The 57,026-nt window shown below is 52.5% G+C and carries 50 protein-coding genes, 19 tRNA genes and 3 pseudogenes (2 of these 72 running past the window's edge); 52 read left to right on the top strand and 20 right to left on the bottom strand.

Going from position 1 to position 57,026, the window contains the following annotated elements; genetic code table 11:
* Positions 1-1,255: the 5' portion of a Na+/H+ antiporter NhaC family protein gene (locus P4S53_RS13100; RefSeq protein WP_337112992.1), read on the bottom strand. Its footprint begins 110 nt before the window's first position; 1,255 of the gene's 1,365 nt are visible here — the first part of the coding sequence; the start codon lies at positions 1,253-1,255; its stop codon lies beyond the left edge, outside the window.
* A 364-nt stretch (positions 1,256-1,619) separates the two neighbouring features.
* Here P4S53_RS13100 and P4S53_RS13095 point away from each other — a divergent pair, with 364 nt between their 5' ends.
* Positions 1,620-3,503: a methyl-accepting chemotaxis protein gene (locus P4S53_RS13095; protein ID WP_337112991.1), complete on the top strand. Its 1,884-nt coding sequence runs from the start codon at positions 1,620-1,622 to the stop codon at positions 3,501-3,503.
* A gap of 112 nt (positions 3,504-3,615) precedes the next feature.
* On the opposite strand, the gene kdsA is transcribed toward P4S53_RS13095, so the two are convergent.
* From kdsA to hemA, 6 genes are all read right to left on the bottom strand, one after another.
* Positions 3,616-4,467, bottom strand: coding sequence for a 3-deoxy-8-phosphooctulonate synthase (kdsA, locus tag P4S53_RS13090; protein ID WP_337114482.1), 852 nt, complete (start codon positions 4,465-4,467; stop codon positions 3,616-3,618).
* A 44-nt stretch (positions 4,468-4,511) separates the two neighbouring features.
* Positions 4,512-5,324 (bottom strand): SirB1 family protein, encoded by an 813-nt coding sequence (locus P4S53_RS13085; protein ID WP_337112990.1) that lies wholly within the window; start codon positions 5,322-5,324, stop codon positions 4,512-4,514.
* A gap of 4 nt (positions 5,325-5,328) precedes the next feature.
* The gene (locus tag P4S53_RS13080; protein ID WP_046221537.1) at positions 5,329-5,709 is read right to left on the bottom strand and encodes a SirB2 family protein; all 381 of its coding nucleotides are present in this window, start codon (positions 5,707-5,709) and stop codon (positions 5,329-5,331) included.
* A 50-nt stretch (positions 5,710-5,759) separates the two neighbouring features.
* A complete protein-coding gene (gene prmC / locus P4S53_RS13075) occupies positions 5,760-6,605 on the bottom strand; it encodes a peptide chain release factor N(5)-glutamine methyltransferase (RefSeq protein WP_337112989.1) in 846 nt (281 codons plus the stop codon).
* Complete coding sequence (gene prfA / locus P4S53_RS13070) at positions 6,605-7,693, bottom strand: peptide chain release factor 1 (RefSeq protein WP_337114481.1); 1,089 nt, start codon at positions 7,691-7,693, stop codon at positions 6,605-6,607. Before prfA ends, prmC begins: the two co-directional genes overlap by 1 nt.
* A 93-nt stretch (positions 7,694-7,786) precedes the next feature.
* Positions 7,787-9,061, bottom strand: coding sequence for a glutamyl-tRNA reductase (gene hemA / locus P4S53_RS13065; protein ID WP_337112988.1), 1,275 nt, complete (start codon positions 9,059-9,061; stop codon positions 7,787-7,789).
* Positions 9,062-9,351: 290 nt separating this feature from the next.
* On the opposite strand from hemA, the gene lolB reads away from it, so the two are divergent.
* From lolB to P4S53_RS12945, 24 genes are all read left to right on the top strand, one after another.
* On the top strand, positions 9,352-10,017 hold the full coding sequence (lolB, locus tag P4S53_RS13060) for a lipoprotein insertase outer membrane protein LolB (protein WP_337112987.1): 666 nt from the start codon (positions 9,352-9,354) through the stop codon (positions 10,015-10,017).
* Positions 10,018-10,035: 18 nt separating this feature from the next.
* Positions 10,036-10,899 (top strand): 4-(cytidine 5'-diphospho)-2-C-methyl-D-erythritol kinase, encoded by an 864-nt coding sequence (gene ispE, locus P4S53_RS13055; RefSeq protein ID WP_337112986.1) that lies wholly within the window; start codon positions 10,036-10,038, stop codon positions 10,897-10,899.
* Between the two features lie 31 nt (positions 10,900-10,930).
* Positions 10,931-11,878 (top strand): ribose-phosphate pyrophosphokinase, encoded by a 948-nt coding sequence (locus tag P4S53_RS13050; RefSeq protein WP_337112985.1) that lies wholly within the window; start codon positions 10,931-10,933, stop codon positions 11,876-11,878.
* 125 nt (positions 11,879-12,003) lie between these two features.
* Positions 12,004-12,594, top strand: coding sequence for an aminoacyl-tRNA hydrolase (gene pth, locus P4S53_RS13045; RefSeq protein WP_337112984.1), 591 nt, complete (start codon positions 12,004-12,006; stop codon positions 12,592-12,594).
* Between the two features lie 70 nt (positions 12,595-12,664).
* The gene (ychF, locus tag P4S53_RS13040) at positions 12,665-13,756 is read left to right on the top strand and encodes a redox-regulated ATPase YchF (RefSeq protein ID WP_337112983.1); all 1,092 of its coding nucleotides are present in this window, start codon (positions 12,665-12,667) and stop codon (positions 13,754-13,756) included.
* Positions 13,757-14,020: 264 nt separating this feature from the next.
* Positions 14,021-14,097 (top strand) — tRNA-Met (locus tag P4S53_RS13035).
* Between the two features lie 37 nt (positions 14,098-14,134).
* Positions 14,135-14,219, top strand: a tRNA-Leu gene (locus P4S53_RS13030).
* A 4-nt stretch (positions 14,220-14,223) separates the two neighbouring features.
* A tRNA-Gln gene (locus tag P4S53_RS13025) sits at positions 14,224-14,298 on the top strand.
* 45 nt (positions 14,299-14,343) lie between these two features.
* Positions 14,344-14,420: transfer RNA gene (locus P4S53_RS13020), tRNA-Met, on the top strand.
* A 41-nt stretch (positions 14,421-14,461) separates the two neighbouring features.
* Positions 14,462-14,548: transfer RNA gene (locus P4S53_RS13015), tRNA-Leu, on the top strand.
* A 78-nt stretch (positions 14,549-14,626) separates the two neighbouring features.
* Positions 14,627-14,701 (top strand) — tRNA-Gln (locus P4S53_RS13010).
* Between the two features lie 40 nt (positions 14,702-14,741).
* Positions 14,742-14,818: transfer RNA gene (locus P4S53_RS13005), tRNA-Met, on the top strand.
* 35 nt (positions 14,819-14,853) lie between these two features.
* Positions 14,854-14,940 (top strand) — tRNA-Leu (locus P4S53_RS13000).
* Positions 14,941-14,972: 32 nt separating this feature from the next.
* A tRNA-Leu gene (locus P4S53_RS12995) sits at positions 14,973-15,057 on the top strand.
* Between the two features lie 3 nt (positions 15,058-15,060).
* Positions 15,061-15,135 (top strand) — tRNA-Gln (locus P4S53_RS12990).
* Positions 15,136-15,220: 85 nt separating this feature from the next.
* Positions 15,221-15,307, top strand: a tRNA-Leu gene (locus P4S53_RS12985).
* Between the two features lie 34 nt (positions 15,308-15,341).
* A tRNA-Leu gene (locus tag P4S53_RS12980) sits at positions 15,342-15,426 on the top strand.
* A 4-nt stretch (positions 15,427-15,430) separates the two neighbouring features.
* A tRNA-Gln gene (locus tag P4S53_RS12975) sits at positions 15,431-15,505 on the top strand.
* 58 nt (positions 15,506-15,563) lie between these two features.
* Positions 15,564-15,650: transfer RNA gene (locus P4S53_RS12970), tRNA-Leu, on the top strand.
* Positions 15,651-15,705: 55 nt separating this feature from the next.
* A tRNA-Gln gene (locus tag P4S53_RS12965) sits at positions 15,706-15,780 on the top strand.
* Between the two features lie 35 nt (positions 15,781-15,815).
* Positions 15,816-15,892 (top strand) — tRNA-Met (locus P4S53_RS12960).
* 45 nt (positions 15,893-15,937) lie between these two features.
* Positions 15,938-16,024 (top strand) — tRNA-Leu (locus P4S53_RS12955).
* A 29-nt stretch (positions 16,025-16,053) separates the two neighbouring features.
* Positions 16,054-16,128: transfer RNA gene (locus P4S53_RS12950), tRNA-Gln, on the top strand.
* A gap of 58 nt (positions 16,129-16,186) precedes the next feature.
* Positions 16,187-16,273, top strand: a tRNA-Leu gene (locus tag P4S53_RS12945).
* 201 nt (positions 16,274-16,474) lie between these two features.
* Here P4S53_RS12945 and P4S53_RS12940 read toward each other — a convergent pair.
* On the bottom strand, positions 16,475-17,635 hold the full coding sequence (locus tag P4S53_RS12940; RefSeq protein ID WP_337112982.1) for a 2-octaprenyl-3-methyl-6-methoxy-1,4-benzoquinol hydroxylase: 1,161 nt from the start codon (positions 17,633-17,635) through the stop codon (positions 16,475-16,477).
* Positions 17,636-17,925: 290 nt separating this feature from the next.
* Here P4S53_RS12940 and miaB point away from each other — a divergent pair, with 290 nt between their 5' ends.
* From miaB to lnt, 5 genes and pseudogenes are all read left to right on the top strand, one after another.
* Entirely contained in the window at positions 17,926-19,350 is a 1,425-nt protein-coding gene (gene miaB, locus P4S53_RS12935; protein WP_337112981.1) for a tRNA (N6-isopentenyl adenosine(37)-C2)-methylthiotransferase MiaB, read from the top strand.
* Positions 19,351-19,425: 75 nt separating this feature from the next.
* Positions 19,426-20,489 (top strand): annotated as a pseudogene (locus P4S53_RS12930) (PhoH family protein).
* Between the two features lie 8 nt (positions 20,490-20,497).
* Positions 20,498-20,962, top strand: coding sequence for an rRNA maturation RNase YbeY (gene ybeY / locus P4S53_RS12925; protein WP_337112980.1), 465 nt, complete (start codon positions 20,498-20,500; stop codon positions 20,960-20,962).
* A 97-nt stretch (positions 20,963-21,059) separates the two neighbouring features.
* Positions 21,060-21,932, top strand: coding sequence for a CNNM family magnesium/cobalt transport protein CorC (corC, locus tag P4S53_RS12920; protein ID WP_027253808.1), 873 nt, complete (start codon positions 21,060-21,062; stop codon positions 21,930-21,932).
* On the top strand, positions 21,932-23,491 hold the full coding sequence (gene lnt / locus P4S53_RS12915; protein WP_337112979.1) for an apolipoprotein N-acyltransferase: 1,560 nt from the start codon (positions 21,932-21,934) through the stop codon (positions 23,489-23,491). Before corC ends, lnt begins: the two co-directional genes overlap by 1 nt.
* Before the next feature lie 65 nt (positions 23,492-23,556).
* Here the strand turns inward: lnt and P4S53_RS12910 are convergent, their stop codons facing one another.
* The gene (locus P4S53_RS12910; RefSeq protein ID WP_027253806.1) at positions 23,557-24,039 is read right to left on the bottom strand and encodes a zinc ribbon-containing protein; all 483 of its coding nucleotides are present in this window, start codon (positions 24,037-24,039) and stop codon (positions 23,557-23,559) included.
* A gap of 214 nt (positions 24,040-24,253) precedes the next feature.
* Between P4S53_RS12910 and leuS the strand changes: the two are divergent.
* From leuS to lipA, 12 genes and pseudogenes are all read left to right on the top strand, one after another.
* Positions 24,254-26,829 (top strand): annotated as a pseudogene (gene leuS / locus P4S53_RS12905) (leucine--tRNA ligase).
* Positions 26,830-26,908: 79 nt separating this feature from the next.
* Positions 26,909-27,556, top strand: a complete 648-nt coding sequence (locus tag P4S53_RS12900) for an LPS-assembly lipoprotein LptE (RefSeq protein WP_337112978.1) — start codon at positions 26,909-26,911, stop codon at positions 27,554-27,556.
* On the top strand, positions 27,553-28,584 hold the full coding sequence (gene holA / locus P4S53_RS12895; protein WP_337112977.1) for a DNA polymerase III subunit delta: 1,032 nt from the start codon (positions 27,553-27,555) through the stop codon (positions 28,582-28,584). The genes P4S53_RS12900 and holA overlap by 4 nt, the downstream gene beginning before the upstream one ends.
* 172 nt (positions 28,585-28,756) lie before the next feature.
* Positions 28,757-29,074 (top strand): ribosome silencing factor, encoded by a 318-nt coding sequence (gene rsfS, locus P4S53_RS12890; protein WP_337112976.1) that lies wholly within the window; start codon positions 28,757-28,759, stop codon positions 29,072-29,074.
* Between the two features lie 7 nt (positions 29,075-29,081).
* Positions 29,082-29,552 (top strand): 23S rRNA (pseudouridine(1915)-N(3))-methyltransferase RlmH, encoded by a 471-nt coding sequence (rlmH, locus tag P4S53_RS12885; protein WP_192014590.1) that lies wholly within the window; start codon positions 29,082-29,084, stop codon positions 29,550-29,552.
* A gap of 5 nt (positions 29,553-29,557) precedes the next feature.
* Positions 29,558-31,495: a penicillin-binding protein 2 gene (mrdA, locus tag P4S53_RS12880; RefSeq protein WP_337112975.1), complete on the top strand. Its 1,938-nt coding sequence runs from the start codon at positions 29,558-29,560 to the stop codon at positions 31,493-31,495.
* Positions 31,492-32,613, top strand: coding sequence for a peptidoglycan glycosyltransferase MrdB (gene mrdB / locus P4S53_RS12875; RefSeq protein ID WP_337112974.1), 1,122 nt, complete (start codon positions 31,492-31,494; stop codon positions 32,611-32,613). Before mrdA ends, mrdB begins: the two co-directional genes overlap by 4 nt.
* Positions 32,613-33,425 carry a septal ring lytic transglycosylase RlpA family protein gene (locus P4S53_RS12870; RefSeq protein WP_337112973.1) on the top strand — a complete coding sequence of 271 codons (813 nt, stop codon included), beginning with the start codon at positions 32,613-32,615 and terminating at the stop codon, positions 33,423-33,425. The genes mrdB and P4S53_RS12870 overlap by 1 nt, the downstream gene beginning before the upstream one ends.
* A 151-nt stretch (positions 33,426-33,576) precedes the next feature.
* Positions 33,577-34,752: a serine hydrolase gene (locus P4S53_RS12865; protein ID WP_337112972.1), complete on the top strand. Its 1,176-nt coding sequence runs from the start codon at positions 33,577-33,579 to the stop codon at positions 34,750-34,752.
* Positions 34,753-34,909: 157 nt separating this feature from the next.
* Entirely contained in the window at positions 34,910-35,185 is a 276-nt protein-coding gene (ybeD, locus tag P4S53_RS12860; protein WP_027253797.1) for a DUF493 family protein YbeD, read from the top strand.
* 115 nt (positions 35,186-35,300) lie between these two features.
* Entirely contained in the window at positions 35,301-35,945 is a 645-nt protein-coding gene (gene lipB, locus P4S53_RS12855) for a lipoyl(octanoyl) transferase LipB (protein WP_192014584.1), read from the top strand.
* Between the two features lie 2 nt (positions 35,946-35,947).
* Entirely contained in the window at positions 35,948-36,919 is a 972-nt protein-coding gene (gene lipA, locus P4S53_RS12850) for a lipoyl synthase (RefSeq protein ID WP_337112971.1), read from the top strand.
* A gap of 142 nt (positions 36,920-37,061) precedes the next feature.
* Here lipA and bamC read toward each other — a convergent pair whose 3' ends face one another.
* Positions 37,062-38,093, bottom strand: a complete 1,032-nt coding sequence (bamC, locus tag P4S53_RS12845) for an outer membrane protein assembly factor BamC (protein WP_337112970.1) — start codon at positions 38,091-38,093, stop codon at positions 37,062-37,064.
* A 17-nt stretch (positions 38,094-38,110) separates the two neighbouring features.
* The gene (gene dapA / locus P4S53_RS12840) at positions 38,111-39,007 is read right to left on the bottom strand and encodes a 4-hydroxy-tetrahydrodipicolinate synthase (protein ID WP_337112969.1); all 897 of its coding nucleotides are present in this window, start codon (positions 39,005-39,007) and stop codon (positions 38,111-38,113) included.
* 288 nt (positions 39,008-39,295) lie between these two features.
* On the opposite strand from dapA, the gene P4S53_RS12835 reads away from it, so the two are divergent.
* Positions 39,296-39,838 (top strand): glycine cleavage system protein R, encoded by a 543-nt coding sequence (locus P4S53_RS12835; RefSeq protein ID WP_337112968.1) that lies wholly within the window; start codon positions 39,296-39,298, stop codon positions 39,836-39,838.
* A gap of 23 nt (positions 39,839-39,861) precedes the next feature.
* Positions 39,862-40,332: a thioredoxin-dependent thiol peroxidase gene (gene bcp, locus P4S53_RS12830; protein WP_027253791.1), complete on the top strand. Its 471-nt coding sequence runs from the start codon at positions 39,862-39,864 to the stop codon at positions 40,330-40,332.
* A 25-nt stretch (positions 40,333-40,357) separates the two neighbouring features.
* Here bcp and P4S53_RS12825 read toward each other — a convergent pair whose 3' ends face one another.
* Genes P4S53_RS12825 through P4S53_RS12815 form a run of 3 tightly spaced genes read right to left on the bottom strand, consistent with a single transcriptional unit; the run spans position 40,358 to position 42,601 of the window.
* Positions 40,358-41,248, bottom strand: coding sequence for a DMT family transporter (locus P4S53_RS12825; RefSeq protein WP_337112967.1), 891 nt, complete (start codon positions 41,246-41,248; stop codon positions 40,358-40,360).
* Between the two features lie 35 nt (positions 41,249-41,283).
* Positions 41,284-42,366, bottom strand: a complete 1,083-nt coding sequence (locus tag P4S53_RS12820) for an AI-2E family transporter (RefSeq protein ID WP_337112966.1) — start codon at positions 42,364-42,366, stop codon at positions 41,284-41,286.
* 7 nt (positions 42,367-42,373) lie between these two features.
* Positions 42,374-42,601, bottom strand: a complete 228-nt coding sequence (locus P4S53_RS12815) for a sulfurtransferase TusA family protein (protein WP_337112965.1) — start codon at positions 42,599-42,601, stop codon at positions 42,374-42,376.
* A 151-nt stretch (positions 42,602-42,752) separates the two neighbouring features.
* On the opposite strand from P4S53_RS12815, the gene P4S53_RS12810 reads away from it, so the two are divergent.
* From P4S53_RS12810 to P4S53_RS12795, 4 genes are all read left to right on the top strand, one after another.
* A complete protein-coding gene (locus P4S53_RS12810; RefSeq protein ID WP_337112964.1) occupies positions 42,753-44,231 on the top strand; it encodes a beta-barrel assembly-enhancing protease in 1,479 nt (492 codons plus the stop codon).
* Positions 44,232-44,325: 94 nt separating this feature from the next.
* Positions 44,326-44,676, top strand: a complete 351-nt coding sequence (gene arsC / locus P4S53_RS12805) for an arsenate reductase (glutaredoxin) (RefSeq protein WP_337112963.1) — start codon at positions 44,326-44,328, stop codon at positions 44,674-44,676.
* Entirely contained in the window at positions 44,676-45,260 is a 585-nt protein-coding gene (wrbA, locus tag P4S53_RS12800; RefSeq protein WP_337112962.1) for an NAD(P)H:quinone oxidoreductase, read from the top strand. Before arsC ends, wrbA begins: the two co-directional genes overlap by 1 nt.
* A 40-nt stretch (positions 45,261-45,300) precedes the next feature.
* Positions 45,301-45,726: a DUF2069 domain-containing protein gene (locus P4S53_RS12795; RefSeq protein ID WP_337112961.1), complete on the top strand. Its 426-nt coding sequence runs from the start codon at positions 45,301-45,303 to the stop codon at positions 45,724-45,726.
* A gap of 72 nt (positions 45,727-45,798) precedes the next feature.
* Here the strand turns inward: P4S53_RS12795 and P4S53_RS12790 are convergent, their stop codons facing one another.
* Positions 45,799-46,935 carry a DUF2066 domain-containing protein gene (locus P4S53_RS12790; protein WP_337112960.1) on the bottom strand — a complete coding sequence of 379 codons (1,137 nt, stop codon included), beginning with the start codon at positions 46,933-46,935 and terminating at the stop codon, positions 45,799-45,801.
* 454 nt (positions 46,936-47,389) lie between these two features.
* Here P4S53_RS12790 and P4S53_RS12785 point away from each other — a divergent pair, with 454 nt between their 5' ends.
* Positions 47,390-48,640, top strand: coding sequence for a uracil-xanthine permease family protein (locus P4S53_RS12785; protein ID WP_337112959.1), 1,251 nt, complete (start codon positions 47,390-47,392; stop codon positions 48,638-48,640).
* A 76-nt stretch (positions 48,641-48,716) separates the two neighbouring features.
* Here the strand turns inward: P4S53_RS12785 and upp are convergent, their stop codons facing one another.
* Positions 48,717-49,343, bottom strand: coding sequence for a uracil phosphoribosyltransferase (gene upp / locus P4S53_RS12780; RefSeq protein ID WP_027253783.1), 627 nt, complete (start codon positions 49,341-49,343; stop codon positions 48,717-48,719).
* A gap of 194 nt (positions 49,344-49,537) precedes the next feature.
* Between upp and purM the strand changes: the two genes are divergently transcribed.
* Positions 49,538-50,578 carry a phosphoribosylformylglycinamidine cyclo-ligase gene (gene purM, locus P4S53_RS12775; RefSeq protein WP_337112958.1) on the top strand — a complete coding sequence of 347 codons (1,041 nt, stop codon included), beginning with the start codon at positions 49,538-49,540 and terminating at the stop codon, positions 50,576-50,578.
* Between the two features lie 3 nt (positions 50,579-50,581).
* Positions 50,582-51,226 carry a phosphoribosylglycinamide formyltransferase gene (purN, locus tag P4S53_RS12770; RefSeq protein ID WP_337112957.1) on the top strand — a complete coding sequence of 215 codons (645 nt, stop codon included), beginning with the start codon at positions 50,582-50,584 and terminating at the stop codon, positions 51,224-51,226.
* A gap of 65 nt (positions 51,227-51,291) precedes the next feature.
* Here the strand turns inward: purN and P4S53_RS12765 are convergent, their stop codons facing one another.
* Both P4S53_RS12765 and lpcA read right to left on the bottom strand, forming a co-directional pair.
* Entirely contained in the window at positions 51,292-52,104 is an 813-nt protein-coding gene (locus tag P4S53_RS12765; RefSeq protein WP_337112956.1) for a class II glutamine amidotransferase, read from the bottom strand.
* Positions 52,105-52,134: 30 nt separating this feature from the next.
* Positions 52,135-52,719 carry a D-sedoheptulose 7-phosphate isomerase gene (gene lpcA / locus P4S53_RS12760; protein ID WP_120510134.1) on the bottom strand — a complete coding sequence of 195 codons (585 nt, stop codon included), beginning with the start codon at positions 52,717-52,719 and terminating at the stop codon, positions 52,135-52,137.
* 357 nt (positions 52,720-53,076) lie between these two features.
* Here lpcA and fadE point away from each other — a divergent pair.
* Positions 53,077-55,529 (top strand): annotated as a pseudogene (fadE, locus tag P4S53_RS12755) (acyl-CoA dehydrogenase FadE).
* Between the two features lie 147 nt (positions 55,530-55,676).
* Here the strand turns inward: fadE and P4S53_RS12750 are convergent.
* Together P4S53_RS12750 and dnaQ are read right to left on the bottom strand one after the other, a co-directional pair.
* The gene (locus P4S53_RS12750; protein ID WP_337112955.1) at positions 55,677-56,933 is read right to left on the bottom strand and encodes a TIGR03503 family protein; all 1,257 of its coding nucleotides are present in this window, start codon (positions 56,931-56,933) and stop codon (positions 55,677-55,679) included.
* 7 nt (positions 56,934-56,940) lie between these two features.
* Positions 56,941-57,026, bottom strand: partial view of a DNA polymerase III subunit epsilon gene (gene dnaQ, locus P4S53_RS12745; protein WP_337112954.1) — the 3' portion only. 646 nt of this gene lie beyond the right edge of the window; 86 of the gene's 732 nt are visible here — the last part of the coding sequence; its start codon lies beyond the right edge, outside the window; it ends in the stop codon at positions 56,941-56,943.

The raw sequence follows: 57,026 nt of genomic DNA, 5'->3' as shown, positions 1-57,026 counted from the left end.
GACCGAATACCGAGCCCAGCAACAGCGCCTGCGCACCATAAGGCAGTACACCCTGAATAACGCATGAGAATATATCCAGCAAGCTGGCCGAGCGCCGTGGCGTCACTGCATTTTGCTCTGCCAGTTCACGGGCCACGCCCCCTGCGACAATAATCGCCACAGTATTATTGGCGGTGCAGACATTGGTCAGGCTGACCAGCCCTGCAATGCCCATTTCACTCGCTTTTTGCGATTGCTCACCGCCTGATTTTTTACTGAAAACGCCGATCAGTTTGCTGACTAACAGCGTCAGAAATGCCAGACCGCCCTGACGGCGCATCAGCTCACTCATACCGCCAATCAGCAGCGACAACAGGAAGATTTCCTGCATGTTACCAAACCCGGCATAAATATCTTTGCTCCAGCTCGCCAGACTGTAATCAGACACTGACAATAAACCCACACCGCCCGCCAGAATAATCCCCAGGCTCAGCACCACAAAAACATTCACACCGGATACAGCAAGGACCAGAATCGTGATATAGGGCAACACCTTGAGCCATTCGATGCTGGTAACCGTCGGTGCTTCAGACGGTGAGGAGTGGAAAAGAAACAGCAAGATGGCCGCCAGCGCCGCTGGCAGCGCAATGGCAATGTTCTCGCGGAATTTATCGCGCATCGCACAGCCCTGAGAGCGGGTGGCGGCAATCGTGGTATCAGAGATAATCGACAAATTATCGCCGAACATGGCACCACTGAGCACCACACCGGCAGTCAGAGCGATATCCAGATCGGCGGTCTCAGCAATGCCCAGCGCCACAGGTGCCACCGCTGCAATTGTGCCCATTGAGGTTCCCATAGCCGTGGCAATAAAGGCCGCGATGACAAAAATACCCGGTAAAATCAGGCTGGGTGGCAATAAAGACAGACCGAGATTGACGGTGGCATCCACCCCACCCGTTGCTTTCGCGACTGCCGCAAACGCACCCGCCAGCAGATAAATCATGCACATGGCGATGATATCGCTGTGTCCGACCCCACGCATAAAATCTTCGATGGTTTTATTGAGCGCCTCTTTGCTCAACACAATAGCAACCAATATGGCAGGCAAAGCCGCAACAGGGGCCGGTAATTGATAGAAGGCAAAATCGACACCCTGCCAGGTCAGATAACTCCCGACACCGATAAACAAAGCCAGAAAAACGGCCAGTGGCAATAACGCCAGCGCAGACGGTTGAATGGGGTCAGAAGATGATTGTGTGTGGTCGTACGACATAATGACTACAGGGTATACTGATAAATGGGTCGCCTAGACTAATTGCTGCATTCACACGTGTCAACATCTAGACGTCTAAACATCCATATGCATGGTATTGAAATTCACTCAACCAAATTAATATGGATGCATATCCCGCCGCATATATACAATGCGCTGAATATCTGGCCAATTGGCAGGAATGACAAATTTTTATCCTATCACCGTCAATTATCAGTCGGTTCAAATCCTTAAATTTCCATATACAACCGTCGTATAGCTATATAGAATTCGCAGGATTCTTTTTCTCCATTTGTCACATTTTTTGTGCAACAAATGAGAAAATATCAATTTTCAGCTTCTGTTCCATCCATCGAGACTCATCATGAAACTGACCCTAAAGCAAAAACTCATAGGAGCCAGCTTATCTGCCGTCGTGGTTATGGCAACCGCGCTGACATGGCTGGCCGCAAACCAACTTTATCAACAGACACAAAACAGCATTTTTAGCCGTGCCGACAGCTTAAGCAAAACCGCGACCAAAGGGATCAGTGACTGGATTGAGATCCGTCGCAGTATCACCAGTGCCATCAAGCCGTACCTGGACACCTCAGATCCTGTGCCATACCTGCAGCAAGCACGTATTGCCGGTGGTTTTGATGAAATGTATTTTGGCACGTCCGCCGGTGAGATGTTCCGCTCCTACCCCGAGCGCAACCGGGCCGGTTACGATCCCCGCCAGCGTCCCTGGTATATCGATGCCAAGTCAGCGAACAAACCAATTATTACAACCGCCTATCGGGATGCCATTACTAACGCGTTACTGGTCACGCTGGCTGAGCCTGTTAAAAAGAATGGTCAGCTTGCGGCGGTTATTGGTTCTGATGTACTGATAGATCAGCTGATTTCCGATGTGATCAGCCTGGATGCCGGTAAGAATGCCTACGCCATGCTCATCAACTCGCAGGATAATACCTTCCTGGCGCACCCGAATCAGTCTTTACTGCTGAAACCTATCAATGGTTACAGTGAAGATCTGAGCATCAGCCAGATTCAGCGTTCGGTCAGCAACAGAACAGTGTTGAACCAGACCATTCAGGGTGTGGATAAACTGCTGTATTTTGCACAAGTTCCCGGCACACCCTGGATTCTTGGCCTGGAAATGGACAAGGACACGGAAGAAGCCAGTCAGAGCCAGCTGCTGAGCCGCCTGATTATCACTTCCATCATCATTACGCTGATTGTGCTGGCCGCTGTCGCCTGGCTGGTCGGATTCCTGTTCCGTGATCTGAGCCGTGTGTCAGACGCACTGGCCGAGATTGCCACGGGTGAAGGCGATCTAACCCAGCGCCTTGAACCACGCAGCGATGACGAAGTCGGCCAGCTGGCGCATAACTTCAACCGCTTTGTCGGGAATATGCATGGCATGGTCACGCGTTTGCGTGATGTCTCTCACTCGCTGACACTGCAGGCGCACCAGACCGCCTCGCAAGCAGAAGAGCGCAGCACACGTATCCGCCACCAGCAGGATGAGATCAACATGGTGGCCACCGCCATCAATGAAATGGCGGCTGCCACACAAGAAATTGCCGGCAATGCCGATAACACGGCACGTACCTCAACCGAAACGGTTCAGGCGGCAGAACATGGTGCCGAGCAGGTTGACCAGAGCCAGAACTCGATTACCAATCTGGCCGGTGAAGTGGAAACCGCGACAGACGTCATTGGTGAGCTCAATACCCATGCGCAGAGCATTACCACCATTCTGTCGACCATTCAGAATATTGCTGAACAAACCAACCTGCTGGCGCTCAACGCTGCCATTGAAGCGGCCCGTGCGGGTGAGCAAGGTCGTGGCTTTGCAGTCGTGGCCGATGAAGTGCGGGTATTGAGCCAACGTACCCATGCTTCGACGCAGGAAATTCAGCAAATGATTGAAACCCTGCAACAGACGACAGGCCGCGCGGTCGGCATCATGGGCGACAGTCGCCGTCTGGCTGAAACCAGTGTGGATGATGCCAATGCCGCCTCTGCCAGTCTGGCGCAAATCATCTCGGCCATTACCAATATCAGCGACATGGCGACTCAGATTGCCTCTGCCGCTGAAGAGCAGTCCTCTGTGACCTCTGAGATTACGCGTAACACCGAAGGGATCCGAGACGTGTCGAACGAGCTGGCTCAGGAAGCGAGCGAAGCGGCGCAACAGGCATCTCAGCTGTCAGAGCTGTCTCACGAGCTGCAGCAGGAAATCAGCCGCTTTAAGCTGTAAACAGCATCAAGCGGATATAACAAAGGGGGTGTCAGTCATGACACCCCCTTTCGTTTATCTCAGGTCTTCTGCGCCTGACCCCCTAATCGGGTTCAGCCGATAGCAACCTTACTTATGCGATAGCAATGGCTTCGAAACTCTTCACCAGATCATCAAGCTGTTTGATCTGAGCAAGGAAGGGTTCCAGTTTATCCAACGGGAATGCGGAAGGACCATCACAGCGCGCAGCATCCGGATTCGGATGCGCTTCCATAAACAGACCGGCAATACCTGCCGCCATACCGGCTCGCGCCAGCGTCACTGTTTGCTCACGACGGCCACCGGAGGCTGCGCCCAGCGGATCACGGCACTGCAGGGCATGGGTGACGTCAAAAATGATCGGGCTGCCTTTGGAAGCTTTCTTCATGACATCAAAGCCCAGCATGTCCACAACCAGATTATCGTAACCGTGCAGCGCGCCACGCTCGCAGAGAATGATTTGATCGTTGTGACATTCAGCAAATTTCTCAACGATATTGCCCACCTGACCCGGGCTCATGAACTGCGGTTTCTTCACGTTGATCACGGCACCGGTTTTGGCCATCGCTTCAACCAGATCGGTTTGACGCGCGAGGAAAGCCGGCAACTGAATCACATCCACCACATCGGCAACAGGCTGGCACTGATACTGTTCATGAATATCCGTGATAATTTTCACGCCAAAGGTATCTTTCAGTTCCTGAAAGATTTTCAGGCCTTCTTCCATGCCAGGACCACGATAAGAATGGACCGAAGAACGGTTCGCCTTATCAAAGGAAGCCTTAAATACATAAGGAATACCCAGCTTTTCAGTCACTTTGACATAGTGCTCACAGATCTGCATCGCAAGATCACGCGACTCCAGCACGTTCATGCCACCAAACAGCACAAAGGCTTTGTCGTTAGCGACATCGATGTCGCCAATACGAACCACTTTCTGTTCCATGATGCTACTCTTCTTCTCTGTCATTTGGTCTGTTCCGCAGGCAATCAGTGAAGCACCTGCGGATTCGCATTCAAGACTTTCACTTGCAGTTTCAGCAATTCTGCGGCCGGATCTTCCGGACACTGCTCAATAAAATAGGCATAGTCCATCGCGGCGGCATGGCTGCACTCTAATTGCTGATAAATATAGCCGCGGTCACGAATTTCATGAGGATCGCCTGGGCGCAGCGACAAGGCCAGATCACTGCAGCGTAAGGCATCGGCATACTGCTCTTCCCGCAGCAAAGCACTTTTTAATACCGTCAGCCATCGCGCCAGGACATCCGTATGGCTGGTGGTGGTGAGATAACTTTCGCGCCAGGGTGCCAGCGGACCTTTGTGTCCACGCAGCCAGGCACTGAGCGTCTGGCGGCTGACAAATTCACCGTCAAACGGATTAATAAACTGAGGCTCACTGTTGGGCCAGTCGACACGCAGAATATACTGGGTCGGGAAAGCCACACCGGTGACCGGTAATTCCAGATGCTGGGCCAGATAAATTATAATGGCGCCCAGACTGACCGGTATACCTTTGCGACGTTCAATCACCTTGTCCAGATAGGCATTTTCAGCCGCATAGTACTGATGGCGATCACCGCAGAAACCCCACTCACGATAAAACAGGCGCAGCAGCCCCTCTAATCTCAGGTGTGGATTGGTTTCTGACATCAATGCCGCTTCAACATCTTTGGCCATTTTTTGTAACTGATGGCGTACCCAGGCCACCGGAAAATCCGGCTCCAGATCCACCATGATCTCAATGGCACCCTCGACCAGCGCAGACGCTTCGAAATCTCTGTCTTCATCGGAGAAATACATGGCTTTACCCCAGCAACGGCATTTTAGTGACCGCCAGCTTGCCGGCCATTGCCAGCCAGCCTAACGCGCCGAGAAAAGCAAAGGTTTTAAAGACTTTGTTCTTGCCGTATTTCAACGCGAAAAAGCCAAGCGCAATATAAGCCAGCACACAGGTCAGCTTTTCATTCAGCCAGCCAGCGCCTGCCGTAAAAGGCGTAAAACCCGTGTACACCACCAGGGCGACGCCACTCAGCAGCAAGAAGGTATCGACAACATGGGGCGTTATTTTCAGGGCTTTCTTCTGCATCAGCGCTGAATCAGCCATCATCAGGCCAAAACGCACCACAAATAACAACACGCTCATGGCGATAATGGTCAGGTGAAAATGTTTTAATGCTATGTACATCTGGTTTTTCTCTTTATCGTTTCCTTCGAATCATGACGGGCCAGACGGCCTCAGACAGACCAGCAGCCTAAGCTTACCCTGTCTTGTCCTGCATAATCCTGAACCGTTATCACTTGTTGATAACCTAGGTTGTAAAAAATGCCCCGGACGGCTTCGCCCTGCTGATAGCCATGCTCCAGCAGTAACCAGCCACCTGGCGATAAAAATGTCCGGCTTTGTGCACAAATATGGCGAATGTCCGCCAGACCCGCGTCCTCTGCAACCAATGCAGTCCGGGGTTCAAATCGCACATCGCCTCTGACAAGATGTGGATCCTTGGCATCGATGTAAGGCGGATTACTGACAATCACATCAAACCGTTCTGTTTCGGAGAGTGGCGAAAACCAGCTACCGCATAAGATACGCACATTCTGTAATTGCAGCGCGCGCCGATTTTCTTCAGCCAGTGCCGCCGCTTCCGGGCGCAAGTCGATGCCAGTGAACTGACAATCCGGGCGCTCAGAGGCCAGAGAAAGTGCAATCGCCCCGGTTCCGGTACCCAAATCAAGTACCGACGCCGCTGCCGGAATTTTCTCCAGCGCCGCTTCCACCAGCCGTTCCGTGTCCGGACGCGGGATCAAGGTATGCGGTGCCACTTTCAGCGGCAGTGACCAGAATTCGCGCTCACCTGTGATATAGGCGACCGGTTCCCCCGATTCGCGACGTGCCAGCAGCGCCGAAAACGCGGCAAACTGCGCGTCGGTCAGCTCTTTCTCAGGCCAGGTCAGCAGATAACTGCGGGGCTTGTCCAGCACATGACACAACAAGACCGCAGCATCAAGCTGCGGACTGTCGGAACCGGCATTGGTCAGTTGCGTGACCGCTTGCTTCAGCGCAAGCGCAATGGCGGGATTCATTAGTGCTGATCAGCCATGGCCGCCAGCAAGTCGGCCTGGTGTTCCTGCACCACAGGATCGATCAAGCTTTCCAGCTCACCTTCCATCACTTCATTCAAGCGATAAAGGGTCAGGTTGATCCGATGGTCAGAGACCCGGCCTTGCGGATAGTTATAGGTACGGATGCGATCCGAGCGGTCACCCGAGCCCAGCAGGTTTCGTCTGGTACTGGCTTCTTCAGCATGACGCTTCTCTTCCTCGGCCTTGATAATCCGGGCCGCCAGCACAGACATGGCTTTCGCTTTGTTCTTGTGCTGCGAGCGCTCATCCTGACACTCAACCACAATGCCGGTTGGCAGGTGGGTAATACGAATGGCAGAATCCGTGGTGTTCACGTGCTGACCACCGGCACCAGATGCGCGGAAGGTGTCAATTTTCAAATCACCGGCATTAATTTCAGGGATTTCTGCCTCCGGGATTTCCGGCAGAATGGCCACAGTACAGGCAGAGGTATGCACACGGCCCTGAGATTCCGTCGCCGGCACACGCTGAACACGGTGTCCGCCTGACTCAAATTTCAGAATACCGTAAGCTCCTTCCCCGCTGATCTTGGCGATCATTTCTTTATAGCCACCGTGTTCAGCCTGATTCGAGCTCATCACTTCCACCCGCCAGCGACGGCTTTCCGCAAATTTGCTGTACATCCGAAACAGGTCACCGGCAAAAATACCGGCTTCATCACCGCCGGCGCCGGCACGGATTTCGATGAAACAATTGCGTTCATCATTGGGATCTTTGGGCAGCAGCAATACCTGTAACTCGTCTTCCAGACGTTCGATATCTTCTTTCGCCTGTTTGATTTCTTCCTGCGCCATTTCGCGCAATTCCGGATCGTCTTCCGCGGCCATTTCTTCCGCGGTTTCCAGATCGGTCAGCACCTGCTGGTAAGCCCGGAAGCACTGACTCACTTCCTCTAGCTGCGAATATTCACGAGACAAAGCCCGGAATTTATCCTGATTGGCAATGATCGTGGCATCGCCCAGCAAATGCTGCACTTCCTCGTGGCGTTCAACCAGGGATTCTAATTTCGCTAAAATGGACGGTTTCATCATGTGTACAACATCAGATCCTAACAAGGATCCGCCTTCAACCGGTTCGGCAAGGCGCGATCATAAAAATTAATGCATGTGAAAAACGCTGAGTCAGTCAGCCGACTGGTCTTTCAATGCACCTAAACCAAGCGTTTCACGAATAAGGGCCAGTTTCTCAGGTTCGCCATCATGCGCGGCTTGCTGCATGGCCTTGGTCGGCGCATGAATGAGCTTATTCGTCAAACGGTTGCTGAGCTCTGCCAGCACTTTTTCCGGTGCACTGCCGTTCGCCAGCGCTTGCAGACTGCGGCTCAGTAAATCATTTTTAATATCATCGGCGTGGCAACGGTACTGACGGATACTGTCGACCGCTTCCAGCGAACGTAACCAGCGCATAAAAGCAGCGCTTTCTTCACTGACAATGGCTTCGGCCTGAATTGCCGCCACTTTTCGCTGCTCGCGATTTCGTTCAACAATACTTTCCAAATCGTCCACTGAATATAAATAGGCATCATCCAGCTCGCCGACTTCGGCTTCGATATCCCTGGGAACCGCGATATCGACCAGCAGCATCGGTTGATGGCGGCGTTTTTTCAGCGCTTTCTCGACCATGCCTTTGCCCACAATCGGCAGTGGACTTGCCGTGGCACTGATAATGATATCCGCGTTGTGTATATGGTCCGGAATCTCAGGCAAACTAATCACGGTTGCACCAAATTCATCTGCCAGCACCTGAGCACGCTCCGGGGTGCGATTGGCAATCATCAGACTGCGACAACCGTGTTCCACCATGTGGCGGGCTACCAGTTCCGTGGTCTCACCGGCGCCGATCAGCAGCACTCTTGCCTCGCTCATCGACTCAAAAATCTGTTTGGCCAGGGTACAGGCTGCAAAGGCAACCGACACCGCATTGCCACCGATATCCGTTTCCGTTCTGACGCGCTTTGCCACCGAAAAGGCTTTCTGGAACAGTTTTTCCAGCATGCCGTGCATATTGTCATGGTCACGGGAATCTGAATACGACTGCTTGACCTGTCCCAGGATCTGCGGCTCACCCAATACCAGTGAGTCCAGACCGCACGCCACCCGCATCAAGTGACGCACCGCGGCCTGCTCTTCGTGGAAATAAAGACTGGACATCAGCTCTTCTGCTGACAGGTTATGAAAGCGGCTGAACCAGTCAATCATTACACCGGGACCACTGTGACTGACATCACAGTAGATCTCCGTGCGGTTGCAGGTAGAAACGATCACGCCACTGTTGACTTCCGGATGCTGAGCCAGAGTCTGCAAGGCTTCGGTCAGTTTTTCCGGCGAAAAGGCAACACGCTCGCGCAGGTCTACAGACGCTGTTTTGTGATTGATTCCTAATGCAAGCAAGGTCATGGAGATGGTGTTACCTACTACCCGATGATAAAGATCCAGCAGGTCATTTTACTTGATGACCCTGCGTAATAAAAGGATATGACTCGATTCTGTCTGCCAGCGCATCAATTTATCACGCTGGCGTCAAAACAAATCCTGACTTTACAGACAAATACCAAAAATGTCATGAACCAGTTTGCTACCCTTTTCTGATTCCGCCGTTCGCTGATGAAAGAGATTTCATCAGACAAGTCATGCTATGATTCTTTTACTTTCACATGATTCACTTACCTGTCGAATAAGGACATGTTATGCGAATGGCGTTTGCGCCTCTTTCACTGTTCTCGCTTCAGTTACCGCCGCTCCTGGCGCGAAAAAGTCAGCAGCATAAAACACAACTTCTGGCCTTGCTGGCGCTGTTGGTCGCAGGCTGTACCACGACGCCGCCCACCGGCAAAGTCACCGACTGGAACAGCCACAGGCAGGCATTGTCGGCGGTCACCGCTTATCAGGCAACAGGCAAATTGGGCTACATCAGCCCGGCGCAACGTTTCAGTGCGAATCTGAACTGGAAAACCAATCCGGGTGCCGATCATCTGCTGCTGACAAACTTTCTCGGCACCACATTACTCAAACTGGACACCCAGCCCGGACGTGCGGTGCTGATTGATAATGAAGGCCAGCGCCATCAGGGCAGCGATGCAGCTCAGCTGGTTTTATCGCTGACCAATATTGCCCTGCCCGTGAACCAGATGCGTGACTGGCTGCTCGGCCTGCCGACTGGCGCGGATAACTATCAGCTCAATGCACAAAACCGCGTCGCGTACTTAACCAAACAAGTGGGTGATCAGCGATGGCAACTGGACTATAACGCCTATGATGAATCGACGTCACCCGCTCTGCCTTCCAGGTTAGTTCTTTCGCAAGGCAAACAGCGAGTAACTCTGATAATCAACCGTTGGCAAACACAACAATAAATGACGCGCATTCAAAAAATGATCACACACACTACAAGCTGGCCAGCACCCGCTAAACTTAATCTGTTTCTCTACATCACGGGACAACGTCCGGACGGTTATCATGAACTGCAAACCTTGTTTCAGTTTTTAGATTACGGTGATACCTTGTCGATCACAGCGCGATCCGACGCGCAGATTACCCTGACCCCGGCGATAGAGGGTGTGCCACTTGAGCAAAATCTGATTTACCGCGCCGCGGATGCCCTGCGCAAACAAACTGGCCTTCAGGCAGGGGCTGATATTCACATTGACAAGATTTTGCCCATGGGAGGCGGCCTGGGCGGCGGCTCATCAAATGCAGCGACAACCTTGGTCGCATTAAACTATTTATGGCAAACCGGATTAAGCCCAGACGAACTGGCTGATATCGGTTTGACACTGGGGGCGGATGTGCCCGTGTTTGTCCGTGGTTTCAGTGCATTTGCCGAAGGGATCGGAGAAAAACTCCAACCCGCGCAACCGGAAGAAAAGTGGTATCTGGTTGCCAAGCCAGATGTCGCCATTGCAACTGCAGAAATATTCACAGCGCCCGATCTAACCCGAAACACGCCAATACGGCCTTTATCTGCGTTATTAGGCGGCAATTACGAAAACGATTGCGAAAAAATCGTCAGAAGAATTTACCCTGAGGTTGATAAGGCGCTTTCGTGGCTGTTAGAATACGCGCCGTCGAGATTGACCGGCACTGGCGCTTGTGTTTTTGCTGAATTTAGCTCTCAGCAAGCGGCTACTGCAACCCTGAAAAAATTACCCGACTGGCTCCAAGGTTTTGTCGCCAAAGGGGTGAATCATTCACCTTTGATGGCCGCCCTGAGCGGACATGCTGCGGAAAGTCAGTAAATACAACTTGGACGCAATTGAGGTTTACCCCGTGCCTGATATGAAGCTGTTTGCTGGTAACGCTACACCAGAGCTAGCCCAACGCATCGCTGACCGTCTTTACATTTCACTTGGAGACGCGACAGTGAACCGTTTCTCCGATGGTGAAGTCTGTGTTCAGATTAATGAGAACGTTCGCGGCAGCGACGTCTTTATCATCCAATCGACTTGCGCCCCAACCAACGATAACCTGATTGAACTGGTCGTAATGATCGACGCCCTGCGCCGTGCTTCTGCTGGTCGTATCACAGCGGTTATCCCTTACTTTGGCTATGCCCGCCAAGATCGTCGCGTCCGTTCTGCTCGTGTGCCTATTACGGCGAAAGTTGTGGCTGATTTCCTGTCCAACGTGGGTGTTGACCGCGTGCTGACTGTTGATCTGCATGCCGAGCAAATTCAGGGCTTCTTTGATGTGCCGGTAGACAACATCTTCGGTTCACCCGTCCTGCTGGAAGACATGCTGGCAAAAGAGCTGATAGATCCAGTCGTGGTTTCTCCAGACATTGGTGGTGTTGTCCGTGCCCGTGCAACAGCCAAACTGATGGATGACACAGACATTGCGATCATCGACAAGCGTCGCCCGCGCGCCAACGTGTCACAGGTGATGCACCTGATTGGCGATGTTGAAGGCCGTGACTGCATCATTGTTGATGACATGATCGACACCGGCGGTACGCTGTGTAAAGCCGCTGAAGCGCTGAAAGAGCGTGGTGCGAAGCGTGTGTTCGCTTACGCGACCCACCCAGTTTTCTCAGGCAATGCACCGGAAAACATCAAAAACTCTGTGATTGATGAAGTGATCGTCACCGATTCCATCCCACTGTCTCAGGCCATGCTGGATACAGGTAAGGTCTCTGTGCTGACGCTGTCTGGTATGCTGGCTGAAGCGATTCGCCGCATCAGCAACGAAGAGTCTATCTCTGCGATGTTTGAGCACTAATCGCTCAGCGAACAGAATGACAGCCAACACGCCCCGCCCTGTGCGGGGCGTGTTTGTTTTTATTTATCTCTGCAGCAGTGTTAACATAGCGCGCGATTTGATCCCGATGACATAGAGAGACCAGCGTGAGTCAAAAAATCCGTTTACTGGTTGGCCTGGCAAACCCGGGTCCGGAATATGCCAAAACCCGTCACAATGCGGGTGCCTGGGTCGTGGAAGAGTTGGCACGGATCCACAATATCAGCCTGAAAAACGATCCCAAGTATTTTGGCTTAACCGGCAGGATCCAGCTGAATGGTGACGATCTGCGTTTGCTGATCCCCACTACCTTTATGAATCTGTCTGGTAAATCCGTTTCCGCACTGGCGAATTTTTATCAAATATCGCCGGAAGAAATCCTGGTTGCCCATGACGAGCTGGATTTGCCCCCTGGTGTTGCCAAGTTTAAACAAGGCGGCGGCCACGGTGGCCATAATGGGTTAAGGGATATCATCAGCAAGCTGAGCAACAACAAAAACTTTTACCGTCTTCGGGTGGGCATTGGTCATCCCGGCGACAAAAATAAAGTGACTGGCTTCGTATTGGGTAAAGCCCCCGCCAGCGAACAATCTCTGATTGACGCCGCGGTAGACGAATCCGTTCGCTGCCTTGATATCTGGCTGAAAGACGGCCTGACCAAGGCACAAAACCGGCTACATTCATTCAAAGCCGAATAAGTTCATACAGACTTTTTCATCATCCCGCACAATGCCGGATGCCAGAAACATCACTAAAGGGTTTCAAGCCATGGGTTTTAAATGTGGTATCGTGGGCCTGCCAAACGTAGGTAAATCCACACTTTTCAATGCGTTGACTAAAGCGGGTATCGAAGCCGCTAACTTCCCGTTCTGTACGATTGAACCAAACACGGGTGTGGTGCCTGTACCGGATCTTCGTCTGGATAAACTGGCTGCGATTGTCAACCCGGAGCGTATCCTGCCGACCACGATGGAATTCGTGGACATCGCCGGTCTGGTTGCCGGTGCGTCCAAAGGTGAAGGTTTAGGGAATAAATTCCTGGCCAACATCCGTGAAACCGATGCGATTGGCCACGTGGTTCGCTGCTTCGAAAACGACAACATCGTGCACGTTGCGGGCAAGATCAACCCATTAGCAGACATCGAAATCATTAATCTGGAACTGGCTCTGGCGGATCTGGATACCTGTGAGCGAGCCATTCAGCGTCAGGCCAAACGTGCCAAGGGCGGTGATAAAGATGCGAAATTCGAAATCACAGTGCTGGAAAAAATGCTGCCAACCCTGACTGAAGGTGGCATGGCGCGAGCGGTCGAGCTGACCAAAGAAGAACAAGCCGCGATTGATTACCTGAACTTCCTGACCCTGAAACCGACCATGTATATCGCGAACGTCAGCGAAGACGGCTTCGAAAATAATCCGTTCCTGGATATGGTGATTGAGCACGCCAGTAAAGAAAACGCGGTCGTTGTTCCTGTCTGTGCTGCTATCGAATCAGAAATTGCTGAATTGGATGATGCGGATCGTGAAGAGTTCCTGGCTGATCTGGGCATTGAAGAGCCGGGCCTGAACCGTGTGATTCGCTCTGGCTACGAGCTGCTGAATCTGCAGACTTACTTCACCGCCGGTGTGAAAGAAGTTCGCGCCTGGACGATCCCGATTGGTGCCACCGCCCCTCAGGCTGCCGGTAAGATCCACACCGACTTTGAAAAAGGCTTTATCCGTGCCGAAGTGGTCGGTTATGAGCACTTCATCGAGTTTAACGGTGAAAACGGCGCGAAAGAAGCCGGTAAATGGCGTCTGGAAGGGAAAGATTACATCGTGAAAGATGGCGATGTTGTCCACTTCCGCTTTAACGTTTAACGGGACACCAACATCCGATACAAGGCCGACTTCTGTCGGCCTTTTTCATTCTTACTCCTTTTACTGTTTCTTTTTTACCCTGTAAATCACACGTCTAGCATGGCATTCGGCCATTTCGTCCAAATAACCATCGAACAGGCAGATTTTACGGGGATAATTAAAAAAACTATTGACGCTCAAAGCTGGTATACGCATAATGCGCCCCGTTCCCGAGACAGCAACCCTGTATTGGACAGCGCCTGCGCTGGCTGTTTCGGACACGTTGGCTACGTAGCTCAGTTGGTTAGAGCACATCACTCATAATGATGGGGTCACAGGTTCAAATCCCGTCGTAGCCACCATATCACCACTTGAAATGGTGATAAAAAACAGTAAGATGCGGAAGTGGCGAAATTGGTAGACGCACCAGATTTAGGTTCTGGCGCCGCAAGGTGTGAGAGTTCAAGTCTCTCCTTCCGCACCATTTTAGGGCTATCGCCAAGCGGTAAGGCAGCGGCTTTTGATGCCGCCATCCCCTGGTTCGAATCCAGGTAGCCCTGCCATCTTACTCAGCGTGGACATGTTTGTCGGCGTGATAAAAATTGAATGGCTACGTAGCTCAGTTGGTTAGAGCACATCACTCATAATGATGGGGTCACAGGTTCAAATCCCGTCGTAGCCACCATAAATTCATCATTCGAAGATGAATCGTTCACCCAGCGTATTGCGGTGGTGGCGGAATTGGTAGACGCGCTAGCTTCAGGTGCTAGTGCCCGCAAGGGCGTGAGAGTTCAAGTCTCTCCCTCCGCACCAATCTCTGAGGTGAACACTTAAGAAGTGGACAAGTAACCATTTCTTGCTTGAATTGCACAATTCTTTGTGACATTCTGCAGGGCTATCGCCAAGCGGTAAGGCAGCGGCTTTTGATGCCGCCATCCCCTGGTTCGAATCCAGGTAGCCCTGCCACATTACTTGACGTAGGCAACGCCGGCGTTTAACACAAAGTGGCTACGTAGCTCAGTTGGTTAGAGCACATCACTCATAATGATGGGGTCACAGGTTCAAATCCCGTCGTAGCCACCATTCTCACAATGGTGAGAAAAAAGATGTCATTCCACGCGGTGGTGGCGGAATTGGTAGACGCGCTAGCTTCAGGTGCTAGTGTCCGCAAGGACGTGAGAGTTCAAGTCTCTCCCTCCGCACCAATGACATCCTAGCCTTCACAGGCAGACAATTTGCGGAAGTGGCGAAATTGGTAGACGCACCAGATTTAGGTTCTGGCGCCGCAAGGTGTGAGAGTTCAAGTCTCTCCTTCCGCACCATTTAGGGCTATCGCCAAGCGGTAAGGCAGCGGCTTTTGATGCCGCCATTCCCTGGTTCGAATCCAGGTAGCCCTGCCATGTTTCAGGTTTCGACCAATGTGTCGGGATCTTCCCTGTCAGCAGGGACCCGGGTGAGTTTCACCCAGAAAGAAAAGTCACACATGCGGTGGTGGCGGAATTGGTAGACGCGCTAGCTTCAGGTGCTAGTGTCCGCAAGGACGTGAGAGTTCAAGTCTCTCCCTCCGCACCAGTGACTTTTCAGATGTTGATACATCATACAATTTGCGGAAGTGGCGAAATTGGTAGACGCACCAGATTTAGGTTCTGGCGCCGCAAGGTGTGAGAGTTCAAGTCTCTCCTTCCGCACCATTTTAGGGCTATCGCCAAGCGGTAAGGCAGCGGCTTTTGATGCCGCCATTCCCTGGTTCGAATCCAGGTAGCCCTGCCATATTGATGCTGACCTTTAGTGTCAACAAAGTTAGAGACACAGTCTCTTTCACCATGTTGCGGTGGTGGCGGAATTGGTAGACGCGCTAGCTTCAGGTGCTAGTGTCCGCAAGGACGTGAGAGTTCAAGTCTCTCCCTCCGCACCAACTTTTTAGTTGTGAGTGAAAGTTAACACAACTTAGATCTGAAAAGATCACCAGCAGGGCTATCGCCAAGCGGTAAGGCAGCGGCTTTTGATGCCGCCATTCCCTGGTTCGAATCCAGGTAGCCCTGCCATTAACAACACGCTGTTTAAATAGCGTTTTGAAAATGGCTACGTAGCTCAGTTGGTTAGAGCACATCACTCATAATGATGGGGTCACAGGTTCGAATCCCGTCGTAGCCACCATTTTCATCCCCTACCATGGTTGAAAATGGCAAAGAGTCAATACACGCGGTGGTGGCGGAATTGGTAGACGCGCTAGCTTCAGGTGCTAGTGCCCGCAAGGGCGTGAGAGTTCAAGTCTCTCCCTCCGCACCAATTGACTTTTGAAATAATTTTGAGACTTTAGGGCTATCGCCAAGCGGTAAGGCAGCGGCTTTTGATGCCGCCATTCCCTGGTTCGAATCCAGGTAGCCCTGCCATATTGATGCTGACCTTTAGTGTCAACAAAGTTAGAGACACAGTCTCTTTCACCATGTTGCGGTGGTGGCGGAATTGGTAGACGCGCTAGCTTCAGGTGCTAGTGTCCGCAAGGACGTGAGAGTTCAAGTCTCTCCCTCCGCACCAACTTCCTGTTCAAACAGGGGGTTGTAAAATACTTTGGTATTACTTGCTGTAATATCGATAAAAAAACCAGCGCTTGGGCTGGTTTTTTTGTACCTGAAAAACACAGCCCGCTCCAACGCCTCTCTTTGTTCAGGTCTCTTTTCACACGCAGTAAAAAAGCCACACAGCGGTGGCTTATACAATCGAATAAAAACAATAAACTTACAATCCTAGCGCATACTTCAGCACTTGATGTTTCAGCGGTCCGGTATGCTCGGCCAGTTTCAGGCCAAGATTTCGCAGCAAGGAAACGGGTTTCAGATCATTACTGAAGGCACAGTAAAACACATCCATCCCGGTCTGCATCATCAGGTTATCGGGCCTGCGCCGCCTCTGGTAGCGCAGGAGAACCTGCTGTTCGAACCAGTACTCGCCGCCATGTGCCATTTCATCCAGCAGTACATCAACATCTTTAAAACCAAGGTTCACACCCTGCCCCGCCAGCGGATTGATGGTATGGGCGGCATCGCCCAGCAAGACGATCCCGTCTTTATAGTAAGACTGGGCGTGGCGACGTGTCAGCGGAAAACTGCCTTTGTTCAGCACACGAACGTCGCCGAGTTCTGGCGGAAATTCATTCCGCACAGCCTGCTCCAGTTGTTCCGCAGACATGGCCGATAACTGTTTGATCCGCTGAGGACTGTCATACCAGACCAGCGATCCGCGGTGCCCCGGCATCGGCAGGAAAGAGCGAGGGCCGTGCGGCGTAAACTGCTGCCAGGTAATATCCTGCTGGGGCAAAGCAGTTTCAACATTGATCAGCATGCAATGCTGACGATAATCCCAGGCCGTCACCCCGATATTAGCCTGCTGGCGAACGCGGGAATTGGCACCATCGGCGCCCACCAGCCAGCGGGTTTGCAGTACCTGACCGTTATCCAGTGTAACCAGGTACCCTTGATCGGTACGCTGAAAATGCGCTAAACGGGCCGGACAGATCAGTGACAGATTGGGATAAGCCTCAAACGCCTGCCACAGACCCAGCTGAATCACACGGTTTTCCACCATAAAGCCCAGCTCAGCTAAGCCAAGGTCACTGGCATGAAACCGGGTGCGGCATTCCGGGTGCTCCCAGGTTTCCAGACGCCGGAAAGGACACATCCTCATGGCCTGGATATGTGGCCATGCACCCAGGCGGTTCAGCAGGGTGACCGACTGAGCAGAAATGGCTGACACACGCAGATCCATCTCCTGTGCGGCGTCAAAAGGCACCGGAGGCTGACTTTCAATCACCGCCACGCTGCGTCCCTGCCGGGCCATTCCCAATGCTGCCGCTGCACCCACCATGCCGCCGCCAGCAATCACAATATCAAACTGTTCCATGCAGGTATCTCATCTCATTACTCTGCCGACATTCTAACGGCTTTACGCGGGTTTACTACACTCAACATTTTCTGCGGCCTCTTTTCTGTCATGTTTGGTACTGAAGCTTGATCTGTGCCAATTGCCACCGGCCAGAGATGCGCCTGCTGCTGATTTTATAATCAGCATGGATGATCTGGTCACGCCGTGTCGAAAGCAGTACAATACGCGGCTTGCAATTTAAGGCGACCTCTGACGCTGCAAACGCAACGTAAATGCACTGAATTAACACGACGAGTGAAGAGTTAGACATGGCGAAGAAACTGCTTATCAAAACCTGGGGTTGTCAGATGAATGAATACGATTCATCCAAGATGGCCGATCTTCTCAACGCCAATGGCGGTTATGAATTAACAGAAGAACCAGCAGAAGCCGATGTACTGCTACTGAACACCTGCTCTATTCGCGAAAAGGCACAGGAAAAAGTCTTCCACCAGCTGGGCCGCTGGAAAACGCTGAAAGATAAAAAACCAGGCCTGGTGATTGGCGTGGGCGGCTGTGTTGCCACTCAGGAAGGGGATTCCATCCGGCACCGTGCACCCTATGTGGATGTGATCTTTGGCCCGCAAACGCTGCACCGTTTGCCTGAAATGATCAGCAAGTCGCAGTCTTCCGATGCACCGGTCATGGACATCTCTTTCCCGGAAATCGAGAAATTCGACCGCTTGCCAGAGCCGCGGGCCGAAGGCCCGACCGCGTTCGTGTCTATCATGGAAGGTTGTTCTAAATACTGTACTTTCTGCGTGGTGCCCTACACCCGCGGGGAAGAAGTCAGCCGCCCGCTGGATGACGTGCTGTTTGAAATCGCGCAATTGGCAGAGCAAGGTGTCCGTGAAGTCAACCTGCTGGGCCAGAATGTGAACGCCTTCCGTGGTGAAACCCATGACGGCGAGATTGCAACATTCGCTGAATTGCTGCGTCTGGTAGCCGCGATTGACGGTATCGACCGCATCCGCTATACCACCAGCCACCCGATTGAGTTCACCGACGACATCATTGCCGTTTATGAAGACACGCCGGAAGTCGTCAGCTTCCTGCACCTGCCGGTTCAGAGCGGTTCAGACCGTATTCTGGCGATGATGAAACGTCCGCACACTGCCATCGAATACAAGTCCAAGATCCGCAAGCTGCGTAAGGCTCGCCCGGACATTACCATCAGCTCCGACTTTATCGTGGCTTTCCCGGGTGAATCCGATCAGGACTTTCAGGACACCATGAAACTGATCCGCGATGTCGACTTTGACATGAGTTTCAGCTTCATTTATTCAGCCCGTCCGGGGACTCCCGCGGCCGACTATCCTTGTGATCTGTCTGAAGACGTGAAGAAAGCGCGTTTGTATGAACTGCAGCAGCAGATCAATGCACAAGCGATGCGTTACTCCCGTCAGATGCTGGACACTGAACAGCGTATTCTGGTGGAAGGGCCATCGAAAAAGAACATCATGGAGCTGCGCGGCCGGACTGAGAACAACCGTGTGGTGAACTTTGAAGGTTCAGTGGATTTGATCGGCCAATTTGTTGATGTCAGAATCACGGATGTCTTCAACAATTCCCTGCGTGGTGAGCTTGTCCGCACTGAAGCCGACATGAACCTGCGTATTGCCATGTCCCCCAGCGAGGTCATGGAGAAAACCCGTAAAGAAGATGAAATAGGTGTAGGCGTTTATACTCCTTAATAAGAGGACAGAAATTTCTGCCTGTGCCCAACTATTCCGGCCACCCGTCACAGTGGGTGGCCCACAGAGAGGCAAATCTTGAGCAAAATTATTACTGTTGAACTGAATCTCGAACCCGCCGATAACCACCGCCTGGCCAGCCTTTGCGGTCCTTTCGACGACAATATCAAGCAGCTGGAACGCCGTCTGGGCGTTGAAATTAACCACCGCAGCCACAATTTCAGCATCGTGGGTCAGCCACATACTGCCGAAGCCACCGCCAATATCCTGAAGAATCTGTATGTTGACACCGCACCGGTGCGCAACGTGATCCCGGATATTGAACCTGAGCAGATTCATCTGGCGATTAAAGAATCGGGCGTGCTGGAGCAAGATGTGAGTTCAAGCATCCCTTACGGCAAAGAAATTCACATCAAGACCAAGAAAGGCGTCATCAAGCCGCGGACACCGAACCAGGCCCAGTACATTGCCAATATGGTCGGTCACGATATCACCTTCGGGATTGGTCCTGCCGGTACGGGGAAAACCTACCTGGCGGTTGCCGCTGCGGTTGATGCGCTGGAGCGCCAGGAAATCCGCCGTATTCTGCTGACCCGCCCTGCCGTAGAAGCCGGTGAAAAACTGGGCTTCCTGCCGGGCGATCTGAGCCAGAAGGTCGATCCGTATCTGCGCCCGCTTTACGATGCCCTGTTTGAAATGCTGGGTTTTGAGCGGGTAGAAAAACTCATTGAGCGTAATGTCATTGAAGTGGCACCGCTGGCGTACATGCGCGGCCGGACGCTGAACGATGCCTTCATTATTCTGGATGAAAGCCAGAATACGACTGTAGAGCAGATGAAAATGTTCCTGACCCGGATCGGCTTTAACTCGCGTGCCGTGATCACCGGTGATGTGACCCAGATCGACTTACCACGCGGTGCGCGCTCCGGTCTGCGCCACGCGATTGAAGTGCTGGCCGATGTGGATGAAATCAGCTTTAACTTCTTTCAGGCCACTGACGTGGTTCGCCACCCTGTGGTGGCACGTATCGTCCAGGCGTATGAAGCCTGGGAGAGCGAAGATCAAAAACAAAAAAACTGGCTGAACAACGCCGTCGCGACCAGCAGGAAGCGCGCCAGGCCAGTCCTGAAACGGAATAATCGTACAGATGTCAATTTATCTGGATTTACAGCTTGCCACCGCTGATGAGAGTGGCATGCCGACAGAGGCTGACTTTCAGCGCTGGCTGGAAGCAGCGGTGGCCCCGTTTCAAACCGAAGCCGAAGTGACTGTACGTTTGGTTGATGAAGCCGAAAGCCAGGCGCTGAACAGTGAATACCGGGGCAAAGACAAGCCGACCAATGTGCTGTCTTTTCCGTTTGAAGCGCCTCCGGGTGTGGAACTGGAGCTGCTGGGCGATCTGATTATCTGTCGTCAGGTGGTTGAAAGTGAGGCTCTGGAGCAGAGTAAACCCTTGTTTGCCCACTGGGCACATATGGTTGTACACGGCTCACTTCATCTGCTAGGTTATGACCATATTGATGACGAAGAAGCCGAAGAAATGGAAGCCCTGGAAACCGAGATAATGCAAGGTTTAGGGTTTGCCAATCCTTACGAAGCTGACCAATACTAACATCAGCTTGTGGCTGTCTTTGGCTAAGATACTGTCGGCTGCGCCTGTGGCGGCGCCGACCTTCCGTGGCTCTGTCCACATATTTGAATAGAAAGCAATGAACGACGATAACCCCCAAAATTCTGACGGTCCGAGTCGAAAGACCTTCTTTGAACGTATTGGCCAGCTCTTTCAGGGCGAACCTCAGAATAAGGAAGAACTGGTCGATGTGATCCGTGATTCCGAAGAAAATGATCTGATTGATCATCACACACGCGACATGCTCGAAGGTGTGATCCAAATTTCTGAGATGCGGGTTCGGGATATCATGATTCCCCGCTCCCAAATGACAACCATAGAACGTTCACAGAAGGTTGAAGACCTCATTGATATCATTGTTGATGCCCAGCACTCACGCTACCCGGTCATCAGTGATGATAAAGACCACGTTGAAGGTATTCTTCTGGCAAAAGATCTGCTGCGCTACCTGCGCCCGGACAGCGAGCCATTTGACCTCAGCGCCATTCTGCGCCCGGCGGTTGTTGTGCCGGAGAGCAAGCGGGTCGATCGCCTGCTGAAAGAATTTCGGGAAGAACGCTACCACATGGCCATCGTGGTCGATGAATTTGGTGGCGTCTCCGGCTTGATCACTATTGAGGATATTCTGGAGCAAATCGTTGGTGAAATCGAAGATGAATTCGACGACGAGGAAGAACAGGACATCCGTCAGCTCAGTAAGCACACCTGGAATGTGAAGGCATTGACCACGATTGATGACTTCAACAAGCTGTTCCAGACCAACTTCAGTGCGAACGATATCGACACCATAGGCGGACTGGTCATGACCAGCTTTGGTCACCTGCCTGCCCGTGGTGAAGTGGTCGAGCTGGAAGGCTATGCGTTCAAAGTCACCGCCGCAGACAGCCGCCGGGTCATACAACTACAAGTGACAGTGCCGCAGGAGGCACACCAACCAACGATGACGCCCTGATGAGACGAATCGACAATCTAAACCTGACAGGACGGCTGCTACTGGCCGTCCCTTCCGGCGCACTGGCAACCTTGTCTTTCGCCCCTTATAAGCTCTGGTACCTCGCCCCGCTCTCCCTGATTATTTTCTTTACCCTGCTGCAGAATCAACGCCCTAAAACCGCCTTCTGGACAGGTTTGTCATGGGGGTTAGGATTATTCGGCAGCGGCGTTTGGTGGGTCCATGTCAGCATTGCCGACTTTGGCGGCATGCCCGTCATTGCCGGTCTGTTCCTGATGGTGCTGCTGGTCGGTTATCTGGCGCTCTACCCTGCTGTGTTTGGCGCCTTGTTTGCCCGGTTCGGTCAAGGCAGGCCTTTCCACCAGCTGATGCTGCTGGGCCCGGTTTTCTGGCTGCTGCTGGATTGGGTCAGAGGCTGGTTGTTTACCGGCTTTCCCTGGTTATGGATGGGTTACGGGCAAATTCACGGCCCGCTGGCCAGTTTCGCGCCGATCCTGGGGGTTGAAGGCCTGACGCTGGCACTGGTGCTGAGCTGTGGCGCACTGGTCGCCGCCGGTTATTACCGCAACTGGCGCCCCTTGACCGTACCGGTTCTGGTCTTGCTGCTGGCGTATCAGGCCAAGGGCATTGAATGGGTTCAGCCTGAACCGTACAAACCGGTCAAGGTCGCGCTGGTGCAAGGCAATGTCCCGCAGGCTCTGAAGTGGCAGCCTGAGCAGCGCTGGCCCACCCTGATGAAATACTTAGATCTCACCCGCGAAAACTGGGATGCCGATATTATTATCTGGCCGGAAGCGGCAATTCCCGCGCTGGAAAAACAGGTGGAAACCTTCCTCAGTCATCTCGATGAAGCCGCCCGTTTAAATCAAAGTGCAGTGATTACAGGTGTACTTGATAAAACCGAACAGGGTGAGTTTTTCAACAATATACTGACGCTGGGTATCAACCGTGACGGTGAATACCACTACGATAGCGCCAGCCGGTACAGTAAACACCATTTGCTGCCGTTCGGTGAATTTGTGCCTTTCGGTGATTTACTGCGCCCGATTGCCCCGTTTTTCAATCTGCCGATGTCCTCATTCAGCCGCGGCAGTTTTGTCCAGACCAATCTGGAAGCTAAAGGTTATGCGCTGGCTCCGGCCTTGTGCTATGAAATCGCCTTCAGCGAGCAGGTTCGCCAGAATGTGGGCATGGACACCGACATGCTGCTGACCTTGTCCAATGACGCCTGGTTCGGCCGCTCGATTGGCCCGCATCAGCACATGGAAATCGCCCAGATGCGGGCACTGGAGACAGGGAAACCTTTGCTGCGTGCCACCAACACAGGCGTGACCGCCGTGGTTGATCACCAGGGTCAAATCATTGCCGAGCTGCCACAGTTCGAAACCGGTGTCCTGCGTGCCACTGTGACCCCGACCAAGGGTCTGACACCCTACACCACGCTGGGCAGCTGGCCATTGTACTTGTATTTACTCTGGTCCGTTGCCGTTTCCTGGCTGCTGATTAAACGCCGCCGGGGCGATTTCAGGGACACTTCCCCGCAAGAAGGCGTCCACTAAATCAAACGCAGATCCAACCAGACAGGGAGCAACCAGCTCCCTGTCACTTGTCAGCAGTACCTGTTTTACGGCGCCAGAGGCTGACGGGTGAACTGGGTGTGCCCACACTTAGTACAGGGCTCAATCGTCCGCACGTGCGTGTACTGTTCATGATGTCCGCACTGCTCACAGACCAGATTCCCCAAACCAACCACCTCACCGGCTTTATAGATACCCTGGTGCTTGATATCGTCCATGACCTCTAACCATTCCAGCTGGGTCTTATCGGTTACTTCCGCCAACCCCTCCCAAATCGTCTCAGTCACCAGTTTGTAAAACGGACTTTCAGAGAAAGGGGTCGGGCTTTCCTGCACATTTTGCCCGAATTCTTTCAGATCCCGTTTGAAATACGCACGGATCAGCGCCAGTTCATCTTTGGTCATGTCACTGGCCGCGGTGCGATACTTTTCACTGGTATCAATCCAATGTTTCAGCTCATCAGGGCTATGCTTGAGGGCTTCCGTGATCTCTTCCAACATAGATTCATACGCATCTTTTTCTTTAGCCATGTGAGTTTCTCCTAGGCTTAATCCGCCGGACATAGGCACCCTGACACATACCTCAGCGTCAGTAACCAGCCCGGCACGGGCAATCCGTGGCTGAATGATGAGAATAACCGGCCTATTCGGCCTCAGCTATTGTTGCTACCTTTACCTTTAGTTATTCTATGTCGATTATTTTGACTGTGTTTGTATTAACTCACAACGATTCCGGAAGTCATCGATGCAAGAACAATACCGTCCACAGGACATTGAACCGCAAGTTCAAGCACATTGGGACAACAACCAAACCTTTGTTGTAAGTGAAGACCCTAATAAAGAAAAATTCTACTGTCTCTCCATGTTCCCGTACCCAAGTGGACGTCTGCACATGGGCCACGTGCGTAACTACACCATCGGTGATGTGATTTCCCGTTATCAGCGCCTGCAAGGCAAGAATGTGATGCAGCCAATCGGCTGGGACGCATTCGGCCTGCCAGCAGAAAATGCCGCGGTGAAGAACAACACCGCCCCTGCGCCGTGGACTTACGAAAACATCGACTACATGAAGAACCAGCTGAAATTACTGGGCTTTGGTTACGACTGGAACCGTGAGTTTGCTACCTGTACCCCGGAATACTACCGCTGGGAACAGGAATTCTTTACCAAGCTGTATAATAAAGGTCTGGTCTATAAGAAAACCTCTTCCGTGAACTGGTGCCCGAATGACCAGACAGTACTGGCCAACGAGCAGGTTGAAGACGGCTGCTGCTGGCGTTGTGATACCCCGGTAGAGCAAAAAGAAATTCCGCAGTGGTTTATTAAAATCACGGCCTACGCCCAGGAGTTGCTGGACGATCTGGACAACCTGGAAGGCTGGCCTGAGATGGTCAAAACCATGCAGCGCAACTGGATTGGCCGCTCAGAAGGTGTTGAGCTGTCCTTCGCCGTTGAAGGCCAGGACACACCGCTGGAAGTCTATACCACACGTCCGGATACCCTGATGGGGGTGACTTACGTCGGCATCGCAGCCGGTCATCCTCTGGCTGATCTGGCCGCCAAAAACAATCCTGCACTGGCAGCCTTCATTGAAGAATGTCGTAACACCAAAGTGGCAGAGGCCGAACTGGCGACCATGGAGAAGAAAGGTATGGCCACTGGCCTGTATGCCGTTCACCCGCTCAATGGCCGCCGCGTGCCGGTTTACGTCGCTAACTTCGTGCTGATGGACTACGGCACAGGCGCCGTGATGGCCGTACCTGCCCACGATCAGCGTGACTTTGAATTCGCCACCAAATACGGCCTGGATATCGTTCCGGTGATCAAGCCGGCCGACGGCAGCGAACTGGATATCAGCGAAGCAGCTTACACCGAAAAAGGCGTCTTGTTTGACTCGGGCGAATTCGACGGTCTGGATTTCCAGGCGGCGTTCGATGCGATTGCCGCCAAACTGGAAGCCGAAGGAAAAGGCAAGAAAACCGTCAATTTCCGCCTGCGTGACTGGGGGTTTCCCGCCAGCGTTACTGGGGCGCACCGATTCCTATGGTCACCACAGCAGACGGCGAAGTGCATCCTGTCCCTGCCGATCAGTTGCCGGTGATCCTGCCGGAAGATGTGGTAATGGACGGTGTGACCAGCCCGATCAAAGCAGACAAAAGCTGGGCAGAAACCACCTTTAACGGTGAACCGGCGCTACGTGAAACCGATACCTTCGACACCTTTATGGAATCGTCCTGGTATTACGCGCGTTACTGTTCACCTCAGGCGGACGAAATGCTGGACTCTGATGCCGCCAACTACTGGCTGCCGGTTGACCAGTACATCGGCGGGATTGAACACGCCTGTATGCACCTGCTCTACTCCCGCTTCTTCCACAAACTGCTGCGCGACAGCGGTATGGTGACCAGCGACGAGCCGTTCAAACAGCTGTTATGTCAGGGTATGGTGCTGGCAGATGCCTTCTACTACACCAGTGACAAAGGCGCCAAAGTCTGGGTCTCGCCAACAGAGGTGACGCTGGAGCGTGACGAGAAAGGCCGCATTACCAAAGCCACTGACGAGCATGGTAACGAGCTGGTGCACTCCGGCATGACCAAGATGTCGAAGTCGAAAAACAACGGTATCGACCCGCAGGAAATGGTTGATAAGTACGGTGCGGATACCGTGCGTCTGTTCATGATGTTTGCTTCTCCTGCTGATATGACGCTGGAGTGGCAGGAGTCAGGTGTGGAAGGGGCCAACCGCTTCCTGAAACGTGTCTGGAAACTGGTGTTTGAACATACCGCCAAAGGTGCGGTCGAAGCACTGGATGCTTCAGCACTGAACGCCGATCAGAAAGCGCTGCGTCGTGATGTGCACAAAACCATTGCCAAAGTCAGCGATGATATTGGCCGTCGTCAGACATTCAACACAGCTATCGCAGCGATCATGGAACTGATGAACAAGCTGGGTAAAGCCCCGCAAGACAGTGCCCAGGATCGTGCCCTGCTGGACGAAGCCCTGAAAGCGGTTGTCCGTATGCTGTACCCAATCACCCCGCATATCTGCTTTGAACTGTGGCATGCACTGGGTGAGTCTCAGGTGGATCATGCTGACTGGCCGGTTGCCGATGACAGCGCGATGGTGGAAGATGAGAAACTTATCATCGTTCAGGTGAACGGCAAGCTACGCGCCAAGCTGACTGTGGCGGCAGATGCCGGCAAAGATCAGGTCGAAGCACTGGCACTGTCAGACGAGAACGTCACGAAATTCACCGACGACAAAACCATTCGTAAGGTGATTTACGTACCGGGCAAGCTGCTGAACATTGTTGCCAACTAACAGGCATGCCAACAACGCCTTCCCAGTGGGAAGGCGTTTTCTCTTTCACTCTCGAATTTGTTACTAAGGAGTAGACACGGTGAGCGCAGCGTCATCTCTTCTGTCCCGTTTCCGTCTGGTCTTTGTCGTCGTACTGGCGCTGGCCACTGCATCATGCGGCTTCCATTTACGTGGTAACTACATGCTGCCCGACGATATTGCCCGCCTGTCTCTGACCAGCTTTGATAAATACGGTCCCCTGACCCGTATGGTGAAATCCCAGTTCAAACTGCACGGTATTGAAGCTGTGCCGCCATCATCTCAGGTGCCCAATCTGCACCTGCTCAGCGAGTCTCTGGGGGAACGCACCTTATCCTTGTACCAGAACAGCCGGGCTGCCGAATACGAACTGACCTATACCGTCAGCTATCAGGTGGTGGTGCCTGATAAAGGGGCCAAGCGTTTTACCACCAAAGTGAACCGCAGTTTTCTGGATAACCCGCTAACCGCACTGGCAAAGTCGGTGGAGCGCGATATGCTACAGGATGAGATGCGCCAGCAGGCCTCGCGCCAGATTATGCGTCAGCTGGCCCGTCTGACCGCCGACCTGAATCACTCAGATGCTGACGATGCGGACTTCCCGGCCAGCGACACCAACGGCAGTGTCACCACGATTGAGACAGAAACCGATGCCGATAAACAGGCCGCCGATCAGATGTTCAACACCATGGACAGCACGGCGCAATGAGGATCTACCCGGAACAATTGGCTGAGCGGTTAAAACAAGGCTTAGCCTCCGCTTACCTGCTTGCAGGCAACGAACCTTTGCTGTTACAGGAAACGGCTGACCGGGTGCGCCAACAGGCCAGAGACGGCGGTTTTCTCGAGCGCCACAGCTACAGCATCGATAATCAGCTGGACTGGAACGAGGTGCTGGATAATTGCCAGGCGCTGAGCTTGTTCTCTTCACGCCAGATCATCGAACTGACCATGCCGGACAGCGGTATCACTGCGGCTCAGGCCAAATCGCTGCAAACGGTGATTGATGCCTTGCACCCGGATATCCTGCTGCTGGTGCAGGGCCCGCGCCTCAATAAAAAACAAGAAAGCAGCGCTTGGTTTAAAGCGCTCACGGCTCAGGGCATCTATGTGCCCTGTAATACGCCAGACGCCCGTCAGCTCCCCCGTTTCATCCAGCAACGTTGTCAGCAACTGGGACTGAATGCCGATGCAGAAACCATACAGATCCTGGCACAGTGGCATGAAGGGAACCTGCTGGCACTGGCACAGAGCCTGCACAAACTCACCCTGATTTATCCTGACGGCACCCTGACCGTGCCCCGGATTCAGGAGGCGCTCAGCCGTCATAATCACTACACCCCGTTTCAACTGCTGGATGCCCTACTGGCCGGTCAGGCAAAGCGCAGTCAGCGCATTGTGCGCCAGCTCGAAGCCGAAGGTGTCGAAGCCATTATTGTTCTGCGTACCTTACAGCGTGAACTGACCCAGCTGTACCGTATGCAGGAAATGGGTCAACAGGGCATTCCCCTCAACCGGATTCTTGAGAATTTTCGGGTTTGGCAAAACCGGCGTGAACTCTATGTCGGCGCCTTGCACCGATTACCTTTACCGGCCCTGCTAAAAGCTATCCAACAACTCAGCCAGCTTGAACGTCAGGCTAAAACTGACTATGACACCAGTGTCTGGCCCGGTTTAAGCACATTATGCGCCATGATGTGCGGGCTAAGTAAGGGCTTACCTTTGCAGCCACACTGACCTCGCTGGCAAATTATTGTTAAAACTGGCTGATGCTCAAAAAATCTGTACATCACGGCACCATGCAAGCGTCAGCCAGAATTGAGCATGGTATACTCCAGCGTTAAAATGTGAACCCGATCGGCTCACCTGACTCTAATCACAAGAGAAGACTGAATTGAGGGAGACCCCTTTGCAGCTACAAGAACTACACGACTTCATCATTGACAAAATTGATGACATGAAAGCCCTCGACATCGTGACTCTGGATGTTCGCGGCAAATCCAGCATTACTGATCTCATGGTCGTTTGTACCGGTACTTCAAACCGCCACGTCGCTTCGATTGCAAACAATGTCAACACCGCCTCCAAACTGATAGACTTCCCGCCGTTTGGTATCAGTGGCGAAGAAGACGCTGAGTGGGTCGTGGTTGATTTGGGAAGCGTCATGCTGCACATCATGCAAGAAGATGCGCGTCAGCTTTACCAACTGGAGAAGCTTTGGGGCTAACTGACGGATGAAGTTGCAACTGATCGCGGTCGGCACAAAAATGCCTAAATGGGTAGAAACCGGCTTTGAGGAATACCGCCGCCGTTTTCCTAAAGATATGCCGCTGGAGCTGATTGAAATTACAGCCGGCAAACGGGGTAAAAATGCTGATATTGCCCGCATTCTGCAAAAAGAAGGCGAGGCCATGCTGGCTGCCGTTGCCAAAGGCAACCGCATTGTCACCTTAGATATTCCGGGCAAACGCTGGGACACAGAACAGCTGGCCGATCAGATGGAAAGCTGGAAACTGGACGGTCGGGATGTGTCTATCCTGATTGGCGGACCCGAAGGTCTGGCGCCGGCCTGTAAAGCCGCTGCAGAGCAAAGCTGGTCCCTGTCTCCGTTAACGCTGCCACATCCGCTGGTGCGTATTGTGATGGCCGAAAGCCTTTACCGGGCCTGGAGCATCACAGCCAACCACCCATACCACAGGGAATAGACGGCATGCGCAGAAAGCGACTTCAGATCCGGGATCATCAGGCAGAATCGTCTCTGTTTTTCAGACGAGCGGTCTTCTCCTTTGTCGGTATCTTTGCTTTGATTGGCGTGCTGATTGCTAATCTCTATCACATTCAGGTCCGTGAGTTTGAAGATTATCAGACCCGCTCCAATGACAACCGCATCAAAATCGTTCCCGTCTCACCTAACCGCGGCATGATTTACGACCGTAACGGGGTATTACTGGCCGAAAACAGGCCCGTGTATTCGCTGGAAGTGATCACAGAGAAAGTCCCGGATCTGGATGAGACCTTTGGCCGTCTGAAATCGCTGCTGGGAATCACAGAGGAAGAGATTGAACGCTTTGACAAAGAGCGTCGCCGTACCCGGCGTTTTAACTCTGTTCCGCTGCGTAACCAGCTGACCGAAAAAGAAGTTGCCCTGTTCTCCGTGAATCAGCACCGTTTTCCGGGTGTTGAGGTTAAAGCCTACCTGAAACGTTACTACCCTTACGGTGACGCGCTCACCCATGTCCTTGGTTATGTTGCAAAAATCAACGACAGGGACTTGGAAATGCTGGACAGGGAAGATCGCCTGAACAACTACAAAGCCACCCGGGATATCGGCAAGCTGGGCATTGAAAAATACTATGAAGACTTGCTGCACGGCACCTCAGGCTACCAGGAAGTCGAAGTCAACAGCCGCGGCCGTATTATCCGCACCCTGAAATATGTACCGCCTGTGCCGGGCAAAGATCTGCGCCTGAATCTGGATATTGATCTGCAGCTGTATGTCAAAGAGCTGCTGACTGAAAAGAAAATCGACCCGGAAACCGGCGAAGAATTCACCAAGGTGAAGCGGGGATCTGTGGTGGTGATGGATCCCAAAGATTCCTCCGTGCTTGCTATGGTTTCCAGTCCGAGTTATGACCCGAATCTGTTCGTGCATGGCATTTCTTCGAAACAGTACAGCGAATTACTCAATGACAAAGACAGGCCGCTGGTGAACCGGGTTACCCTGGGGATTTATCCGCCGGCTTCCACCGTCAAACCCGCGATTGCTGTGGCGGCCTTAGCCGAAGGCGTCATCACCACACGGACGACACGCAACGATCCTGGCTACTGGAAAATCCCGAATACCAACAGCCGGCCATTCCGTGACTGGCTGCGCTGGGGTCACGGTAAAGTAAGCATTCACAAAGCCATTGAAGAGTCCGTCGATACCTTTTTCTATCAGATTGCCTATGACATGGGCATCGACAGGCTGTCTACGTGGATGAGCAAGTTTGGCTACGGTGAATATACCGGAATTGATATTGCCGAAGAAAGCAAAGCCAACATGCCGACCCGCGAATGGAAACAGGCCCGTTTTCGCCAGCCCTGGTATCAGGGCGACACCATTCCTGTCGGGATCGGACAAGGTTACTGGACATCGACGCCACTGCAAATCGCCAAAGCGACCACAGTGCTGGTCAATGACGGCGTCGTCAGAGCACCGCATTTGCTGAAAAGCATTATGGATGCCGACGGTGAAACCCCCGCCAAATATGAAGTTTTTCCGCCCATTACCGGTGTCGATCCAAAATACTGGCAGGTCGCCAAAGATGGTATGTACCGGGTACTGCACGGCAGTCGCGGAACGGCAAGACGCGCTTTCTATGGCGCAGAATACAAAGCTGGCGGTAAATCCGGTTCAGCCCAGGTCTTCGGACTGGCTGAAGATGAAGAATATAATGCCGAAGAGCTTGAAGAGCATCTGCGAGATCACGCGCTGTTCACCGCTTTTGCCCCCTTTGAGCATCCTGAATACGTCGTGGCCATGGTGCTTGAAAATGCCGGCGGCGGTTCCAGTAATGGCGGCCCGGTCGCAAGGCAGATTTTCGACCATATGCTGCTCAATCACGATGACAAAGATAAATCGACATTGGCTGAGGTTTCGCAATGAGTATCATGGCAGCGACAGGCAGCAAAGCCACCTTGAGTGATCGCCTGCATATCGACGTTCCTTTATTACTGGGGATCCTGACGCTGATGGGATTCGCCCTGGTCGTCATGTACAGTGCCAGCGGCCAGAACCTTGACATGATGGAACGCCAGGCAGTCCGTATGCTGCTGTCTCTGGCGGTGATGTTCATCCTGGCCCAGATTGCTCCTCGCCACTATGAAGCCTGGGCTCCCTATCTGTTCGGGGTCGGCTTACTGCTGCTGGTGGGAGTACTGCTGGTGGGCGAAATCTCCAAAGGAGCACAACGCTGGCTGGATCTGGGCGTCGTCCGTTTCCAGCCATCTGAATTGATCAAGCTGGCCGTCCCCTTGATGGTGGCCCGTTTTATCGGAAACCACCCGCTGCCCCCCAGCCTGAAAAATATCATCATCGCAACCCTGATGATTTTCGTGCCAACCATTCTTATTGCCAAACAACCCGATCTTGGCACATCGATCCTGATCGCCGCATCCGGGATATTTGTGCTTTTTCTGTCCGGCATCAGCTGGCGGATTATTATTTTTGCCGGCATGCTGATCGGTGCGTTCATCCCGGTGCTCTGGTTCTTCCTGATGCACGATTATCAGCGCACCCGGGTGCTGACACTGTTTAATCCGGAGTCCGATCCACTTGGTGCGGGTTATCACATCATTCAGTCGAAAATTGCCATTGGCTCAGGCGGGATTACCGGCAAAGGCTGGCTCCACGGCACCCAGTCACAGCTGGAGTTTTTGCCGGAACGTCACACCGACTTCATTTTTGCCGTCATCGCCGAGGAATGGGGATTGTCCGGGGTCATCGGCCTGCTGGCGCTGTATCTGTTCGTGATCGGCCGCGGGCTGCTGCTGGCCAGCCGGGCACAAACCGCCTTTGGCCGTATGATGGCAGGCAGTATCGTATTGAGCTTTTTTGTTTATGTATTCGTCAATATTGGCATGGTCAGTGGCTTATTGCCTGTGGTCGGTGTTCCGCTGCCCCTGGTCAGCTACGGCGGTACCTCCATGGTCACCCTGATGGCAGGTTTCGGTATCCTGATGTCTATCCACACCCACAGAAAAATGTTGTCCAAGGCTAACTGATGCACACAGTGTCCAAATCACTCGCTTTTTCACTCAGTGTCACCCTGCTCATGGCAGGGTGCAGCACCACTCACTCAGATCGCTATCAGATAAAAGATGACCGCGCGCCAGAGAGCTCCCCGACCCTGGATCACATTGAAGATGCACAGCCAAGGTACGAACCCAAAAGTCTGGCCGGCAACAAGGATTACACGCTGAGAGGCCAGGCCTACACCATTGTCCCGGCGGAGCAGCCTTTTAGCGAAGAAGGGCTGGCCTCATGGTACGGCAAAAAGTTTCATGGTCACAAAACGTCTAATGGCGAAATTTATGACATGTATTCAATGACAGCTGCGCATAAAACCTTACCGTTACCCAGCTATGTCAGAGTTACCAATACCAGTAATGGCAAAAGTGCCATTGTCCGGGTCAACGACCGCGGCCCGTTCCATGAGGGGCGTATCATCGATCTCAGTATGGCAGCAGCCACCAAACTCGACGTGGTAGGTCACGGCACGGCGCCGGTCAAAATTGAGCTGTTGCAGATGCCCCAGCCAGATTCAACTGCAGAATGGCAAAGCGCAAATCCCAAATGGTTCTTTGTGCAATTGGCGGCCTTTAGTGATCCCAATAAAGCCCAGCTCGCCGCCCAGAAGCTCAAATCAGAGTTCAATACCCAGGTGGATGTCAAAAAAGCCGAGTCCGCTGCCGTCTATCGGCTTCGCCTGGGTCCGTACCTCGACTCAGGCGAAGCTGAGGTACAGAGAAATAAAGCCAGGGCAAGCCAATTCCCGGAAGCATTTGTCGTTTCAGAACAACGTGAATTGAACTAATTTGTCAGGGCAAAGTCTGACAAAAGAATGTAAAAATTTCACAAGATTCCTCAATGGACCACTATTCCTCTGGTTGAGAACTGTTTAAACAAGCTCAATCTGATATAGTGGTTCCAATTTTTTGATATCCGTAACCCAAGTAACATATATCATGAATAAATCTGCTGCATTTTTTCGCTCTGTCGCTGTTTCAACCGCTTTACTGACTAGTCTTTCAGCGGCCGCGGCGCCCGCCGTCGTTCCAGAAGCCCCGCAGATAGCCGCTAAAGGTTATGTCCTGATGGATTACCATTCAGGCAAAATTCTTGCCGGGCAAAAAGAATACGATAAAATTCCACCTGCAAGCCTGACTAAAATGATGACCAGTTATGTGATCGGTCAGGAAATCAAACGCGGTAACATCTCTATGGATGATACTGTTGTGATCAGCAAAAATGCCTGGGCAAAAAATTTCCCGGGTTCATCAAAAATGTTCATTGAAGTGGGCAGCGAAGTAAAAGTCGCTGACTTGAACCGTGGCATTATTATTCAGTCTGGCAATGATGCCTGTGTGGCCATGGCTGAACATGTCGCCGGTTCAGAAGACTCGTTCGTTGATCTGATGAATGGCTGGGCGAAATCGCTGGGCATGGATTCAACACACTTCGCCAATGTTCACGGCCTGGACAACGACAAACTGTACACCACGCCTTATGACATGGCCTTGCTGGCACAGGGGCTGATCCGTGATGTGCCGGATGAGTTTGCCATCTATAAGGAAAAATCATTCCGTTACAACGGTATTGAGCAGTTTAACCGTAACAGCCTGCTGTGGGACAAAAGCCTCAATGTTGACGGCCTGAAAACCGGCCATACAGACAACGCAGGTTACAGCCTGGTCAGCACCGCCACTGAAGGTCAGATGCGCCTGATTGCGGTCGTGATGGGAACCAAAAGCGCCAATGCCCGTAAGGCTGAGAGTAAGAAGTTACTGAACTACGGTTTCCGCTTCTTCGAAACCGTTTCGCCGCATAAAGCGAACGAAACCTTTGTCACCGAAAAAGTCTGGATGGGCGACAACGATGAAGTCTCCCTGGGCGTCAGTCAGGATACTTTCGTGACCTTGCCTCGCGGTTCAGCCAAAGATCTGAAAGCTAACTTTGTGCTGGAAAAAGAGTTAAAGGCCCCGATCCATAAAGGCGACGTGGTCGGTAAACTTTACTACCGCCTGGGTGATGAAGACGTGGCTGAATATCCGCTTCTGGCGCTGAATGAAGTCAACGAAGGCAGCATTTTCAGCCGCTTAATTGACTACATAGTCTTGCTCTTTAAAGGCTGGCTAAGCTAAGCCATCGCTTTTGAAAAAGGACAGCCTCGCTGTCCTTTTTCTTTTGACCGCTGCGGCCTGCTGCCCTGCCCCGATGCTTGACTTGTGTTATGGACTGCGAGCCATTAATATGCTGCCCTAAATTGTGATATACCGCATACCTTCCTGGGAGTTCAGCATGCAACAGCAAGAACAGCCAAAACTTAAAGATTTACTCGAGTTCCCTTGTCAGTTCTCTTTCAAGGTCATGGGCTTTAACAAGCCTGAGCTGCCTGATTTGGTGGTGGGCGTTGTCCAGCGTCATGCGCCTGGCGATTATACCCCGACCGTTAAACCAAGCGGAAAAGGGACCTACAGTGCCGTGTCTATCACTATCACAGCGACCCATATTGAGCAGGTTGAAACCCTGTACAAAGAGCTGGGTGAAATCGACATTGTTCGCGTCGTGCTCTGATACCTGGTCTTACCGAGTAATTGGCGGCTGAAATTTTAGCCGCCACGATTTATAATGCACCATTATTGGTCTCGAATGGCTCTCAACAGAGACCGACAGACAACATGGGTGAAATGTGCAACGAAATCTCATTGTCCGCAATCTGGGCCTGACAGACTATTCTGTTACTTATGAGGCCATGCATCACTTTACCGCCAACCGTGATGACGATACGGTCGACGAAATCTGGCTGGTTGAGCACCTTCCCGTCTTTACACAGGGTCAGGCTGGCAAAGCTGAACACGTGCTCAATCCCGGCGACATCCCGATTTTTCAGAGTGACCGTGGCGGACAGGTGACCTATCATGGTCCCGGACAGCAAATGATGTATCTGTTGATTGACCTGCGTCGCCATAAACTTGGCGTCCGAGAACTGGTCACGCACATTGAAAACACCGTAATCAATACGCTATCCCGCTTCGGTGTAGCGTCCAACGCCCGTCCTGATGCACCTGGCGTGTATGTCGACGGTAAAAAAATCTGCTCACTCGGCCTACGTATCCGTCGCGGCTGTTCTTTTCATGGTCTGGCTCTGAATGTCGACATGGATTTAACACCTTTTCTGCGTATTAATCCCTGCGGTTATGCGGGTATGGAAATGACTCAGCTGGCCAGGCTAAATGGCCCTACAGAACTGGCTGACGTGCAACCTGTACTTGTCGATGAGTTAGTGAAACTGCTCGATTACCAGAGCATAGAGTGGACAACGGAAAGCAATTAATCATGAGCAAACCGATCGTAATTGAACCTGGTGTCAAATACCGTGACGCCGATAAAATGGCCCTGATTCCTGTACGTAACATGGAAGCAGAGGAAAAGCCTCGCGAAATGCTGCGTAAGCCAGAATGGATGAAGATCAAGCTTCCGGCCGACACTCAGCGTATTCAGGATATCAAAGCGGCGATGCGCAAGAACAACCTCCACTCTGTGTGTGAGGAAGCCTCTTGCCCTAACCTGGCAGAATGTTTCAGCCACGGTACTGCGACCTTCATGATTCTGGGTGCTATCTGTACTCGTCGTTGTCCGTTCTGCGACGTGGCCCACGGTCGTCCTCTGCCACCGAGTGCCGAAGAGCCGGTACAGCTTTCTCAGACCATCGCCGACATGAAACTGCGCTATGTGGTTGTCACCTCGGTTGACCGTGATGATCTCCGGGACGGTGGTGCCCAACACTTTGCTGACTGTATCCGTGAGATCCGGGTGAAAAACCCTGACATCACAATCGAAACGCTGGTACCCGACTTCCGTGGCCGTATGGATCACGCGCTGGAGATCCTGCGCGATAACCCGCCGGATGTTTTCAACCATAACCTGGAAACTGCACCGCGCCTGTACCGCAAGGCCCGCCCGGGTGCTAACTACCAGTGGTCACTGGATCTGCTGAAAAAGTTTGGTGAAATGCATCCTGAAGTGCCGACCAAGTCAGGTCTGATGATGGGACTGGGTGAAACCAAAGAAGAAATTGTAGAAGTGCTGAAGGATCTTCGCGCTCATGGTGTCACGATGCTGACACTGGGTCAGTACCTGGCACCAAGCCGACATCACCTGCCGGTTGAGCGTTATGTGCCGCCGTCAGAGTTTGATGAGCTGAAAGAAATCGCGCTGGAGCTGGGCTTTACTCATGCTGCCTGCGGTCCGTTTGTTCGCTCTTCATACCATGCTGATCTGCAGGCAAAAGGCGAAGTAGTGAAATAAAACACGCGCGAGAGCAGAGAAATCCCCTTTCTCTTATCCGCGCAATAAGAAAACGCTTCGGCAATCCTTTCAGATGCCGAAGCGTTTTTTTCGTTCTCGTTTTGTCAGGCAACTTGTGTCGCGATAATCATCAGAAGAAAAATTACTTCTGATTATCTTTGTCGATCACAGCTGCTAATACCGGCGCAATACTTTCTAACGCTTCGTCTGTGATCGGCTTTCCGTCCTCATCTGTCACTGTGATTGAAGTCCGGTTACCCAGATCACCCAGCTGCAACTTATATTCGCGGTTTTCCAGCTGCAGAGGCTGAATGCCTAAATCGACCCAGAAGCTGTCATCCGGGTTACGGAAACTCACATCGATCGTCCCTTGCGAGCGATTACGACCGTCGACAGTAAAGCCCAGGGACTGCAACAGACTTGGCAGGCGTTCCCAGAACACGTTATAAGGCGCGCGGGCGATAATCACAGGCAAGCCGCTACGATCCTGCCCCATAGTGATGGGGATCTGCTTCACCAGCTCCTCGGCACGTAAGCGTGCTTTCTCACGCTCATAAGCATCGTACTTAGCCATCACCAGGTTAGTCATCAGAATGCTGTAACGCTCCTGATTCACCAGACTGACAGGTTTCTCTACACCGGCTTCACGCCAGTCGAGCAGTTTGATGGTATACAGGTTCTGGTCGTTGGCACTGGCACGGGAAATCCGATAGCGACTGCTGATCGCCGTATCTTCATCTTCGTTGTTCCAGTTCACCCATCCGGTTTCCAGTGTTTGGGCCGTATTCACATCCAGAGCAATGTTACGCTCAGCTGCCATACGTTTGGTCAGCGTCCACAACTCGTCCAGTTCAGCCGAATTCACGAGCTGCAGACTCACAGTACCATCACTGTTATTCACGGTTCTGGCACCAGGGATCAGCGCCAGAACCTGTTGAGGTGGACGAATATCAACGGCTCTGCCAATCGCGCCCGGGTATTCTTTAGGCGGTATCGCATACTCGTTCGACAGCGTCGCCGCAGAGCCACTCGGGCTGTTCCAGCTGCTTAACGGCGCTGTTTCCAGATAATTAAAATCCTGATTCGCCTGTCGGCGTCGCTCTGCGCTGCCCGAACAGCCAGCCAGAGCAGCCACCATGACAGCCGTAACTGCCAGCCTGTAATTCACATTCATGTAGAGTTCTTACGTTCCTATGCGGTAGCCAGTGAAGGCAGCAGTTTCGCATCTTTCAACGCTTGCAACACCACAGGTTCAGCCTCTTTGCTCAGTGGCGTTAATGGCAAACGCAGTGTGCCGTGCTGAATCAGTCCTAGCTTTTGTGCTGCCCATTTCACCGGGATGGGATTGGACTCAACAAACAGGTGCTTGTGAAGCGGCATCAGTTTGGCATCGATGGCTTTCGCCTCGTCCAGTTCTCCTTTTAAGGCCAGCTGGAACATCGTTGCCATATCGGGTGCTGCAATATTTGCCGTCACAGAAATCACGCCGTGACCGCCGCGTGCCACAAATTCCAGACCTGTTGCATCATCACCGCTGAATTGGAGGAAATCTTTGCCACAAAGTTCCCGTGTTTTTTCCACCCGGGCTAAATCACCTGTCGCATCTTTGATGCCGATAATGTTATCGAGCTTAGACAGGCGGGCAACCGTTTCAGGTAACATGTCTACCGACGTACGACCGGGTACGTTATACAGAATCTGAGGCAGATCGGTGGCTTCTGAAATCGCTTTAAAATGCTGATACAAACCTTCCTGAGTCGGTTTGTTGTAATACGGCGTGACGGTCAGGCAAGCTGCTACGCCCGTGCCCGAGAATAGTTTGCTAAAAGTGATGGCTTCATGGGTGGCATTGGCGCCTGTACCGGCAATAACAGGGATACGTCCCTGAGCAAAATCGACTGTCTTCAGCACGACTTTGACGTGCTCTTCAACAGTCAGAGTCGCTGACTCACCTGTGGTACCGACAGCGACAATCGCGTCTGTACCCGCTGCAATATGATATTCAACCAAGGATTTCAGGCTGGCGTAATCAACTTCGCCGACTTCATCCAAGGGCGTAACTAGCGCTACCATGCTACCAGTAAACATGTCGATCTCCCTTTTTTATTGATTTCTCATGGTACTTTTCAGTGGCAGTAAACACAAGCAAGTAGAATGTAAAATAGCTGTCATAGCTGGCCATATCCTGTTCGTTAATTCTGTCCTGTGATCCCCTGTCAAAAGTGGATTAAACCAGTGACTTGCACCATAGCCAGCGAATTTAACAACAAAATATATCAATCATAACAATATCCTCATTTGCACAGGTAACTTCATGGCAGGAGATAAGTTGGCTGTGCTACCATGCAAACATAAAGGTCATCAATGTGAAACTGTATGGAACACTACCTCGTCATCACCGCAATCGGCTCAGATCGCCCGGGTATTACGGATGAAATTACCCGACATATCTCACTCAGCGGCTGCAATATTGAAGACAGCCGACTGGCAATTTTTGGCAGTGAATTTACCTTTATCCTTTTACTGTCAGGAACGGCAGCATCGATAGCCAAGGTTGAAGCGACCCTGCCGCTTCAGGCCCAGCAGTTTGATCTGCTGACCGTGATGAAAAGAACCACCAGGCATGAACACCGCTTTTATCCCTATACCGCCGACTTCCACATTGAAGGCAATGATGCCCCGGGCCTGATAGAAAAGTTCACCCATTTCTGTGCCAGCCGCCAGATAGACATTTCAGCACTCAGTGCCCATTCTCAGGAAGAAGAAGGTCAAGGTGAGGAAGATCAGCTCACCTTACAGCTCAGCACGAACCTGCCCGAAGGTTGCAATCTGATGTCTTTGCAGGAAGAATTTGAAGCCCTGTGCCAGGAAGTGCAAGTGTCAGGCACAGTCACCTTTACCGGCCATTTACCCAAGTAACCTCGAAGCATAAGGAACGACACATGCAAACCTTGACTGCGGGTACCCCTGCACCTGACTTCACTCTGCCAGATCAGAATGGTGCGCCTGTCAGCCTGAACGATTTTAAAGGTAAAAAAGTACTCGCTTACTTTTATCCGAAGGCCATGACCCCGGGCTGTACCGTACAAGCCTGCGGATTACGCGACAGTAAATCGGAGCTGGATGCGCTGAACGTCGTTGTTCTGGGGATCAGTATTGATCCGGTCAAACGCCTGCCTAAATTCATTGAGCGCGACAACCTGAACTTCACCCTGCTCTCTGATGAAGATCATGCGGTTGCCGAACAGTTTGGCGTCTGGGGCGAGAAGAAGTTTATGGGCAAGGTGTACGACGGTCTGCACCGGATCAGCTTTCTGATCAACGAAGACGGCGTTATTGAACATGTCTTCAATAAGTTCAAAACCAAAGATCACCACGAGGTTGTGCTGGCATACCTGAACGGCAACAGCTAAACCTGCAGACATTTTACAAAGGCCGTCAATCGGCCTTTGTGCTTTGAGCATCAGGATTCTGACGCTCTACTTTTCTGGTCACGATCACCATGGCAATTCCACCCAGAATCGCCATCGAAGCGACCAACAAGCGTAATGTCACGGGCTCAGCTAACATCAGCACACCACCGACAGCCGCCAGAACAGGTACGCTGAGCTGAACAGTAGCCGCTATCATCGCGCTCAGTGAGGGTAAAACCATATACCAAATCGCATAACCGACGCCTGAGGCGAGCCCACCAGAAAGTACGGCATACCACACCCCGAGCGCATCCAGCTCAGTTTTCCCCCATATTATCCAGCATGCCAGACCAAATGGCACAGCACGTAAAAAGTTCCCTGCCGTCGTCTGGAGCGGATCTGTGGCACCTTTGCCTCGCAGGGTATAAGCCCCCCAGGCCACTCCCGCCATCAGCATCAGCACAGCTCCCTGCCAGGAAGGCGCTGACACACCGGGCAACAAAAGAACCACCAGCCCAGCCAGGGCAAGTGTAAAACCAAGCATTTGCAAGGAAGTCAGCCTTTCACCTCTGCTCAGCGCAACGGCCATCATGGTGATTTGCACCGCGGCAAACAGCAGCAATGCGCCAGTCGCCGCTGTCAGACTGAGATAAGCAAAAGAAAAGCCGGCAGCATAAACGAAGAGGGCCAGTGCAGACAGCCAGTTGCCGCCCACACTCGCTTTGTGTTTCTTACCTGAATGGCTGTAAGCGTGAATGAGCCATAACAACAGGGCGCCCGCCAGTAAACGAATCAGAGTAAAACTGGCAGGATCGATTGCCGTGTCCGACAAGGCCACCCGGTTGAGCAGTGAATTGGCCGCAAACGCCAGCATCGCTAGTCCGGTCAGCAGCAATATCTTCACGGATAAATTCACCCACCCTCCCTGTATGATAACCAGCGGTGCGATCACTAGCTGCGTGATGGTGAATCGGTTTCTTCGCCATGATCTGTGGCCGGTAAGGCATTCCAGACAGCCTTCACCAGTGTGGCTAACGGGATTGCAAAGAACACGCCCCAGAAGCCCCATAGCCCGCCAAAGACCAGCACGGAAATAATAATCGCGACCGGATGAAGATTCACCGCTTCCGAAAAGAGTACGGGAACCAGCACATTACCATCGAGTGTCTGAATAATGCCGTAGGCCACCAGCAGCCACCAGAAGTCTGGCGTCAGCCCCCACTGGAACAGCCCGACCATAGCAACCGGCAAGGTCACCGCAGCTGCACCAATATACGGAATCAAGACCGAGAAGCCGACCAGCACAGCCAGTAACAAGGCATAGCGTAAATCAAGCAGCGCAAAAGTGATGTAACTGACCGTACCAACAATAATGATTTCAGTGACCTTGCCCCGGATATAATTCGAAATCTGCTGGTTCATCTCAGCACCGACCTTACTGGCCAGACGACGGTTGCGGGGCAGTATGCGGCTGAAGGCACTGAGCATCTCATCCTTGTCTTTCAACAAGAAAAAGACCAGTAACGGCACCAGAATTAAATAGACCGCCAGTGTGGCCAGACTCATCAACGATGCCACGGAACCTTTCAGCGCACTCTCGCCCATGCCCAGCACTTTCGCGCGCAGGTTGTTCATCACAGCGGTGATCTGTTCCGGCTGAACCAGCTCGGGGTATCGCTCCGGCAGACTGGAGACATAACGCTGCAGATCGTTAAACATACTGGGCATATCAGAAAGTAAATTACTGATCTGATGCCAGATAACAGGAATCAGCACGAAAACGGCCATTACCATTAACCCGGCGAACAGCAATATGACCAGAGTGACGGCCAGGGTTCGTGGCACTTTCATCCGGGTCAGATACATCACCGGCCATTCCAGTAAGTAAGCAAGCACTATTGCGGCAAGCAAAGGCGCGATGAGGTTGCCGAAAAAATAGATGGTGATGAAGCCCACCAAGAGGATCGCCACCAAACTGACCGCGTGGGGGTCAGAAAATCTGCGCTGATACCAGCGACTAATCATTTCGAGCATATGAGCGTCACAACCTTCTAGTAACGGTAATCACAAGTAACTGTGGGTTATCTGATTGAATATGAACCTGAAACCCATGATTCAACAAATAGCGTGGTATATCTTTTCTTGAGCCGGCATCACAGAGATGTATCGTCAACGACTGCCCTGCGCCGAGCTGGGCGCACGTGCGCTTTGCCATCAGTAAGGCCAGCGGGCAACGGGTCTCGGTTAAATCCAGCTTAGGTATTTCCATTCTCAGGCACAGGCGGTTATTATCCAACAAGTTATTGTAAATAACATTATGACGACAAGAAAGAAACACCCTGGAGCTTTTGTTGTCATACCTGTAAGCGCGCAGATAGATTTACTGCAAATCCCGCAGCAACCGGAATATCAACATACGAATGAAGATGATCACCTTTTCTAAGCGTCGATTTGTCAAAAAGCCAGTTTGTTTGCTGCTGTGTGCTCTGCTGAGCACAGCAGCTGTGAGCCGGGCCGATGCTTCTTTGGAAGATCTGCCCGAGATCGGGACAACGGCCGCCGCGACACTGACCATCGAAAAAGAGCTGGAATACGGCGATGCCTACATGCGCTTACTGCGGGCCAGTAAACCGATCATTAATGACCCTCTGCTCGCTGAATATGTCAAAGATCTGGGACACAGATTAGTGGCCAATGCGCAGGATGTGCGCACGCCGTTTGAATTTTTTCTGATCCAGAACCGGGAAGTGAACGCCTTTGCCTTTTTTGGCGGCCATGTTGCCCTGCACAGCGGGCTGTTCCTGCATGCCCAAAGCGAAAGTGAGCTGGCTTCTGTCATGGCGCACGAAATTGCCCATATCACGCAGCGCCACCTGGCCAGAAGCATGGAAGATCAGGCCAAGAAATCACCGGCTACGATGGCTGCCCTGATTGGCTCTCTGATGCTGGCGATCGCGGCACCGGAAGCGGGCATCGCTGCCATGCAGGCAACCACCGCCGCCTCAGTGCAGGGCCAGATCAACTATACCCGCAGCAATGAAATGGAAGCTGACCGGATCGGTATCGCGACCTTAGCCAAAGCCGGGTTTGATGTGCAGGCTATGCCCGGCTTTTTTGGCCGTTTAGCCGACCAGTACCGATACGCCAGTACGCCTCCGGCTATGCTGCTGACTCACCCCTTACCGGAATCACGTATCGCAGATACCCGCAGCCGTGCCGCCCAGTACCCGCCTCGCCGCGTCCCTGTTTCGGAAAGCTATCTGCTGGCTCAGGCCAGAATCATCGCGCGCTATGCCAATCTGGATAGCCGTAATGCGCTGGACTGGTTCAACCGTAAAGGAAAAGAGGCACATGGTGCCAGCAAAATGGCGGTGAATTACGGTAAAGCCCTGGTGTATATGGACAGCGGAAAATATGACCAGGCGCGGGAGCTGCTGATGCCATTGTTGCAGGCAGAGCCGGGTAACCGCTTCTTTATCGATTCCGCAACCGATTTAGATGTGTTCCAGCAACGCTATGACAGCGCCATTAACCGGTTGCAGCAAGCGCTCAAATCCAACCCGGAAAATGCCGTGCTCAGGCTCAATCTGGCCCATGCCTATCTTGAAGCCGGCCGGGCGAAAGACAGCCTGTCGCTGCTCAGCCGTTTTACCTATGATAACCCTGACGATGTCAACGGCTGGGGGATGCTGGCCGAGGCCTATGCCGGCATCGGACGCAGAGATGGGGAACTGGCAGCACGTGCAGAAGTGATGGCATTGCGCGGCGACTGGGAAAAAGCAATCCAGAATTATATTCAGGCCAGCCAGATGGTCGATGTCGGCTCGCTGGATCAGGCCAGATATGACGCACGCATCGATCAGCTGCGTCTGGCTCGATCCAGATTTGCCGACCTCTGATCAGAGCGGCTCGTCACCTGACTATCCGTGATCGAGCCCGCTGATTCTGGCGGGCTTTACCTTAAAACAAAATATCAATAATCCGGGAGAGAGTATGTCTGTCACCATTTATCACAATCCACGCTGTTCAAAAAGCCGGGAAACGTTAAACCTGCTTGAAAGCAAAGGCATCCAGCCAGACATCATTAAGTATCTGGATGAAACACCTTCCGCCGAACAGTTAGCCGAGTTGCAGCGCAAGCTGGGATTTAATTCTGCCCGCCAGATGATGCGCACCAAAGAAGACATCTACAAAGCGCTGAACCTGGGCGACGACTCTGTCTCTGAGCAGGCACTGCGCGAGGCTATGGTTGCCCATCCCAAACTGATTGAGCGCCCTATCGTGGTCAAAGGTGATAAAGCTGCACTTGGCCGTCCACCTGAGCAAGTCCTGGATATCCTCTGATGCTACCCATTCTGGTGCTTTACTATAGCCGCCATGGCAGCACCCGCCAGCTCGCCAGACAAATCGCCCGCGGCATTGGCCAGATTGAAGGGTGTGAGGCGGTGCTGCGTACCGTCCCTGAAATACGTGCAAACGGCGAGCTGGAAAGCGCCCAGGACAACGGTGATCCCTTTGTGTCAGTGGCTGATCTGGAGCAGTGCCAGGGTCTGGCGCTGGGCAGCCCTGTCCGCTTTGGCAACATGGCCGCGCCCCTGAAACACTTCATCGACAGTACCAGTGCGCAATGGCTCTCGGGCAGCCTGATTGGCAAACCTGCCTGCGTGTTTACCGCATCGTCTTCCATGCATGGCGGGCAGGAGACAACACTGCAGTCCATGCTGTTACCGCTGCTGCATCACGGCATGCTGGTATTAGGACTGCCTTACTCCGAGCCACTGCTGCATACCACCCAGTCTGGCGGTACCCCCTATGGCGCCTCACACCTCAATCAGCACGACGGGCTGACACCAGACGAAGCCGCTCTGGCTCAAGCATTAGGCAAAAGGCTGGCACAAACGGCCAGGCAATTACATCAATCAGTATGATCCAGTCGCACCTGCGCAGTTTTAGGATACGGATACCAATATGAAACCGATGAGCCCTTCAACCCGGAAATTACGCTACTTCGCACTGACAGCCAACCTGTCTCTGCTGCTGTGGGTTTTTCTGTGGCAGAGCGTGATTTCGCCCCACCCGCACCTCAACAACTATGGGGTTGCCGGGATGTGGATACTGCCCTTGCTGCTGCCTCTCAAAGGAATGCTGCAAGGTAAGCCTTACACCCACGCATGGGCAAACTTCATTCTGATGTTCTATTTTCTGCATGCCCTGACGCTGCTTTGGATTGACGGTGGAGAACGCTGGCTGGCCTTGATTGAACTCGGGCTGGCCACCGCGGCTTTTTTCGCCAACATTCTGTTTGCACGGACACGGAGCCGGGAATTGGGTAACAAGCTGAAAAAGCTGTCTCAGGTTGAGCGGGAAGAGCGGGAAGCCCACGGCGATAAGTGAGGACAAGATGAGAAAAAGCCCGCCGGCACTCGCCGGAGGGCTTTTTTTACGATGATAATTTCTGCAATAGCATCAGGTGTTTGGATTCCAGTAATACAAACCGATGCTGGATGCTGCAGCCTGAGTACCGGACACATCCAGCTGAGGCAAGGGCTCAGACGCCGATCCTTCTCTGGAGGTCGGCACAATCATACCTTCCTGATTCGCTGGGGTTGTCTCCCCTGCTGATTGATGATCAAATGCGATATCACGCACCAGCGACGAAACTGGCTGTGCCTGCATTCTGGGTTCCTGGCTCAACTCGCGGGCAAACACCTGCTCGTTGCTCAACAGCTGAATCGCAAAGCGGACCTTATCACCCTGCAAATGACTGGCATTCACAGAGGCCACTGAACTGAGATCTTTCAGCAGTTTCTCGAGCTGAAAAAAGTCTTCAACCCGGCGCACATTCGCCACGTCAATGGCAAAGCCGCCTTCGGTGGCGCCACCCAGCTGGACGGCATAGCGTGCTGCCAGATTGTCAGCAACCTGATCCATCATCGCCGTAATGGCCGCCGTACTGTCTCCGCTGTTACGTCCCTCGAGTGACGCTGAGTTGCCATCCAGCATGGCTGCCGGTGAACTCGGAAACAGTTGCCAGGCCAGCTGCATGCTGTCGCTGCGACGCTGAACACGCGCAATCAGTACTGCATCGGGCTGATAGCGAGTACTGGCATTCGCAATGGGCTGCGAAAATCCGCCCCACAAATCCGGCACACTGATCGCGGTCACGTCCTGAAAATCACCGATCGGCAGCAGTACCGGCACACCACGGTGAGCCGCCGCCAGATTCAGATGAGCTTGCAGGCTATTACCGGACTGATCCCACACTATCGTACGATCACGATTAGCCTCTTCCACCAGCCAGACAAGCACAGTAGGACGCTGCTCGGACCAAAAGGTGGCACTGGCCTGAGTCAGAAGTGTACGGATTTTCTCGCTGTCAAAACTGATTTCCAGCACCGGCTGTCCCTGCTCATTGCCGTAGCCCAGCTGGCTGACATAAGCGCTGCTGTTTTCCAGCGCTTTCCGGATAACGTCGTTGCTGGCGATATCTCGCTGCCCGGACACTTTCACCAGCACTTGTTGTAAGGCGGCAACCCGCGCGGTCTGCTCCGTTTGCCGGTCGGAATCAGGCAGAGGCACCTGCGCCTGATATAAAGTATTCACTGTAGCCGCCTGCAGCGGCAAAGCCATGAGCGCTACAAGGAAAAAAGCAACACGCCACATAAATCACTCGTCGAATATCATTGTAAATAAAGGATGAGAATCACCCTGTTGTGAGCGTTATGACTGCAGTGAGTCATAACCTGACGTCAGCAAATTGACAGGACTCACTATACCTTAGCTGGCGACAGATGACGTTATTTACCATAAAAAAATACCAAAAACGGGGACAAGTTGGCTTTCTGTCTTGAGCCAGATTGACCTTGCATCAGCTTCTCGCCCTAAACAAACTGACTCGCAACATCGCAAGATGAAATCATAGACAGTCCGCACGTTTTAGCCGTTCACGCCACACTAATAACAGGATTCTAAAATTAATCCTCAGGAACATTGGGGAAACGTTTGCGCTTGTGCTAGCATTGCGCGATTTTTTTTATATCAAGGGAGATTCGTGACAATGATGCAGATATTACAAGGTGTGCAGATGCTTTTTGTAGCATTTGGCGCACTGGTTCTGGTGCCGCTTTTAACCGGACTGGATCCCAACGTTGCGCTGTTCGGCGCCGGTATCGGCACCTTACTTTTCCAGGTCATCACCAAACGCAGTGTCCCCATCTTCCTTGCTTCCTCTTTTGCTTTCATTGCTCCCATTCTTTACGGCGTCCAAACCTGGGGGATCCCAGCGACACTCGGTGGCCTGATGATGGCCGGGGTGATCTACCTGATCATGGCCAGTGTGATTAAAGTGCGCGGGGTCGGTATTATTCATAAACTGCTTCCGCCAGTGGTGGTCGGCCCCGTCATCATGGTGATCGGTTTAGGGCTGGCACCTGCGGCGGTCAACATGGCGCTGGGTAAAAGTGGCGATGGTGCGATCCAGATCGTAAACGGCGATGTGGCTTTGTGGATTGCCAGTGTCTCACTGCTGGTGACAATTCTGGTCAGCGTATTCGCCAAAGGCATTTTCAAGCTGGTACCTATCATCTCAGGTATTCTGGCCGGTTATGCCACCAGCCTGGCATTCGGTGTGGTCGATTTCACACCGGTACAGCAAGCGAGCTGGCTGGCCATGCCGAATTTCACCATGCCGGAATTTAATATCAATGCCATTCTGTTCATGATTCCCGTCGCCATTGCTCCGGCGGTTGAACACGTCGGTGACATGCTGGCCATTTCAAATGTGACGGGCAAAGACTACCTCAAGAAACCAGGGCTGCACCGCACCATGGCCGGTGACGGTGTGGCGACCATTGCTGCGTCCATGTTTGGCGCGCCGCCGAATACCACCTATTCAGAAGTCACAGGTGCCGTGATGCTGACCAAAGCATTCAACCCGGCCATCATGACCTGGAGCGCAGTCACTGCCATTATTCTGGCTTTTGTCGGTAAGCTGGGCGCCACACTGCAGACCATTCCGGTGCCTGTCATGGGGGGGATCATGATTTTGCTGTTCGGCTCGATTGCGACCGTAGGGCTGAATACTCTGATTAAGCATCAGGTCGATCTGCACAAATCACGCAACCTGGTGATTGTGGCTGTCACTCTGGTGTTCGGTATTGGCGGGATGGCATTTGGCATTGGCGAATTCAGCCTGCAGGGCATCAGCCTGTGCGGTATCGTGGCCATTGTTCTGAACCTGGTGCTGCCGAAAGACTTGGGTGAGAGCAAGGTGGTGGATAATGCACAAATGAGTTCTAACGACGTCTGATGCCATGGTTCTGAGCCAATAAACAGAGTCAAAAAAACCGGCGGACTGCCGGTTTTTTTATGCGTGTTATCTGCTGTTACTTGGTGCCAAAGATTTTGTCACCGGCATCACCCAGACCTGGAACGATATAGCCTTTATCGTTCAGCTTCTGATCGATAGCCGCTGTATACAGCTCTACATCCGGGTGCGCTTTCTCAAGAGCCGCGATGCCCTCAGGCGCTGCCACCAGCACCAACACTTTAATGGCATTACAGCCATGCTCTTTCAGCAAATCAATCGTGGCAATCATAGAACCACCGGTCGCCAGCATTGGGTCCACCACCAGCGCCATACGCTCATCAATGTTTGATGCCAGCTTATGGAAATAAGGCACAGGCTCCAGCGTTTCCTCATCACGATAAATACCGACTGTGCTGATACGGGCACTTGGCATATGTTCCAGTACACCGTCCATCATACCCAGACCGGCACGCAGAATCGGCACCACTGTCACTTTCTTACCTTTGATCTGATCGACCTCAACCGGGCCGTTCCAGCCTTCAATGGTAATTTTCTCTGTTTCGAAGTCAGACGTCGCTTCATAAGTCAGCAGGCTTCCCACCTCAGTCGCCAGCTCGCGGAACCGCTTGGTGCTGATGTCGGCTTCACGCATCAGGCCAATTTTATGCTTCACCAGCGGGTGTTTTACCTCAACGACTTTCATCTTGGACTCCTACACAACAAAATTTCAAAAAAATCGATCTATTATACACTAGTCCATAGTCTTACAGGTAGGGAATAGCAGCTTATCTGCTTCGCATTCCCCCAGCAGGAATATTTGACGCAAACGTTTTCCTTTCCGCCCTGACTGCTGTTATCATACTGCGGATTTTGCGATTTAACCGGTGAGGATCTGTTGTGAGCGGTAATCATTCTTCTCTTAGTTACAAAGATGCAGGTGTCGATATTGATGCAGGGAATGCCTTGGTTGATCGAATCAAAGGTGTAGTCAAACGCACGACTCGTCCTGAAGTCATGGGTGGTCTGGGTGGATTTGGCGCCCTGTGCTCACTGCCAACCAAGTACAAAGAACCTGTACTGGTTTCTGGCACAGACGGCGTAGGAACCAAGCTGCGTCTGGCGATGGATCTGAAAAAGCACGACACCATTGGTATCGACCTGGTCGCCATGTGTGTCAACGATCTGATCGTTCAGGGTGCAGAACCACTGTTTTTCCTCGACTACTATGCCACGGGCAAGCTGGACGTGGACACGGCAGCAAGCGTCGTGAGCGGTATCGGTGAAGGTTGTGTGCAGTCTGGCTGTGCATTGATCGGTGGTGAAACGGCAGAAATGCCGGGCATGTACCATGGTGAAGATTACGACGTGGCCGGATTTTGTGTCGGTGTCGTGGAAAAATCTGAAATCATCGATGGCACCAAAGTGAAAGCAGGCGATGCACTGATTGCCGTCGCATCCAGTGGCCCTCACTCAAACGGCTATTCTCTGATCCGTAAAATCCTTGAAGTGTCACAGGCCGATCTGACTCAGGATCTGGAAGGCAAGCCATTGGCTGACCACCTGCTGGAACCCACCCGCATTTACGTGAAATCCGTACTGAAGCTGATGGAAAGCTGCGAACTGCACGCCATCTCTCACATTACCGGTGGCGGTTTCTGGGAGAATATCCCACGCGTACTGCCACAAGGTACAAAAGCGGTTATCGATGGCAAGAGCTGGGAATGGCCGGCTGTGTTCAACTGGCTGCAAACCGCGGGCAATGTGGAAACGCACGAAATGTACCGTACCTTTAACTGTGGTGTTGGCCTGGTCATCGCCTTGCCTCAGGCACAGGCAGAGCAAGCTGTTGCCCTGCTGAATGCTGAAGGTGAAAACGCCTGGCTGCTGGGAACCATTGCGGATGCTGCCGAGGGTGAAGCCCAGGTGGAGATTCGCTAAACAATGAAAAACATTGTTGTCCTCATTTCAGGCAGCGGCTCTAATTTACAGGCCATTATCGATGCCTGTGACAACGGCGTGATCGATAACGGCCGCATTGCAGCCGTTATCTCCAATAAATCGGACGCCTATGGGTTGGAGCGGGCGCGAGTAGCCGGTATTGCAACAGCCCATCTCGCTGCGAAAGATTACGCCGACCGCGACAGCTTTGATCGCGCACTGGCCGATCTCATCGATGGCTATCAACCGGACTTAGTGGTACTGGCAGGCTATATGCGTATCCTGAGTGGCGACTTTGTGCGTCACTACCAGGGTCGTATGCTGAACATCCACCCTTCCCTGCTGCCTAAGTACACCGGCCTGCACACGCACCAGCGTGCACTGGATGCCGGCGATCAAGAACACGGCACCAGTGTGCACTTTGTCACGGAAGAGTTAGACGGTGGCCCGGTCATTCTGCAAGCCAAAGTGCCGATTTTTTCTGATGATACGGCTGAAGATGTGATGGCGCGGGTTCAGCAGCAAGAGCACAGAATTTACCCATTGGTGTGTCAGTGGTTCCTACAAGGACGGGTGATCATGCAAAATGATGCCGCCTTTTTGGACGGCGAACGTCTGCCACAACAGGGTTACGCCTCAGAAGAGTGATCTTTCAGGTGCCAAATACAAGAATGCGGCTATACAGCCGCATTTTTTATATCCAGGGAACAAGATTAACTCGGTGACGGCGGGGGATCTTCCGGTACATCCAGCACGCGCTTATTGATCAGTTCGCCATAGTGGAATACCGCAAATTCACCCGTTGCCATTTTGTGCCAGCGCTCATCATTGGTCAGCGGCTGAGTGGCAATCACAGTCACCACATCATTCGGTGTGGTCTCTTTCTGAAAATCAATAGTGACATCTTCATCAATCAGCGAGGCTTTACCAAAAGGTGCCCGTCGGGTGATCCAGTGCAGGTTATTTGTACAGTAAGCCAGTACAAACTCACCATCACTGAGCAGCATGTTGTATACGCCGAGCTTCCTCAGCTCATCGCAACACTCAGCCACCACCTCAAAGATCTGGCTCCAGTCATCCGGTGGCTGGGGAAATTTGCTGTCAATCTGATTCATCAACCAACAAAAGGCAATTTCGCTGTCTGTATCTCCGACGGATTGAAAGCGCCCCGCTTCCAGGGTTTCATATCCTGTCAGCTGGCCATTATGAGCGAAGGTCCAATAACGTCCCCATAGCTCACGGGTAAAGGGATGGGTATTTTCCAGACACACCCCACCCCGGTTCGCCTGCCTGATATGGCTGATCACCGCACAGCTTTTAATCGGGTACTGTTGCACCAGCTCAGCAATTTTAGAATGGCAACTGGGTTTAGGATCTTTGAATGTACGAAACCCTTTACCCTCATAGAAGGTAATGCCCCAGCCATCTGCATGCGGGCCGGTTCGCCCACCGCGTTGCATCAGACCGGTGAAACTGAAACAAATATCAGTCGGTACGTTGGCACTCATGCCAAGCAATTCACACATGTTTCCTTATTCCTCAGTCAGGCTGCCGAATTACTCGGCCCCTTCCATTTCCTTTTCAACCAGCATGATCAAAATATGGATGATCTTAATGTGGATTTCCTGAATGCGATCAGCATAACCAAAATGCGGCACACGAATTTCCACATCCGCAATCCCGGCCATTTTGCCGCCGTCTTTGCCTGTCAGCGCAATCACTTTCATGCCTTTCGCTTTTGCCGCTTCGATGGCCTTCAAAATATTCGCTGAATTGCCGGACGTTGATAGTCCAAACAGCACATCACCTTTCGCACCAACCGCTTCCAGGTAACGGGAAAATACATATTCATAGCCAAAATCGTTACTGACACAAGACAGATGGCTTGGATCAGAGATTGCAATGCCCGGATAGCCAGGACGGTTATCCCGGTAACGACCAGTCAGTTCTTCAGCAAAGTGCATCGCATCACAGTGCGAGCCGCCATTGCCGCAGGACAAAACCTTACCACCTTGTTTGAAAGAATCTGCCAGCAGCTTTGCGGCAGCCTGAATATCTGCCAGATTTTTTTCATCGCTGATGAATCGGTTGAGAACGTCCGCCGCTTCAGTCAGTTCGGCACGAATGAGATCTTGGTACATAGGCTTTTCTCTGTGATTTGTTGTGTAAAGCAAGGTATTCCCTGCCGGATTTGCCCTGACAGGCAGTTTACCCACAAACACTAGGAAGTGTCGACTGACCGGGCAGCAATTGCAGTGATTTTCCCCTCATATCAGTGTCCCGGCGAACAAGGAAACCGATTCCCTGCCACTTTGACCGCTTTTTTGTCGCCCCTACTCTCCAATGACGATGAGAAGCTACTCAGCAAAATCAAAAAAAGATTTTTACATTTCGCTAAAGATTACCTTACAATCAAATCAAGTGGTATGACCTCTTACCCGAATACAAAACTCATTAAAAATACCCTAAGGGAATATCCCTGATAAGGAGAAGAAAGAATGGCTACACTTGTGTACCTGCTGGGGTTGTTGGTGATAACCGGAGTGCTCGCTTATCACAGAGCCAGCCTCAGAACCTTCACCCTTGTTTTCGCTGTAGCGCTTGCTATCGGTACCCTGCTGGATATCACCGGCGAATACAGCTGGCTGGCGTTTCTGATCATCGCATTGCCGCTGAATCTGCAGGCAATCCGTCAGAAATTACTCAGCAAACCCGCCCTGAAAGCCTTCAAAGGCGTGATGCCGGAAATGTCGCGGACAGAAAAAGAAGCGATCGACGCCGGCACTGTGTGGTGGGAAGCGGATCTGTTTCGCGGCGCGCCTGACTGGAACAAGCTGCATGATATTCCTGCACCACGCCTGAGTGCAGAAGAGAAAGCCTTCCTGGAAGGCCCGGTCAATGAAGTCTGCCGCATGGTCAATGACTTTGAAGTCACTCATGACATGGCCGATCTCCCTCCGGAAGTCTGGCAATACCTGAAAGACAAGAAATTCTTTGCCATGATCATCAAAAAAGAGTTTGGTGGTCTGGAGTTTTCAGCTTATGCGCAATCCCTGGTGCTGCAAAAGCTGTCCAGTGTGTCTATGGTGATGTCATCAACCGTTGGCGTGCCTAACTCATTAGGTCCGGGTGAGCTGCTGCAACACTACGGTACAGAAGAGCAAAAAATCATTACCTTCCTCGCCTTGCGGCAGGCAAAGAAATTCCCTGTTTTGCGCTGACCAGTCCGGAAGCAGGCTCTGATGCCGGCGCGATTCCAGATTTCGGTATTGTCAAAAAAGGCCAGTGGCAGGGCGAAGAAATCCTGGGGATGGAGCTGACCTGGAACAAGCGTTATATCACGCTGGCTCCGGTGGCCACGGTTCTGGGCCTGGCTTTCAAGCTGTACGATCCAGAGCATTTGATGGGCGATGAAGAAGAGCTGGGGATCACCTGTGCCCTGATCCCGACGCATTTAGACGGCGTGAAGATCGGTCGCCGCCACTTCCCGCTCAACGTACCGTTCCAGAATGGTCCGACTCAGGGCGATAAAATCTTCGTTCCGCTGAGCTACATCATTGGTGGTCAGGAAATGGCGGGGCAAGGCTGGCGTATGCTGGTGGAATGCCTGTCGGTTGGTCGCGGTATCACACTGCCATCAAACACCACAGGAGGCCTGAAAACAACAGCCCTGGCAACCGGTGCTTACTCGCGTATCCGTCGTCAGTTCAAGCTGCCTATCGGTAAGATGGAAGGGATTGAAGAGCCGCTGGCACGTATTGCCGGTAATGCCTATGTACTGGACGCTGCCAGCAGCCTGACGGTCTCCGGTATTGATCTCGGTGAAAAACCGTCGGTTATTTCGGCTATCGTGAAATACCATTGTACTCACCGCAGCCAGCGCGGCATCATCGACGCGATGGACATCATCGGCGGTAAGGGCATCTGCCTGGGCCCAAGCAACTTCCTGGCTCGGGGCTATCAGGGCGCACCGATCGCGATCACCGTGGAAGGCGCCAATATCCTGACCCGCTCCATGATTATCTACGGTCAGGGTGCCATTCGCTGTCATCCTTATGTGCTGACAGAAATGAACGCCGCCTACAACGAAGACCAGCGCCAGGCACTGATCGACTTTGACGATGCGCTGTTTGGGCATATTGGCTTTGTGATCAGTAATTTGATGCGCTCATTCTGGCTGGGTCTGACCGACGGTCGCGGCTCTTCCTCACCACGTAAAGACGCCACTAAACGTTATTACCAGCAATTGAACCGCTACAGTGCCAACATGGCTTTGCTGTCTGATATGTCCATGGCTGTTCTGGGTGGCTCACTGAAGCGTAAAGAGCGCCTGTCGGCACGCCTGGGGGATATCCTGAGCCAGCTATATCTGGCCTCTGCGACCCTGAAACGTTATGCCGATGACGGCAGTAAGCAAGAAGATCTGCCGCTGGTTCACTGGGGCCTGCAGGATGCGTTGTATCAGACCGAGCAAGCCATCGACCAGTTCCTGCGTAACTTCCCTAACCGTGCTGTTGCCGGGCTGCTGCGCGTGCTGATCTTGCCGCGTGGGCTGTCTCGGGTTCAACCCAGCGACAAACTGGATCACAAGCTGGCTGTGATGCTGCAAACACCGTGTGAAACCCGTGACCGGTTAGGCCGCGGCCAGTTCCTGGAAGCCATTGAGACGAACCCGGCGGGTATGATGGAAGAAGCGCTGAAAGACATTCTGGCTGCTGAACCTTTATACGACCGTGTGTGTCAGGCTGCAGGTAAAAAACTGCCGTTTATGCAGCTGGATCAAGTGGCTGACACCGGCCTGGCGCTGAAGGCGATAAACGAAGATGAAGCTGAACTGCTGCGACGTGCTGAAGCGGGTCGTCTGCGCACCATCAATGTGGATGACTTCGACCCCCAGCGTTTAGTCGCAGGCGTGGCTGATACGCAGAAAGACATTGAGAATGCAGCGTAACGATTTGCTTATGTAACTGCCTGCTTGCGTAAACGCATCTGCTTGTTTTAAGCACAAACCAAAAGGGAAGCATTCCGCTTCCCTTTTTCTTTTTCTCTGATTTGTTCAGCCTGATACCCAGTTCAGAATTCACCGCGCCTGACGCGACTAAACTTTTACATCCGGCGGTATTTCTAATTTAGGCGCTTCCGGCTCTGCTTCAACCGATCTTGTTCGCCTTTTTCTCAGCATCACAAATACCAGCGCCATCAATATCATCACCCCGTTACCGGCCAGAATCATTTTCCATGCCTGACTGCGGGCGGCCAGTTGCTCTTCAAGTCGCTGTTTTTCAGCTTCAAGCCGGGCTTTTTCCTCTTGCCGGGCACGGTACTCTGCCAGGTTTTGATCTAATTGCAGAACCGATGTAATCGCAAAATGGCGTTTCTCTAACGGGAAAACCAACGGCCGCTGTTTATAGGTGTCCGTTGCATATACCCAGCCGGACCAGGCATAACTGCCAGGCTGGTGCAAATGAGGAACGGCAACCTCCAGATTGGTTGACTCAGGCTGAGACTGTTCCTGGCTGATCGTCACGCTGCCATCCGGGGCTTCCTGCTCGACATGTACCGACACAGAGCCCGGTTCAATCATGCCTTCATCAGAGGTCACCACCAATTGATGGGAATCTTCCTGCGCTCTCGCCTGAATAAAGGTCGATAAGACAGGTGGCGGGTAAACCATCACCTGCTGCTCATGAGTCCGGAGAAAAATGCCATTGCCTGAAGTGATATTCACCCGGTATCGACCCGGCTGGATATGTACCGGCAGGGCGACAGTGAATACACCGTCTCCGGGAGCTTCATCAAGATTCAGCCCATCATCGGCAAACTCGCCCAATGACAGAGGGGTGGGCAAAGCATCTTCAGATTGCGTTTCAGGCTCGTCCACATATTCAAAGAAGTTCACCGACATCTTGACGCTGTCGAGAAAATCCCTGTCAGTGAGCAGCTCTCCATCTTGGGTCAGGCGAGCGGTGAATTTGTAAGATTCGCTCTGATACAATCTTTCCGGCAACGGCGCCACATCCAGCTTGAGGTTGGAAAGCACCTTGATCTGATTCTTATCACTGACCCGGCCAACCGCCTGCCAGGGGCCCGGCATCGGGTTTTCAATGGTGATGATGTCCCTGTCCGGTTCTTCGTGCCAGGCGACATTATCCGGATGCCGCCACGGATAATATTTCACCCCGTCCGGCCTGACCAAGACCACATTCTGGTTCTCGGTTTCTCTTTCTACCACGAAGGCCACTTGCTTGATGGTAGGATCAACCCGGAATCGGTTGTCCAGCCAGGACGCGGCCTGCACGCTTTGCGTACCAAGCAGCACCGGGATCAATGTAGACAGTAACGCTAGCCTTCGCATGCTTCTCCTATCGACGCCAGAGTGTGACGTCACCTTTTTTCTCGATGATATCTAAACGCGCTTCATGCGCATCTAGTTCATCGGCAGAAGCAC

This window comes from Photobacterium sp. Hal280 (assembly GCF_037162255.1).
Lineage (GTDB): Bacteria > Pseudomonadota > Gammaproteobacteria > Enterobacterales > Vibrionaceae > Photobacterium.
This window is presented reverse-complemented; position numbering and strand designations above follow the sequence as displayed.

What these genes read in the sequence shown, in the direction of transcription:
- arsC (WP_337112963.1), top strand. Translation starts at nt 44,326, where the DNA reads ATGTCTGTCACCATTTATCACAATCCACGCTGTTCAAAAAGCCGGGAA.
- P4S53_RS12750 (WP_337112955.1), bottom strand. Translation starts at nt 56,933, where the DNA reads ATGCGAAGGCTAGCGTTACTGTCTACATTGATCCCGGTGCTGCTTGGT.
- lnt (WP_337112979.1), top strand. Translation starts at nt 21,932, where the DNA reads ATGAGACGAATCGACAATCTAAACCTGACAGGACGGCTGCTACTGGCC.
- ybeD (WP_027253797.1), top strand. Translation starts at nt 34,910, where the DNA reads ATGCAACAGCAAGAACAGCCAAAACTTAAAGATTTACTCGAGTTCCCT.
- P4S53_RS13085 (WP_337112990.1), bottom strand. Translation starts at nt 5,324, where the DNA reads ATGTATTTCTCCGATGAAGACAGAGATTTCGAAGCGTCTGCGCTGGTC.
- P4S53_RS12865 (WP_337112972.1), top strand. Translation starts at nt 33,577, where the DNA reads ATGAATAAATCTGCTGCATTTTTTCGCTCTGTCGCTGTTTCAACCGCT.
- hemA (WP_337112988.1), bottom strand. Translation starts at nt 9,061, where the DNA reads ATGACCTTGCTTGCATTAGGAATCAATCACAAAACAGCGTCTGTAGAC.
- ybeY (WP_337112980.1), top strand. Translation starts at nt 20,498, where the DNA reads ATGTCAATTTATCTGGATTTACAGCTTGCCACCGCTGATGAGAGTGGC.
- holA (WP_337112977.1), top strand. Translation starts at nt 27,553, where the DNA reads ATGAGGATCTACCCGGAACAATTGGCTGAGCGGTTAAAACAAGGCTTA.
- P4S53_RS12765 (WP_337112956.1), bottom strand. Translation starts at nt 52,104, where the DNA reads ATGTGTGAATTGCTTGGCATGAGTGCCAACGTACCGACTGATATTTGT.
- ispE (WP_337112986.1), top strand. Translation starts at nt 10,036, where the DNA reads ATGATCACACACACTACAAGCTGGCCAGCACCCGCTAAACTTAATCTG.
- P4S53_RS12870 (WP_337112973.1), top strand. Translation starts at nt 32,613, where the DNA reads ATGCACACAGTGTCCAAATCACTCGCTTTTTCACTCAGTGTCACCCTG.
- bamC (WP_337112970.1), bottom strand. Translation starts at nt 38,093, where the DNA reads ATGAATGTGAATTACAGGCTGGCAGTTACGGCTGTCATGGTGGCTGCT.
- P4S53_RS12835 (WP_337112968.1), top strand. Translation starts at nt 39,296, where the DNA reads ATGGAACACTACCTCGTCATCACCGCAATCGGCTCAGATCGCCCGGGT.
- mrdA (WP_337112975.1), top strand. Translation starts at nt 29,558, where the DNA reads ATGCGCAGAAAGCGACTTCAGATCCGGGATCATCAGGCAGAATCGTCT.
- mrdB (WP_337112974.1), top strand. Translation starts at nt 31,492, where the DNA reads ATGAGTATCATGGCAGCGACAGGCAGCAAAGCCACCTTGAGTGATCGC.
- miaB (WP_337112981.1), top strand. Translation starts at nt 17,926, where the DNA reads ATGGCGAAGAAACTGCTTATCAAAACCTGGGGTTGTCAGATGAATGAA.
- P4S53_RS13080 (WP_046221537.1), bottom strand. Translation starts at nt 5,709, where the DNA reads ATGTACATAGCATTAAAACATTTTCACCTGACCATTATCGCCATGAGC.
- P4S53_RS12940 (WP_337112982.1), bottom strand. Translation starts at nt 17,635, where the DNA reads ATGGAACAGTTTGATATTGTGATTGCTGGCGGCGGCATGGTGGGTGCA.
- P4S53_RS12820 (WP_337112966.1), bottom strand. Translation starts at nt 42,366, where the DNA reads ATGCTCGAAATGATTAGTCGCTGGTATCAGCGCAGATTTTCTGACCCC.
- lpcA (WP_120510134.1), bottom strand. Translation starts at nt 52,719, where the DNA reads ATGTACCAAGATCTCATTCGTGCCGAACTGACTGAAGCGGCGGACGTT.
- P4S53_RS12785 (WP_337112959.1), top strand. Translation starts at nt 47,390, where the DNA reads ATGATGCAGATATTACAAGGTGTGCAGATGCTTTTTGTAGCATTTGGC.
- P4S53_RS13095 (WP_337112991.1), top strand. Translation starts at nt 1,620, where the DNA reads ATGAAACTGACCCTAAAGCAAAAACTCATAGGAGCCAGCTTATCTGCC.
- P4S53_RS12810 (WP_337112964.1), top strand. Translation starts at nt 42,753, where the DNA reads ATGAAGATGATCACCTTTTCTAAGCGTCGATTTGTCAAAAAGCCAGTT.
- dapA (WP_337112969.1), bottom strand. Translation starts at nt 39,007, where the DNA reads ATGTTTACTGGTAGCATGGTAGCGCTAGTTACGCCCTTGGATGAAGTC.
- purN (WP_337112957.1), top strand. Translation starts at nt 50,582, where the DNA reads ATGAAAAACATTGTTGTCCTCATTTCAGGCAGCGGCTCTAATTTACAG.
- prfA (WP_337114481.1), bottom strand. Translation starts at nt 7,693, where the DNA reads ATGAAACCGTCCATTTTAGCGAAATTAGAATCCCTGGTTGAACGCCAC.
- ychF (WP_337112983.1), top strand. Translation starts at nt 12,665, where the DNA reads ATGGGTTTTAAATGTGGTATCGTGGGCCTGCCAAACGTAGGTAAATCC.
- lipA (WP_337112971.1), top strand. Translation starts at nt 35,948, where the DNA reads ATGAGCAAACCGATCGTAATTGAACCTGGTGTCAAATACCGTGACGCC.
- P4S53_RS12910 (WP_027253806.1), bottom strand. Translation starts at nt 24,039, where the DNA reads ATGGCTAAAGAAAAAGATGCGTATGAATCTATGTTGGAAGAGATCACG.
- P4S53_RS12815 (WP_337112965.1), bottom strand. Translation starts at nt 42,601, where the DNA reads ATGGAAATACCTAAGCTGGATTTAACCGAGACCCGTTGCCCGCTGGCC.
- upp (WP_027253783.1), bottom strand. Translation starts at nt 49,343, where the DNA reads ATGAAAGTCGTTGAGGTAAAACACCCGCTGGTGAAGCATAAAATTGGC.
- P4S53_RS12795 (WP_337112961.1), top strand. Translation starts at nt 45,301, where the DNA reads ATGAAACCGATGAGCCCTTCAACCCGGAAATTACGCTACTTCGCACTG.
- prmC (WP_337112989.1), bottom strand. Translation starts at nt 6,605, where the DNA reads ATGAATCCCGCCATTGCGCTTGCGCTGAAGCAAGCGGTCACGCAACTG.
- lolB (WP_337112987.1), top strand. Translation starts at nt 9,352, where the DNA reads ATGCGAATGGCGTTTGCGCCTCTTTCACTGTTCTCGCTTCAGTTACCG.
- wrbA (WP_337112962.1), top strand. Translation starts at nt 44,676, where the DNA reads ATGCTACCCATTCTGGTGCTTTACTATAGCCGCCATGGCAGCACCCGC.
- bcp (WP_027253791.1), top strand. Translation starts at nt 39,862, where the DNA reads ATGCAAACCTTGACTGCGGGTACCCCTGCACCTGACTTCACTCTGCCA.
- kdsA (WP_337114482.1), bottom strand. Translation starts at nt 4,467, where the DNA reads ATGGAACAGAAAGTGGTTCGTATTGGCGACATCGATGTCGCTAACGAC.
- corC (WP_027253808.1), top strand. Translation starts at nt 21,060, where the DNA reads ATGAACGACGATAACCCCCAAAATTCTGACGGTCCGAGTCGAAAGACC.
- rlmH (WP_192014590.1), top strand. Translation starts at nt 29,082, where the DNA reads ATGAAGTTGCAACTGATCGCGGTCGGCACAAAAATGCCTAAATGGGTA.